Raw genomic sequence first — 57,671 nt, 5'->3', positions numbered from 1 at the left:
AGAATTTAGTGGCTTGCGGCCGGGCGAGAAGTTATACGAAGAACTGTTAATTGGTGACAATGTAGAAGCCAGTGATCACCCGCGTATACTGCGCGCCAATGAGCAGTCGCTAAGCTGGGACGAAATGGATAAGTTATTGGCGTTGTTAGACGACGCCTGCCAGCGGTTTGCGATAGACGAACTGCGCCAGTTATTGCTGGACGCCCCAACCGGCTACGCCCCGCTGGACGACCATATTTGTGATGTAATTTGGAATAAACACCGCACCTGTAGCGATGATGAATCGGATGTCGCCTGACATGGTGAATGTAGCCTGACATTTATGTCAGGTGAGATATTGTTCCTGACATAAATGTCAGGCTACGAAGGCATGTCAGGCGATGCCCCAGACGAAAAATGAAAACGGATAATCGGATGATGAAAAACGGACCTTACTTAGCTTTAGATACCAGCTACCAGAAGCTCTCAGTGGACGAACTGCTCGAAACTGCCGGCAAACGCTTGCCCGAACACTTCGATGATTACCGCCAACAATTGTGCCGCGGCGAATACCGCAACATAAGCGAAGATCGCCCGGTAACTCACGTACTTAGCCGTTCTGTGCACGCGGTGGCTAAACAAAGCAACCGCAAAACCCGCTTTGTAGACACAGTACAAAAGCTACGCTCAGGCCGCTGGCTGGGTAGTACCGGAAAACCCATTACCGACGTAGTGAACATTGGTGTGGGCGGCTCTGATTTAGGGCCGCAGATGGGCGCTTTTGCCTTGCGTGAATTTGCTAACGATGCCGCTTTACATAATTTGCAGGTACATTTTGTGTCTTCAATGGATGGCGGTCAGCTGTATGCCGTGTTGCCTATTGTTGACCCCGAAACCACCTTATTTATTATTTCGTCTAAGTCGTTTGGCACTGTAGATACCTTTGCCAACGTCGATACGGTACGCAAATGGATAGAGCCTGACTTAACTCAGGAGCAGTGGCTGGAAAACCATGTGATAGGTGTGTCGGCTAATGCACAGGGCATGACGGATTACGGTATACCACCGGCGCAGCAGTTTACTTTTGGCGACGGCGTAGGCGGGCGTTTTTCGTTGTGGTCGGCGTTAGGTTTGAGCATAGCGTTAACCACCGGGGTTCGACCCTTTGAGCGTATGCTGGAAGGTGCTAAAGCCATGGACGAGCACTTTTTAGACGCGCCTTTAGCGGAAAACCTACCGGTTTTGTTGGCACTTTATGGTGTGTATAACCGCGAGCAGTTGGGCATTAATAACTTAGCTATTTTGCCGTACGACGGTCGCTTGCGTATGTTGCCGAACTACCTGCAGCAGTTAGATATGGAAAGTAACGGTAAGCAGTACACCGCGGACAATAAAGCCATTGATTATCCTACCGGCCCTATTATTTGGGGTGGTTTTGGACCTAACGGGCAGCACGCGTTTTTCCAGCATTTGCACCAGGGTTATGACCAGTTTACCGCGGACTTTGTGACGGTGCTTAAACGTGAAGCGCCGGGCTTTTCTGATGCCACCCGCAGTGGTCTGGCCGAGCAGCAGCGTTTGGCCGTAGCTAACTGCCTCGCGCACCGCCGCCTAATGTGGGACGGCAGCGAGAATACCGATTCACCCAGTGACCATTATCCGGGCGGACACCCGTCCAACCTGCTGATAATGGACGAACTGACCCCCGAGAGTTTTGGCGCCTTAATAGCCGCCTACGAGCACAAAGTATTCACCCAGGGCGTTATTTGGGGTTTGAACAGCTTTGACCAGCCCGGCGTAGAAAAGGGCAAGAAAATTGCCATGGACGTACTGCGCGTACTGGACGGCGAAAGCGACGAGTGCTTTGACCAAAGCACCGACGCCATTATTCAGCGCATGCGATGATTTGATGATGTAGCCTGACGTTTACGTCAGGTTCTGCATCTCACCTGACATGAATGTCAGGCTACTACCTTTCTGATTGTTGTTTTTTAATTAAATTCCCGTTAAAAATCTGTTAATTTTTTTATTTACAAAATATCAACAGTCTCGTTATAGTGTTGTTCCTTCAAGGGGAACAATAATAACGAGGTAAAAATGCCAATTAAACAATTTAAACTAACGGCATTATCAGCTGCTGTTGTCATGGGGTTAGCGGCCTGTGGTGGCAGTGATGATAATTATGCACCAACAGTTTCGGCGGAAGTTGCTGGCGAGGGTATGCAATGGATGGGGGTTCAGGGTCAGGTTACTGCAACTGATCCTAATGGAGATTCACTCACCTATTCTGCTAGCGTCGTAACACCTGAAGGTGAAGATTCACCTCCAGGCACAGTAGAAATTAGCGATGATGGTAGTTTCGTCTATACGCCGATGCGTGCGGAGCCTGCGGTAATCGATATTACTGTAAGTGACGGAGAGCTAGAAACGTCGCAGCAAGTGACTGTTGAAAATGTTAAGGGTGATCCGCTTGCTGATCAGCAGTGGCATTTACGTAATACCGGCCAAACTGGCTTTGCTATGGCTGACTCAGTATTTGAAGCTTGGCGCGAACTGCGTGTTGCTCAGGGCTGGACTGAAGAAGAAGCTGAAGTTGCATTCTTTTTTGATGAAAGTATTTTGGTACCGGGCGAAGACTTGAACGTTGTTGGTGCGTACCAAAAAGGTATTACCGGTGAAGGTTCCATTTCTGTTGTGGTCGATCAAGGGTTAGCAATTGACCATGAAGACCTGCAAGGAAACGTATTGCCTGGTCGTTCTCTTAACTTAGTTGATGGTGCCCGCGACCGCACCGACCCAACCGTATTGGGCGACGGTGGTGACCACGGAACATCGGTGTCTGGCCTGATTGCAGCAAAAGGCTGGAACGGTTTGGGTGGACGTGGTGTTTCCCCCAACGCGAGTCTAATTGGTATCAACTATCTTGGTGGCCCTAATACTCAGACAGACCGTAACTTGATGATGGCCCATGGTATGGCTGGGTCTGGTATCGGCGTAAACGATAACGTGGTCACTTTTAACCGTAGTTACGGTTCAACGGCTCCTGTTATTTTTGCGACTGACGAAATTGATGAAACCATTGTTAGTTATCCGACTCAAGAGTTACGTCACGGTCTGGGTGCACTGAACATAAAGTCAGCCGGTAATTCTTTTATCAGCTCTGGTAACTGGCCGGAAGCGTCTGAAATGTGTAATGCACAGCAAGCTGGCGTGGTTGAAGGTGCAAGCCGCGTATTCAGTTGTTTTGATGGCAACTGGGATACGAGTAATGCAAGCTTCTATACCATTTCAATTGGTGCTGTAAACTCCGATGGTAATCACACCAGCTATTCAACTGCGGGCTCGAACCTGTTCGTAGCTGCGCCTGCGGGTGAATATGGCGATACCGAACCTGCAATGGTAACCACTGACCAGACAACTTGTACTCGTGGTTATGCTAGCTGGGCTTCTTACGATAGCTTCATGGCCACCAATGGTGCCTTTTTAGCTAATCTGGGTATTGAGAATTTTCACGAGCGTGTTTACCCATTTAATAACCCTATGGGTGAGTATAACGACAGCAACTTAAGCTGTAACTATACCAACACCTTTAACGGTACTTCGTCTGCTGCTCCGAATACTTCTGGTGTGGTTAACTTGATTGCTGAAGCAAACCCGAACTTAAACTGGCGCGAAATTCGTCATATTCTGGCCGAAACGGCTACTCAGGTTGATCCTGATAATGCTCCAATTGAGCTAACTGTTGGCGATGGCACTTTCGTTGCTCATCAGGGGTGGATAGAGAACGCCGCAGGCTTCAGTTTTAACAACTTATATGGTTTTGGGCGTCCTAATGCTGGCGCAGCGGTTGAACTTGCTATGTCAGGTGAGGTCGAATTACCAGAGCTAATCGAAACCGAATGGTTAGAAACCGTCTTGACTGCACCTGTTGCAGTGCCTGATAACAATGCCGAAGGTGTTTCAATTGAGATTACAGTTGAAGAAGACGTAACTATTGAAGGCGTTCAATTTGGTTTGTCTGTGCGTAACCAGGCAATGGCTGATGCTAATGATGGTGTGATTTCAGGCACCACCGCCGGGTCAGATATTGCTATTGAAGTGACGTCTCCTGCCGGTACTAAGTCGGTGATTGCAACATCACGTACTTCTTTAGGAGCATACTTTGGTATAGGTTCACTCGGTGGTAATTTGGATCACATTTATCATCCTAGTAGCCCGTTGCTGACAAACGCATTTTTAGGTGAATCATCTGCCGGAACCTGGACAGTTCGTGTAGTTGATACGAATGGTCAAGATCGTGGTACGTACCTGAATAATACGGAAAACAGCCTTGTTGACCAGGTTAATGTCCGTTTGTTTGGTCATTAATAACAAGGCAAAGGAGAAAACGTTATGAAATTAACAATGATGGCTTTAGCTGCATCAAGTTTATTGATGACAGGATCTGCGCTTGCGCAAGATCAGGCTGTTGATGACCGTCTGAACAATGATAGTCAGAAGAGTGTAGTAAAAGCAGAGTCACCAAAAGAGGTGTCTGAAACACGTGCGTTTGGTACTTATCGCATGATGAAATCAGACTTGGGCGGGGCGAAGGACGCTAAGCTTACTGGTGGTGTTCAGGTGTATAACGAAGTGACACGTAACGTTGCTACAATTAGTGGTAACTTGACGGTTTTGGCTGGTGAACAAGGTTTGGCTGCTGTAGCACAAGAGTTTGGACTAGCAATTGTTAGTGAAGATTCTCGTGTTGGTATGGGCTTGTTAAAAGCGCCTGAAGGAGCCGACTTGACTGCTTTAGTAGAGCAACTACGGGCAAGCGATTTAGTTCGCGCCGCGCGTATTGAGGTAATTGAACCTCGCAACGAACTACACGTTATTAAGCGTTAAGTTTGTTGCTGTTATTGAAAACCGCATTCGGGCATTCGCCTGAATGCGGTTTTTTTGTTTTCGATGTACCCTGACGTTTACGTCAGGTTCGATATCCCACCTGACTACGAAGAGATAAGCCCGCAAAACATTTGATAAACTCGCGGCTGTAAACTAAATTGATTTATAAGTAACTCATTAAGTAGTTTAAGGGTTTATATATAAATCAGTTTTATGCCAAAATCTATAGTGCGTACCTACTCACAATACACGAAAGAAGCCTTGCTTCTACTGTCCGGGCTTATTCGTGCTGCGCGCATTGAGCGCAAGCTTAGTACTCAGGAAGTCGCAGAGCGCGCAGGTATTTCAAGAAGTATGCTTCAGCGTATTGAAAAGGCTGATCCTAAGTGTGAAATAGGTGCCGTATTCGAGGTGGCCAGTATTGTCGGTGTGCCGCTATTCAACGCAGAACTGTCTTCTCCAAAATTAGCGAATAACATTAAGCGCACCGAGGAGAAACTTGCTCTGCTGCCGCAAAGAGCGCGTAAACCGCAAAAGGCCGTTGATGATGACTTCTGAGTCTATTTATAAAGAAGCCTATGTCTGGATCTGGCTACCGGGAGAGACAACTCCGGTAGTGGCTGGAAAACTCGAAGCCGATGGCGAGAACCTGTTTTTTAACTACGGTAAGAATTATTTAGCACGTGTTAATGAAGAGCCTGACGCGATTCCAATCTACGAGCCTGAGCTACCATTAAAGCAGGGAGTAATACCCAATTTACAAGGCTTAAGCATGCCTGGGTGTATTCGCGATGCGGCACCGGATGCATGGGGACGTCGAGTTGTTATTAATAAGCTGCAGGGTAATAGGGGAGACAATGTCGATACGGCGGTGCTTGATGAACTGACTTACTTGTTGGAGTCTGGCTCAGACAGAATTGGGGCTCTCGACTTTCAGTTATCACCAACTGAATATGTGCCTCGCTCAGCCAGAAACGCCACGATGGAAGAGTTAATAGAGTCGGCTGAGCGTGTTGAAAAAGGTATTCCGCTAACGCCGGAGTTAGATCAGGGTCTGTATTACGGTAGTTCAATTGGAGGGGCTCGTCCGAAAGCACTTATTGAACAAGGTGGCATAAAATACATTGCGAAATTTTCTGCTTATAATGATCTTTATAGCGTTGTAAAAGCAGAGTTTATTGCTATGCGTTTAGCTTCGCTGGCTGGGTTAAATGTGGCTCCGGTACAAATGGCTAAGGCGGCGGGTAAAGATGTTATTCTAATTGAACGTTTTGACCGTAAGCAGAATAAAAGCGGCTGGATGCGTAAGCCAATGGTATCTGCTTTAACGCTCTTTGAGCTTGACGACATGATGGCGCGTTACGCGAGTTACGAAACACTCGCTGAAATTATTCGGCGTCGTTTCAGCAAACCAAAGGAGACGCTTAAAGAACTGTTTTCCCGCTTAGTATTCAATATTTTATGTGGTAACACGGATGATCACGCAAGAAACCATGCGGCTTTTTGGGATGGCAATAGCTTAAATCTTACCCCTGCTTATGATATTTGCCCACAGGGGCGTACGGGAAATGAGCAGGGGCAGGCAATGCTTATAGTCGGTAACAATAATGCCAGTCAAATAAGTAGTTGTTTGAAAGCTGCCCCCAACTTTTTGTTGAAACAGGACGAAGCTCTGGCTATTTTTGAGAATCAAAAGTCAGTTATAGAGCAAAATTGGCAGAATGTGTGTGATGAGGCAGAATTGAGCGAAGTTGACCGGAAGCTATTCTGGGGTCGCCAATTTCTCAACCCGTTTTCATTGCAGACGTGACTTAACGGAATTGATTCATGCTTAATGAAATAAAAGACATAGCCCGCGACGCTGGTGCTGCCATTATGGACATTTACCGAAGCGATGACTTTGATGTGCAGAAAAAGGCCGACGACAGTCCGCTGACCAAAGCGGACTTAGCCGCGCACAACATTATTTGTGACGGTTTGCGTGCGCTGGAAACTCAGTACCCGGTTATTTCAGAAGAGTCTTCTGATATTAGCTGGGCGCAGCGCAAGCACTGGTGTCGCTACTGGCTGGTTGACCCACTGGATGGCACCAAAGAGTTCATTAAGCGCAATGACGAATTTACCGTAAACATTGCCCTGATAGAAAAGGGCGTGCCCATTTTAGGTGTGGTGTATGCTCCGGCGTTAGACGCCATGTATACCGGCGAGCGTGACCGCGGCGCCTTCTTAAACGACAAAGCGATTTCGGTTGCCACGCAGGAACCTGAAACCTTGCGCGTGGTTGGCTCGCGTTCACACCCTTCGCAGGAAACGACCGACTGGTTAGAGGCTTTAGGTAAACCCTACGAGATGCTGGCAGTAGGCAGTTCACTAAAGTTTTGCCTGGTAGCAGAAGGTAAGGCCGACATTTATCCGCGCTTAGGCCCCACCAGCGAGTGGGATACCGCCGCCGCCCATGCCGTATTAAGCGCCGCCGGTGGCGACGTACTGACCCTTAACGGGGAACCTCTGCTGTACAACCAAAAAGAAGACTACCTCAACCCGCATTTTATAGCCCGGTGATTGGTGTTGTAGCCTGACGTTTACGTCAGGAGCGATGCCTCACCTGACATGAATGTCAGGCTACTTGCAGTTATATGCTAGTAAATGTCGATTTTTCCAAATGGATGCTAGACTGCTTAGGTAAGAATGCAGGCAACATAGGTGAAATACATGAAACTACTTTTAGCTTTTGCAACAATGGCGCTATTGGCGGGTTGCAGCACAGCTCAGTCAGCAACAGATACTCCCGTTACTATGGCCGATATTAAAGACCTTATTGGTAAGCCAGAGGCGCAAGGTATAGATAGCTGTAAGGTACTGCCTGTGGGCAAAAGAGCTTGCGGTGGCCCAGAGAGTTATGTGGTGTACAGTAGTGAAACTATTACCGATGAGAGTAAATTGCTGAATGCGGTGCATCGTTATAACGAGAAAGCCGAAAAAGATGCTCAAACAGGCTATTCTACCTGCCAGTTTATTCCAGAGCCTGAACCCCAGTTAAAAGCCGGCGTTTGCTGGATACCCTGATGTGCTCTGATAACGTAACCTGACATTTATGTCAGGTTCGATATCCCAACTGTCAGGTTCGATACCTCAGTACGGTTCAACACCCCACCTGACATAAATGTCAGGCTACGAATGTGTCAGGAACGGAATCGATGTTTTGTCGCTTGCATTCCGTGCACTAAACGGGTAAAATCCACCCGCAACATGAATCCAGTCACGGAGTGTTGCACATGCTGCGAATTGCCCAAGAAGCCTTGACCTTTGACGACGTTCTGCTCGTTCCCGGTCATTCCGAAGTTCTCCCCCATACCGCTGATTTACGCACGCAATTAACGCGTGGAATTTCCTTAAATATCCCTTTGGTTTCAGCTGCGATGGACACCGTTACTGAATCGGCACTGGCAATTGCGCTGGCGCAGGAAGGCGGGCTCGGATTTATCCACAAAAATATGACCGCAGAGCAACAAGCCGCGCACGTTCGTAAAGTTAAAAAATACGAAAGTGGCATGGTCTCTGACCCGGTTACCGTAAAACCCACTACCACTATTGGTGAAATTAAAAAACTGACTGCCGAACACGGCTTTCAGGGTTTTCCTGTGGTTGAAGGTAATGGCGATTTGGTTGGTATTGTTACCGGTCGCGATACGCGTTTTGAAGACGACGACAGCAAAGAAATCCGCCACGTAATGACCGGCAATGATCGCCTGGTAACTGTGCACGAAACGGCAGAAAGTGAAGAAATTCTTCAGCTTATGCACAAACACCGTATTGAAAAAATCCTGGTTGTGGATGACGCGCACAAGTTGAAGGGTATGATCACCCTGAAAGACTTTGAAAAAGCGGAAAATAAACCGAACGCTTGTAAAGATGAGCTAGGCTCATTGCGTGTTGGCGCTGCTGTAGGTGTTGGTGCGGGTACAGAAGAACGTATTCAATTACTGGTTGAGGCGGGCGTTGATGTATTGCTTATTGATACTTCGCACGGGCACTCTCAGGGCGTATTAGACCGCGTTAAGAAGACTCGTAAAGACTACCCGGAATTACAAATTATTGCCGGTAACGTAGCAACGGCGGCTGGCGCTAAGGCACTGGTTGAAGCTGGCGTTGATGCCGTGAAAGTTGGTATTGGTCCGGGCTCTATTTGTACTACGCGTATTGTTACGGGTTGTGGTGTGCCGCAAATTAGCGCCATTAGTGATGCCGTAGATGCCATTAAAGGCTCGGGTGTTCCGATTATTGCTGACGGCGGTATTCGCTTCTCAGGCGATATTGCGAAAGCTCTGGCTGCTGGCGCGCATTGTGTGATGGTGGGCAGCATGCTGGCCGGTACTGAAGAGTCGCCGGGAGAAGTTGAGCTGTACCAGGGGCGTTATTACAAATCATACCGCGGTATGGGTAGCCTGGGAGCGATGAACCAGCGCAATGGTTCGTCTGACCGTTATTTCCAGAAAAGTGATGAAGCCGATAAGTTGGTACCTGAGGGTATTGAAGGGCGTATAGCTTACAAAGGACCAATTTCTGCGATTATTCATCAGCAAATGGGCGGCCTGCGTTCAGCTATGGGCTTAACTGGTTGTCCGACAATTGATGACATGCGCACTAAGCCGCAGTTTGTAAAAGTGACTGCCGCCGGCATGGGCGAATCACACGTACACGATGTGCACATTACCAAAGAAGCACCGAATTACCGTAGTTCATAAATGACGACGATTTATGACCTGGCGTAAACGTCAGGCTACCCGAAATATCGTAGCCTGATGTTCACATCAGGTGAGATGCACAAATAGCTGCGTATGTTTGAAATATCGATATAGCACCTGACATAAATGTCAGGCTACTAACAGGATGACTAATGACTAGAGATATCCACGACCACCGAATATTGATTTTAGATTTCGGCTCTCAGTACACTCAGTTGATTGCCCGCCGTATTCGCGAAATAGGCGTTTACTGTGAACTTTGGGCCTGGGATGTTGATGAAGCTGACATCCGCGAGTTCGCACCTAAAGGCATTATTTTATCGGGTGGCCCGGAAAGCGTGGCTGAAGAAGGTTCACCGCGTGCGCCGGAATATGTCTTTAACGCAGGCGTTCCGGTATTTGGTATTTGCTACGGTATGCAGACCATGGCGCACCAGTTGGGTGGTTCGGTGCAATGCTCGCTGGAGCGCGAATTTGGTTACGCGCAAATTGAGCTGGTAGAGCAAAGTCCGCTGTTTAAAGCCATTGAAGATGCTGTGTCTGAGTCTGGCGCGCCGTTACTGGATGTATGGATGAGCCACGGTGACAAAGTGGAAATGATTCCTGAAGGTTTCCACACTGTAGCGAAAACCTCTTACTGCCCATATGCTGCAATGGCTGACGAAGAACGCCAGTTTTATGGTGTTCAGTTCCACCCGGAAGTGACTCATACGCGTCAGGGTATGCGTATGCTGGAACATTTTGTCAGCGATATCTGCGGTTGTGAGAAGCAGTGGACGCCAGCGAAAATCATCGATGACGCTATTGAGCGCATCCGTGAACAAGTGGGCAGTGACAAAGTTATTCTTGGTTTGTCTGGCGGTGTTGATTCGTCGGTAACCGCTATGTTGCTGCACCGTGCTATTGGCGAGCAGCTGACCTGCGTATTTGTCGACAACGGTTTGTTGCGTCTGAACGAAGCAGAGCAGGTAATGGAAATGTTCGGCGACCACTATGGTCTGAACATTTTGCCAATACGTGCAGAAGACCGCTTCTTAGATGCTTTGGCGGGTGAGAATGACCCGGAGAAAAAGCGTAAAATTATTGGTAATACCTTCATTGAAATTTTTGATGAAGAAGCCGGTAAGCTGACCGAAGTAGACTGGCTGGCACAGGGCACCATTTACCCTGACGTAATTGAGTCTGCGGGTTCTAAAACCGGTAAAGCGCACGTGATTAAATCACACCACAACGTAGGCGGTTTGCCAGAAGACATGAAGTTAGGTTTGGTTGAGCCGCTACGTGAGTTGTTTAAAGACGAAGTGCGTAAAATAGGGCTTGAGTTAGGCCTGCCTTATAACATGCTGTATCGTCATCCGTTCCCGGGCCCTGGCTTGGGTGTTCGAGTTCTGGGTGAAATAAAGAAAGAGTACTGTGACTTACTGCGCCGTGCCGATGCGATTTTCATTGAAGAGCTGCATAACGCGGACTGGTATAACAAAGTCAGCCAGGCTTTTGCGGTATTCCTACCGGTACGTTCGGTGGGTGTTATGGGTGATCAGCGTAAATACGACTGGGTTATTGCTATACGCGCGGTAGAGACTATCGACTTTATGACCGCACGCTGGGCACACCTGCCGTACGAGTTATTAGAAAAGGTATCGAACCGGATTATCAATGAAGTGAACGGAATTTCCCGTGTCACCTACGATATTTCAGGTAAACCACCTGCTACCATCGAGTGGGAATAAAGACCCCACCTGACATAAATGTCAGGCTACGAAATCCTTGTAGCCTGATGTTCTACGTCAGGTGAGATATTGAAGAGGGAGGCACGTAGCCTGATGTTCACATCAGGTTAGATATCCCACCTGACATAAATGTCAGGCTACACTACGCTTTTTGACGCATATATTTGTCATTTCGTAGATTTAGTCTATTATGACGCATATAACCGTCAAATTAGATTAGCTTATGACACCCAGGAAAAATATTGGCAAGCAATTACAGCTGGAGCGAAAGGCTCAGCGATTGTCTCAGTCCGAAGCTGCCGCGAAAATAAAAAGTAACCGGCAAACCATTTCAGCTATTGAGCGTGGTGTTTATTTAGGTTCAATTGCGACTTTTGAACGGTATTTAATGTTGTTTGGTTATTCATTAGCAATAACTAAAACTAAGATGCCGACATTTGAAGAACTTGATGACTTGTTTCCGCTGGAGGATTGATATGTCAGAGAGTTTATCGCAATACCCGTCACGTATCAGAGAATTAGGAATAAAGCTTAACAGTCAGTCGGTTGGTCGGCTGGTACATGGCTCTCAGTACAGTTTTAGCTACGAGAGAGAAGCTCAACCGGTTTCTTTGTCTATGCCTAACAGGCTTGATCCATACGTATCAGGTAAGTTGCCTCCAATTTTCACCATGAACTTACCTGAAGGCTTTGTCCGGCGTTACATTGAAGAGCGGCTGAGGCGTTATGCAAAAGTTGATGAGATGTACCTTTTGGCTCTACAAAGAGATAAAGGAATTGGTGCATTAAATTATCATTCCAATGAGCTACCTGAAGGCAAAACCGAAGCTGTTGCGCTGAATGACATTCTGTCCTGGAATAACCCTAATGAGGCCTTGTTTCCGCAGTTGCTGGAACGTTTTTATCTGCAAACCGCAATTTCCGGAGTCCAACCGAAAGTTGTTGTTCCTTCAGAAAAAGCTACGCTTGTTTATCCAGACCTGATTGTAAAGGCGGCGGACGAAGAGTTTCCTAATTTAACGGCTAACGAGTTTATCTGTTTATCTGCAGCGGGCTATTGTGGTTTGGAAACACCGGAGTTTTGGTTATCGGATAATCGAGAACACTTTGTTATGAAGCGTTTTGATATTGATGGTGACAAGAAATATGCCGTGGAAGACTTTTGTGTTTTAACCAAGCGCGATTCAGCTGATAAATACCGTTCCAGTTATGAACAAGTAATGAAAGTGGTGCAGTTATTTACTCGAAGTGCTGAGCAGCTTCAGAAAGTGTATGAATATATTGTTTTTAACGTACTTATTGGTAACGGTGACGCGCATTTAAAGAACTTCTCAGTTTTATATAGTGCAGAAGCACCTGAGCGTATAACGGTGACACCAATCTATGATGTAACCCACACCATTATTTATCCAACAATTGATAATAATATGGCGTTAAAGCTGTTTGGCAGCAAAGAGTTTCCGACACAACGTTACTTACGTAAATTGGGTGAAGACTTCGGCATTGCTGAGCCCCAATCGGTGATCTCTTGTTTCGCTGAAAGGTTAGTGACATTTATGGAAAGATTTAATCAATGGGATGTTTTTCCTGAACTGAAACCCTCACTGGAGGCGCACTTGAGTTCAATAATGGTGTCGGACCCCACAATGATTGGTTACCGACACCATAAAAAACGTAAATATACGTAGAGTCACGATCTCACCTGACATAAATGTCAGGCTACGAAATCCTTGTAGCCTGATAGTTCACATCAGGTGAGGTACCCGAATACGTGTACCAACCTTTAGAAGTGGTAAGTCACGCCTAAATGTACTTCGTTGTCGATGCTGTTGAAGTTTCCGCGGAAACCGGCGTCAGCGGAGAATTGCTCAGTGAAGGCGTAGCGTAAGCGAGCTCCAACTGATGCAAAGCCGTCTAAGCCCCAGTCATAACCTGCGTCCACAATAGCTGTGGTTTGCTGGCTTAACTTAGTCATAGCACCGATACCGGCGTAAGCGCTGGTGTCGTCGTAGTTGCCAAAGTCATAATGGCTAACACCGGCTTTCAGGAAAGTATTGAATTGCTTGCCTGCGCCCATGTCCATGAAGTATTTAGCACCAGCACGAAGTGAGTAGTCACCCATATCTTGTAGCTGTATTTCACCAACCCAGTTTGGGGCGATAGTTTTGGAGCCTTCTACGTAGAAATCGGAATCGTAGAAATCAGAGAAACCGCCGCTAACATAGTTTAAATCATCAGCTTTGCTGGCTGCTGAAAACATAAGCGAGCCGCTTGCGAGTAGAGCTGTTGTTAGTATAAGTTTTTTCATAGTTTGCCTCCTTGGATATGACATTTGTATTATGGCACCCAGGAGGCGAAATAGCAGCCCTTCAACTGTAAAGGTTCAGTAAAATAAAGGGCTGCAGAGGTGATGTATGTCGTTGTAGCCTGACATTTATGTCAGGTTAGATATCGTTCCTGACGTAAACGTCAGGCTACGTATCCCGCCATGCCAGACTATTTAACGATATCCAGCCAGACCATGCGATGGTCGGAAGAGGCGCTGCGCTTTTGCATTAGCCTGCTGCCGGCTTCATCGCCTACAGGCCAGAAGACGCCGGCGTCTTTAACGATTAAATCGTTAGACGGCAACACGTAGTCTACGCGCTTGCGCCAGGCCGCGGTATGATACTGCGAGCCTTGTTTGTCAGGCGAATGCTGTTCGCCACCGCGGCTTTGGGGCTTAACGTCATTTACCCGCGGGTGTTGCAGTAATTGTTCTATCGCGCCATCAACACCGCCAGAGCCAGCTTCAGCGTTCATGTCACCCATAACGATAAAGCTTTCATTTTGCTCAAGCCCGCCGCGTGTGCCTTCATCATCATAAATATAATTATCTTTACCTGGCGTTAAGTAGTCAGCAAATAAGCGAATTTCATCATAGTTACGCATGCCGTTGCTGTTTTCCGGGCCGTCGAACGCTGGCGGTACTGGGTGTGCAGCTAATAAATGAATGACTTTGTCACCCACTTGCACCGGAATGTCCCAATGCGACTTTGAGCTTAAGGGATACTGCGCCATTATCTCGTCTGAGTACCACGGCTCGTCGGTAGGCTGTTCCTGTTTGTTCATCACGTAAGGAATGTGGCGGCCGGGCATGTCTTTCCACAAGAAGTGCTGAAAGGTTCGGGCTTTATCCGTTAGTAACGGATATTTCGATAAGATAACCATACCGTACTGACCCGGATACCAGCCAAAACCCCATGCGTCGATGCCGGTGCCTTGTGCTTTACCGTCGCGGTTTAAGTCAAAAGGCGAGGGCACTCCTGTATTTACCGGAGCAATATACGCGTAGGGGTACTCAATTGCTTTCTGCCCGTTTTGCGAAACCGACAGGTACTTTTCCTGAAAGACATTGACGCCAATTTCTTTATCAACGTAGTCAAATTCGTTCAGTAAAACGATATCAGGTCGCACACGTTGCAGTATTTCGGCAATACCACGAATTTGTTCATGATCCTGCTGTAACACCTCTGGTACAGGCGATTTGTCTAATTGCGGGAGCTCGCTGTCGCTCAGGTAATTAGATGCGTCCATACTGACATTAAAAGTCGCAACCCGTATGGTTTCTGGTTCGCCTTTGCCGGAACCGGCGGTTGCATTAAAAGAGGTAGGAATCATAAGAACAACGAATGTTAAAATTAATAAAAACCGTATAAAGCCCATGGGATAACCGTTTGAGAGCAGCCTAAGACAGTGGGTGAGAATAAAGGTTCCCGGATGACTAGGCAAGAGCTAATAATTTGATTAAAATATGTCACATATCTGACACAAAAATGTCTTAGAAGTGTAATGAAATCAGCCCGATCCCATACAACTCCGACCTCTTGCCGCGCGCTCAATGCCTTTCAGGTTATTAGCTTTCCGGTAATGAATCAGTTGTTATGTCGTGGCTCCTCATCTAATACTAAGCGAACGATCCAACTTCCTCTTCTGCGTTCGCAAAAAAGTTCCATTGCTTCTCATATTTTTTTCAACTTTCACGAAATTGTCATAAATAAGCTTTACCCTCACTTTCGCATAAATACCCAAAACCAAAACCGGGAAGAACAAAACTATGTTTAACTCTACTTTTAAGCGTACGGCTGTTGCAGCTGCTATTGCTATGGGCCTTAGCGGCGCTGCTATGGCTCAGGATACTTCATCTAACTTACGTGGCTCTGTTACCACTCAATCAGGTGAGTTCTTACCAAATACCAAGATTCAGTTACGCAATGAGAGAACAGGGACAGTACAGACTTATACAACAAATGAACAAGGCGCATTTGCAGCGCGCGGATTGAGTGTCGGTGGTCCTTACACTATCGTTGCTGAAGGTCCGGAAGGCCGCACTGAAGTAATTGAAGACATTTACCTGACACTGGGCGATTCAGAATCAGTTCGAATTGTTCTGAAATCTGAAATGGAAAAAATTCAGGTTACTGGCGCACCGAGCACAAATAGCCTTTATGGCAGTAATAGTCCTGCAGCAAATTTCAATCTGTCTGACTTACAGAATAGCCCTGCAATTAACCGTGACTTGAAAGACATTGTTCGGGTTGACCCTCGTGTTTATGTTAGCGCTGGTGATAGCATTCAGTGTATGGGAGCGCATCCCCGGTTTAACAGCCTAACAGTTGACGGCGCACGTATGAACGATAACTTTGGCCTGAATTCAGGTGGTTACCCAACGCGTAGCATGCCATTTTCTTACGATGCCATTGAACAGGTTGCAGTAGAATTTGCACCGTTCGATGTCCAATACGGTGGTTTTACAGCATGTAACATTAATGCCGTAACTAAGTCAGGCCAAAATGAATTATTTGGCGGCTTCTTCTATGACTACGCAAGCGATTCGCTACAAGGCGACAAGCTTGAAGGTGAAGATATAACGATTGGTGATTTCTCAGAAGACCGTTTTGGTTTCAACGTTGGCGGTGCCATCATTGAAGACAAGTTATTCTTTTTTGCTGCTTATGAGAAGCTGGAAGGTGAATCTGCGTTTAGTTATGGTGCAGCAGACTCAAATGCTGGAACTCGAGTTAATGGTGTTAACCAGGCTCAGCTAGATCAAATTCGCCAAATCGCTCAAGACGTTTATGGTTATGATGTTGGTAGTCCAGTAACTTCATCACCTGTTGAAGATGAAAAGTTATTGCTTAAATTAGACTGGAACATCAGTGACGCACATCGTGCTTCATTAACCTACAACAAAACTGAAGATTCACAGTTAAATACATCAGATCAGAGTGGTTACGAGTACGAGTTTTCTAATCATTACTATACGATCGGTAACGAATTTACGTCATACATTGGTCAAGTTTACTCAGACTGGACAGACCGTTTCTCAACAGAAGTTCGTGTTGGGTACTCAAAGTTAGACAACTCTCAGATTACTGTTGGTCCTCAAAATATTGCTGACTTCCAGATCGATACAAAAAATGACCATGACGGTGACGGTACACCAAGCGATGCAACTGTCTACTTTGGTGCAGATGATTCACGTCAGGCTAACGATTTAGATTATGAAACCATGTTTTATAAGTTAGCTGGGACTTATTTCTTAGGCGACCATGTAATTAGTGGTGGCATAGAGCGTGAAGAGTACGACGTGTTTAACATGTTCGTACAGCATTCTCGTGGTGGTGAAATTGATTTTGCTTCGCTGCAAGATTTCATTGATGGAAATGTTGAAACATATTATTACGGCAACGCAACTGGCACTGAGCAGAACCCGCGTAATGCCGCTGGTGAGTTTAGCTACGCGACAAATACCGCGTATTTACAGGACGAATATTACTATTCACCTTTAGATATGACGGTCACTTTTGGTTTGCGTTACGACTGGTATGAAAGTAGCGATTACCCACAAGCTAACCAAGAATTTGAAGATATATATGGCTTTACTAATAGTTCGAACCTTGATGGTAAAGGTTTACTGCAGCCTCGTTTAGGTGTTAACTGGAATGTCTCGCCTGATTTAGAGCTTCGTGGTGGCATTGGTTTATATTCAGGTGGTAATCCTAATGTCTGGCTAGCGAATAACTACCAGCAGGACGGTATTAGCCAAACGCAAACGAGAATGGGGAACTTCAATCTCTTTGAACTTGCTGAAAGCGGCGGTTTGATTGGTGAAGGTCGTCCTGGTTATGATGTACCTCAAGCTTTGTATGATGATGTCGTCGCTGGTAGAGCAACCACATTAAACGTACTGGATCCAAATTTTGATATTCCAAGTGAATGGAAGTATGCATTAGGAGCAACTTATACACTCCCAGGCGACTACATTTGGATGACGGATTTGATGTACAGCGTCCGTAAAGATGAAGCTTACATTAAGAATATTGCGGTTGAGCCTGTTGGCGAAATGGCTGATGGCCGTCCTATTTACGATGTTATTAACGAAGGTCGTGATACGGATTTAATGTTGTCTAATTTAAATCAGGACTCAAAGGTAGCTTCAATCTCTACTTCAATCAGTAAGTCTTATGATTTTGGCCTTGATTTAGCATTGGCGTACGCTTACGTTGATTCTGAAGATGGAAACCCGATGACAAGCTCCGTTGCGCAGTCGAATTTCCAGTATTTCGCGACAGATAACTTTAATAACCCGTCACCGGCAACATCGAACTATGAGATCCCACATCGCTTTACTTTCAGAGCTACGTACAGCAATGAGTTCTTTGATGGGTATGCAACTACAATTGGCTTGTTCGCGTCAGCTAACAAAGGCCGCCCATACAGCTATGTTATGGGTAATGCGACTTACAAAGATGGTGATGATACGATCACTTACCCGAAAGTTCAGGGCGTTGATGTAGCTGAAGATGGTCGTCAGTTACTTTACGTTCCAGATGGTCGTAATGATCCAAATGTCGTGTTTGGTCCAAACTTTGACCAGGATGCGTTTTTCTCATGGCTTGAAGGATCTGGCGCTGGCAAATACGCAGGTGGTTCCGCAGGGCGTAACGCATTTAACAGCGACTGGTGGACTAAAGTTGATTTGCGTGTAGAGCAAGAGTTACCTGGTTTAATGGATGGACATAAAGCTAGCTTGTTCTTTACCATTGATAACTTAACTAACCTGTTAAATGATGATTGGGGTGTGTTGAACGAATCAATTTATGGTACAGCGACAGTAGTAGATGCTTACCGTGATTCTCAAGGCCGCTATGTTTTTGATAGCTTCTCGCAGCCAAATCCACAGAGCCGTATTACTAATGCGTCACTTTGGCAGGCTCGTATCGGTATCGAATACAAGTTCTAACGGATGTAGCCTGACGTTTACGTCAGGATTGATATCCCACCTGACATAAATGTCAGGCTACGGGATGACGCGTCAGCGTTATGAATAAACCGCCGCTGGTATTGCCCGCGGCGGTTTATTGTTTTAACCTCCCAGTATCAGACACTTATAAATGCACCCAAATGGAACTGAGCTGGACCAGTCTTTTACCTTCCTTATTGGCAATTGTATTTGCCATAGTTACCCGAAAAGTTCTGCTGGCGCTTATTGGCGGCATTATTCTGGCCAATATTCTGCTGTTCTGGCCGGCTCCTGCAAACATTGCCTACGGCACTTTAGAGAGCACCTGGGACACCCTTATTGACCCGAGCAATATGCTGGTCTGGTTTTTTACTCTGGGTATTGGGGCGTTGTTTGGCGTGCTGGAAAACGGCGGTACGTTTAAACAGTTTGTGCTGAAGCTGGAAAAAAAGCAGTGGATAGAGAGTAAACGGCGCGCGCGTTTGATGACCTGGATACTGGGCGTTGTGGTTTTTATCGAATCGAACGTGACTATTATGATTTCCGGCACTACCTCACGACCTATATACGACCGTCTGGGCATTGCCCGCGAGAAACTCGCTTATATTGTTGATTCTACCTGTGCTGCCATTTGTATTTTAATTCCGTTGAATGCCTGGGGAGCGTTTAATTTAACGCTCATTAGTAATCAGGGTGTTGAGCAGCCATTGCTTGTGTTTATTCAGTCTATTGCCTTTAACTTTTATGCCATTTTTGCGGTATTGCTGGCGTTGTTTGTAGCGCTGTTCGACTGGAACATTGGGCCAATGAAAGCGTTTGAGAAGAACGCGGTACCGGATCAGGTATCGCAAAACACCTGGGGCGATGGCCCGGATGAAGAGACCAGTTTTGGCAAGGGTATGGCGGTGGTCATGACCAGCCTGATTGCACTGGTGGTGATGGTTCCTGTTATGTTGCTGGTAACCGGCAATGGTGTGCTGGTTGACGGTAACGGCACTTTAAGTGTGTTTATTGCCATTTATGTGGCATTGGGCATTGCCGTAGCAGGTACTCTGATGACACAGCCGGTTGGTCTAGTCGATGTTGGCAAGTACCTGCTAAAAGGCGCCTGGAACATTCTGCCACTGGCGGTCATTTTGTGGCTGTCTATTGCGCTGGGTGGGCTAACTCGTGACCTAGGTACTGGCGAATTCCTGGCGGCGGCTCTGGATGGTTCGGTGGCGCTGTGGATGCTGCTACCGCTGATATTTGTGTTGTCGGCTATTACGGGCTTTTCTATTGGCTCCAGTTGGGGAACCTTTGCTATTATGCTGCCACTGGCGATACCGCTGGCAATGACTTTAGGTTTGCCGCCAGCTCCATTTATTGCTGCAGCTATTTCCGGTGGTATATTTGGAGACCATGCATCGCCCATTTCCGATACCACTATTATTGCCTCGATGGCGTCGGGGGTGGAGCACATTGACCATGTGCGAACTCAGTTGCCCTATGCGTTAGTAGCCGGGCTTGCAGCGACGGTGGCTTACGCTATAACGGGGATGCTTATTTAACGCTGGCTGATTTGCGGCGGGCTCGAAAAAAACGCCGCAAAATATCGCCGCATTCTTCTGCCAGTACGCCGCTGTGCACTTCCACTTTGTGGTTCATAGAGGCGTGGTTAATAACCTCAATGGCAGTGCCTGTGGCTCCGGTACGCGGGTCGGTTGCACCGAACACCAGGCGTTTGACTCGGGCATGGGTAATTAAACCCGCACACATGGCGCAGGGCTCGAGGGTGACGTACAGGGTGGCGTTGACCAACCGATAATTATCGATAGCCTGACCTGCAGACCGAATGGCTTGTGCTTCGGCATGAGCGGACGGGTCGGACAAAGAAATAACCTGATTGTAACCTTCGCCAACAATTTTATCGTCCATGACCAATACCGCGCCAACGGGCACTTCGTCTGCGTTTTGCGCCTGTTCAGCAAGTTCTAAGGCTCGCTGCATGTAGATTTCATCGGTTGTCATGAGGGCGATTTTAGCGCAGGATATTACCCAGTACCAGAATAACAATCCGCACTTATGCAGGAGAGAACAATGAAAAAGCTCATTATTAGCTTAATGCTGGCCAGTAGCTTTGGCTATAGCGCTCAGGCTGCTGCTCAGCAATCGCCGGTAAAAGTCAGCAGTGACTTAGAAGCTCAGGTCATTGAATGGCGTCGCCATATTCACGCCAATCCGGAACTGAGTAACCGCGAGTTTGAAACCGCCAAAATGGTGGCTGAGCATTTGCGCTCTCTGGGCATGGAAGTTGAAACGGGTGTTGCGCACACGGGTGTCGTTGGCATGCTAAAAGGCGGTAAGCCAGGCCCAACTATAGCGTTGCGCGCGGATATGGACGCTTTACCTGTTATAGAGCAGACCGATGTCCCTTTTAAGTCAACGGTGAAATCAGAGTATCGCGGCAATGAAGTGGGTGTGATGCACGCCTGCGGGCATGATACTCATGTTGCTATGTTAATGGGGGCAGCAGAAAAGTTAGCCGAAATGAAAGACGAGCTGGCCGGTAACGTGATGTTTATTTTCCAGCCAGCTGAAGAAGGCGCGCCTGAAGGCGAAGAGGGCGGCGCAGCATTGATGCTGGAAGAGGGGCTTTTTGCTGATAACAAACCAGAAAAAGTCTTTGGCATTCATGTCTGGGCAGGTTTTCCTACAGGTCATGTTGGCTATCGTAAAGGTCCGTTGATGGCGTCTTCCGATCGGTTTGAAATTAAGGTGAAGGGTAAACAAGCGCACGGTTCTACCCCATGGGCTGGCGTTGATCCTATTGTGACTTCGGCACAAATTATTAATAACGCACAGACTATTATCAGTCGTCAGACGAATATCACCAAAGCTCCGGCAGTTTTATCTTTCGGCATTGTGGAAGGTGGTGTGCGTAATAACATTATTCCGGACGAAGTGACCTTAATTGGTACTATCCGCAACTTTGACATGGACATTCGCTCGGATATTCACGAGAAATTAAAGCTAACGGCAAAAAAAACGGCTGAAGCAAACGGAGCCGAAGCTCACGTTCATGTCGATTTAGGCTATCCGGTAACGAGTAATGATGCGGACCTGGTTGAGCAGATGTTACCGATAACTAAAGCGGTAGCGGGAGCTGATAAAGTGCAGGAAGTACCATTAGTAACTGGTGCTGAAGACTTCTCGTATTACGCGCTGGAAGTGCCGGGTATGTTTGTATTTTTGGGAGTCACTCCACCAGAGCGTGATATGGCAAATGAACCAAGCAACCATTCGCCGTATTTTTATGCTGATGAAGACGCACTGAAAACCGGTACGGAACTTTATGTGAATTGGGCTCTGGAATCTCTCTAATATGCCGAAGTCTGCAGTATCGCTGTTTGCTATTTTACTGCTGGCCGCTAGTGTACTAACGGCCTGCAGTCCTCAAACCCGCCCCGATGCCATGTCCGTAGTTCAGGAACGTCAGGTATTGCGGGTGGGAACACTGATAAACCCAACCAGCTATTATTTTGATCATGACCGTGAGCAAGGCTTCGAATACGATCTGGCGAAACGTTTTGCCGCTCGTCTGGGAGTTGAACTGGAAATGGTTCCGCGCTTTGACGTGAACGATTTGTTTACCATGTTGCGTCGCGGTGAAGTTGACATTGTCGCGGCCGGACTTGACCGGACCTCGACGCGTGCTCAGTTGTTCCGTTTCAGTCCGCCTTACGACATTATTAGCCAGAAGGTTGTTTTTAAACAGGGTTCACGTCAACGCCCGCGAGACTTGCAGCAAATTACCGATGGTGAAATTGTGGTGGTGCAAGGCAGTTCTCACCATGAGTTTTTGAAAAGCCTGGGCGATAGTATTCCTACTTTAAAGTGGCGCGCGACCCGGGACCATGATGCGGTTGAATTGCTACAGATGGTGATTAGCGGCGAGGTCGATTACACCATTACCGACAGTACTGCGCTGGATATTCAGCGTCGCTTTCATCCTGATTTAAGTGTGGCTTTTACGGTAAAGCATGATCAAGACATTGCCTGGGCTTTACCGCAGGGTACGGATGACTCTTTGTTTGCCGCTGTTATTGAGTATTTTGGTGAGATTCGTTCCAGTGGGCGCTTAGCTCATATTAAAGAGCAGCACTTTGGTCATGTAAAACAGTTTAACTATGTCACTACCAGCTTATTTATTGAAGCTGTGGAGCAAGTTTTACCCGGTTATATCGAGACCTTTAAAAAACACTCGGGCTCGCTTGACTGGCGGTTACTGGCTGCTATTTCCTATCAGGAGTCGTTGTGGAATCCGCGAGCGGTGTCTCCTACGGGTGTGCGCGGCATGATGATGCTAACTTTGCCTACAGCGAAAGCAATGGGTGTTAAAAGCCGCTTGAATGCGGAGCAGAGTATTCGTGGTGGAGCTCGCTATCTGGAGCGCATGCTGAATAGGGTGCCGGCAAGAATTCCGCAACCCGACAGAACCTGGTTTGCGTTAGCTGCATATAATATAGGATTCGGTCATTTAGAGGACGCGCGAATAATAACGGAGCGTCAGGGTGGTAACCCGGACCGTTGGGTGGATGTGAAGAAACGCTTGCCGCTGTTGAGACAAAAGCAGTTTTATCGACATACCCGCTATGGTTTTGCTCGAGGCGATGAGCCAGTGACCTATGTCGGCAACATCCGCCGCTTTTACGACACATTGAAATATTTAGATGAGCAAGGGCGGCTGTAGCCGTCCCGCGACGTAGCCTGACATTTATGTCAGGTGAGGTATCGTTCCTGACGTAAACGTCAGGCTACGATGTCTGGTAAGGGTTCCGTGAATGTAGCCTGACATTTATGTCAGGTGAGGTATCGTTCCTGACGTAAACGTCAGGCTACGTGGATCATAAAATTAGGTGTTTAAAATGAAAAAGACAGTCGCCGCAGTGCTAATAGCTTTAGCTCCGGTATTTGCCTTAGCACAAAGCCTTGGCGACAAAATTCAATTGTCCGTAAACAATCAGATTATTGAAGCGACTCTGGCTGAGTCTTTGTCGTCGGAAAACAGTTATCGACTCACTTTTGAAGACCGCTATGGCGACACTCAGCATTTAGGCTTTTTGCATAAGCGTGGTAATAACCAGCTTATATCAATTACGCACCCCGATGTTGGTGAAGTGGAAATTCGCCGCGTAGACGGTAAAACCTATATTAATCAGAGAAACCGGACACCATCGGAACCGTTAAAACCTAAGAGCCGCACAGAACCACTTAAGCTGGAAAAGCAGTTTCAGTTAGCTCCAGCTCCGCGTAAAGCGGCACTGACGAAAGCCAACAATGCTCAAATAACCTCTCTGGTGACTCAGTTCGACAACAGCATTGATGTGTTATTTCTGTACGACGAACGTTTACTCGGCTATGCCGAAGACGAAGGTTACGACTTAGCTTTAAGCATTGATGCGGCGGTAATTACAAGCAACGCCATTTTTGAGCGTTCCCAACTGCCCGTTGAAATGTCTGTTGCCGGTGTGAGTTTTTTCAATCCGGAATCTACCACTAACTTTCCGACAGAAGACCCTAATGCGATCATAGATGAACTGGTGGATGATCAGCGGGTTCGTCGATTGGTGGATCGCTATCAGGCCGATGTGGTTCACTTTATTGGCGCGGAAAACCCCAGTGTTTGCGGCTTGGCTTTTGTTGCCACTGACTTTAACGTTAGCGATAACTTAGTAAACAGGGTTAGCGGCGCCGCAGGTGCAGGTTATACCAGCTTGTCCTGCACGGGGTCGGGAACGGTTGCTCACGAGGTTGGGCATAATTTCGGGCTCAATCATGACCGTTATACATTGGCGAACAATGCAAGCGGCGGCGGTGGTGATCAGGAGGATTACCATATTCCTTACGGCTTTATAGAAGATAGCGGACTTTTTTACACGACCATGTCATACGGCGGTGTCTGTCGGAGCGAATTTGGTAGCGGTGCCGCCTGTCGGGATGAAGCCGTCTACTCCAGTCCCGATATAGTAGATAGTGACTCTGGACTGCCAATGGGTAAAGCGGAGTCCCAAATTGACGCGGCTGATGCCAGTACGGCGGCTCAGCGCAGTACGGTGGTGTGGGCCAATAACGCGTCACGTACTAATGTGAATGCCATGGCAGCCAGCCACACCGGAAATTCGGAGCTAACTTTAAGCTGGCCGGCGGTTGCCAATGCCGATCGTTATGCGTTGGCTGGTGGCCGCTGTGAGCAATATCAGTCTGCCAGTCGTGAAGCTCTTTTGAACTTACAAAGCTTTAATGTGAACTCGGTTGCTTTAGGCGGAATACCTAACGGCTCAACCGATATCTGCATTATCGCGATAGAGGAACTGACCAACGGTGCTGTTCGCTGGCGTTTTGTCAGCAATAGCAGCTTTAGTGGTAACTTCTCGAATACTAATGCAAATTACCTCTTACTGAATAGCAATGTGATGGGCTTGGTGGAAGCCGGGGACCAGGCCAGTTTTACCATTGAGCTATCGGATACCGATACCAGTAACCAGTCATTACAGGTGGCTGTTCCGACAACGGCTAGTGGCACTTCGGTGAGTCAGGAAGTGGGTATAGCAGCTGCCAAACAGTGGTTTGACTGGATTGTGAGTGGCAGCGGCAGCACTCGTATGATAACGGTAACCTTAAAGACCGATATTGAAGAGATTGCAGCAAGTTTGGATAAAGACAATATTTTTAATCCATTCCACTGGCACTTAAAAGTGGTGAATACCGACTTTAATGATTTCAATATTTCCAGCGGCTTGTGGAATGACCCTTCCGATTTGGTTGGCTCGCGTCCGCAGGCTTTTTTAAGTTCGGGTGATACGGTTGGTGAACTGGAAGTGCTGGATACTCAGCTGAGCCTGTTTAATGTCAGTAACGACGTGGCAGTTTCAGTGGTTAACTTAAACGATGACCTTGTCCGCGACTTTAGCTTTAACGAAGTGAGCGGTGCTGTTGATGGTGAGCGACGCTTCGTTATAGAAGGAGTTGCCGGTATTGTTGATTCCGGGCAGACCGCGGTACTGAGAGTAGACTTCAGCGACGGCAGTGACAGCCTGAGAGTTGCGTTAACGGTTGAGCCTCGAGCTATAGCCCCGACCATAGTTGGTTTTACGGCAACAGGTACCACGGTAGGGGAAACTGTTCGTCTGGCAGCTATTGTCAGTGATGCTGATTTGAACCTTGCCCCGGATAGCCTGCGGTTATTCAGGGTAATGGAGAGTAGCGAAGAGGAAGTAACCGGCTTTAGCTTCAACGATGGCGCATTCAGTGCCTCATTGGGGCAACTTGCGGCGGGAACTTATCAGTATCGGTTAAGTGTAAGTGACACCGAGGGGAATACGGAATCGGCGACAGCTCGTTTTACCGTTGCGGCCGCTGACTCAGGCAGTAGCGGCGGCCATGGAGGTTGGTTGTTGGTGCTTGGTTTAGCCGCTTTAGGCTTGCGCAGGCGCCTGACCGCGGCGTAGCCTGACATTCATGTCAGGTGAGGTACCGCTCCTGACGTAAACGTCAGGCTACTGAAATTGCAGTTCTTTGTAGCTGAAGTTGGCTTTGACTTTTTTTTGCATCCATTCCAGCATAACGAAGCAGCGTGATTCACCGTCCAGTTTGACAATTTTAGCAAGGAAACCACGGAAAGGGCCTTGCTGAATTTCCACTGTATCTCCTATTTGAGGTGCCTGTTCATCGGTCAGTTGGTCAACCCCTCGCATTTGGTCAATCCAGCTTTGCGGAACCTTCGGTATGTTGTCGCCAAAACGCAGCACACCAGCTACACCATAAGTGCTGCGGAGCTTGTAGAACTGCTCAATAATGTCATCGGGTTTAACGAACACATAGCCCGGGAACATGGGCTCCACTACTGAGGTACGCACACCTCGGCGAACCTTTTTTACGGTTAACTCGGGCGCGAAAACACCGAACCCCTGATTCTCCAGATTCAGTATGGCGCGTTCTTCCTGCTTAGGCTTGGTTCGTACTATGTACCAAACGTCAGATTCGAGCTCATTCATAACAGGTCCTTTTGTGCGTCGGCGGCCGATCTTTCCACATTAGCCTAAGTTACGCAAATTAGGCTGTTAAGCTAGTATAAAGTCGTTGCAATAAATGGGTATGACACGGTAAGCTGATTAGGCATTTCAACGCAATAAAGGCCAAAGTCTATGCAAGCCAACCGCCTAAGACGTGAAAACACCGCCCGCCGCCGCGCCGTTATTCGTAAACGTAAACAACGTATTATTGAGCGTCGTGAAAAATGGTTTCGCATAGTGAATCGCGAAGGCACTCCGAAAATCGAGTAGCCTGACGTTTACGTCAGGAGCTATATCTCACCTGACATAAATGTCAGGCTACATATGCGTCATCGGCTCTCTCACCTGATGTGAACATCAGGCGACAAACGCCAGGTTCGATATTGTACCTGACATGAATGTCAGGCTACTGTATAATCTGCCAGCAAAAATCGCCCAGCTTTGGAGACCTTGCTTGTGGAAATCTACCGCGGTGCACCTGCCTTATCAGCCTTCAAAACAACGAAGCAACTTGAACAACTGAAACAGGCAGGAATTCCTGTCAAAGAGCTTTATGCTGAGTATCAGCACTTTGTTGATTTGCATAATGAACTTAGCGACGAACACCGTTCAGTGCTGGTACAACTACTGAAGTACGGCCCTGAAATGCCGGCACACGAGCCTCAAGGTGCTCTGGTACTGGTAACCCCTCGCATTGGTACTATTTCCCCCTGGGCTTCGAAGGCCACCGATATTGCGCATAACTGTGGCTTGAAAAGCATTCACCGGGTTGAGCGCGGTGTGGCTTTCTATCTGCAGGGTGATTTGTCGGCTGAAGAACTGAAGCAGGCGGCAGCCTTATTGCACGACCGTATGACCGAAAGCGTGTTGTACGATATGAACGACGCGCAGCAGCTATTCCGCTCACAGGAACCGCAGCCATTGTCTTCGGTAGACATTCTGGCTGGCGGTCGTGAAGCGCTGGCGCAGGCCAATATTAGTCTGGGTCTGGCGCTTGCTGACGACGAAATTGATTACCTGGTAGAAAACTTCCGTAAACTGGATCGCAACCCAAACGACATTGAGCTTTATATGTTTGCCCAGGCAAACTCTGAGCACTGTCGTCACAAGATTTTTAACGCCGACTGGACCATAGACGGTGCGGAACAGCCCAAGTCGCTGTTCAAAATGATTAAGAACACCTTTGAAACCACACCTGACTATGTGTTGTCGGCTTATAAAGACAATGCCGCTGTTATGGAAGGCCATGAAGCCGGGCGTTTCTACCCGCAACCGGACAGCATGAGCTATGGCTACAGCCACGAGCCAGTGCATATTCTGATGAAAGTGGAAACTCATAACCACCCAACGGCAATTTCTCCATACCCGGGGGCTGCAACCGGCTCCGGCGGTGAAATTCGCGATGAAGGTGCTACAGGTGTGGGTTCTAAACCCAAAGCCGGCCTGGTGGGCTTCAGCGTTTCTAACCTGAACATTCCCGGCTTTAAGCAGCCGTGGGAAGAGAACTACGGCAAACCTGCGCGTATTGTTTCTGCGCTGGATATTATGCTGGAAGGCCCATTAGGCGGCGCAGCCTTTAATAATGAATTTGGTCGCCCGGCTCTGACCGGTTATTTTCGTACCTACGAGCAAACGGTCGACAGCCACAATGGGCGCGAAACCCGCGGTTACCATAAGCCAATTATGATTGCCGGCGGTTTGGGTAACATTCGTGAAGCCCATGTGCAAAAAGGTGATATTCCGGTTGGTGCTAAGCTCGTCGTTTTAGGCGGTCCGGCAATGAACATTGGTTTAGGTGGCGGCGCAGCATCGTCTATGGCGTCGGGCGAGTCGACCGAAGATTTAGACTTTGCCTCGGTTCAGCGTGAAAACCCAGAAATGGAACGCCGTTGTCAGGAAGTGATTGACCGTTGCTGGCAGCTTGGTGCTGATAACCCCATTGCCTTTATTCACGACGTGGGCGCTGGCGGTTTGTCGAATGCGATGCCGGAACTGGTTAGTGACGGTGGTCGTGGTGGTCGATTTGAGCTGCGCGAGATACCGAACGATGAGCCCGGCATGACACCGCTGGAAATTTGGTGCAACGAGTCGCAGGAACGTTACGTTATTGCTATTGCACCAGAAAACATGGAGCGCTTTGAGTCCTTGTGTGAGCGCGAGCGTGCAGAATACGCGGTGATTGGTGAAGCCACTGAAGAGCTTACTATTTTACTGAACGACGCCAAGTTCTCGAATCAGCCAATTGATTTGTCGCTGGACGTGCTGTTAGGCAAACCGCCGAAAATGCATCGCGACGTGGCCCGATTGCAGGCGGAAGGTACACCATTGCATTTGGAAGCCGCTGATTTGAACGACGCGGCTGATCGCTTACTGCGCTTACCGGCTATTGCCGAGAAAACCTTCTTAATTACCATTGGTGACCGCAGCGTTACCGGTCTGGTTGCCCGTGACCAAATGGTTGGTCCGTGGCAGATACCGGTGGCTGACGTTGCGGTAACCGCGTCCAGTTATGACAGCTACCATGGTGAAGCCATGGCTATGGGTGAGCGTACGCCGCTGGCGCTACTGAACTTTGGCGCTTCGGCACGCATGGCGGTGGCAGAGTCCCTGACTAATATTGCCGCTGCTGACATTGGCGATTTAAAACGTATTAAACTATCGGCCAACTGGATGTGCGCAGCTGGCCATCCGGGTGAAGACGCCGGTTTGTATGAGGCCGTTAAAGCCGTTGGTGAAGAGCTGTGCCCGGAACTGGGTATTACCATTCCGGTGGGTAAAGATTCCATGTCGATGAAAACTCAGTGGCAGGAAGACGGTGAAGACAAAGCCGTGACAGCGCCAATGAGTCTGGTGATTACCGCGTTTGGCCGGGTGAACGACATTCGTGCAACTTTAACGCCGCAATTGCGCACCGACAAAGGCCAGTCGCACCTGGTACTTATTGATTTAGGTAAAGGTCAGAACCGTTTAGGTGGTTCAGCACTGGCGCAGGTATATCAGCAACTGGGGCAACATACGCCAGATTTAGACGACACTGAAGCCTTTAAAGCCTTCTTTAATACTACTCAGCAGTTGGTAACCGAAGGGCGTTTATTGGCCTACCACGACCGTTCTGACGGCGGGTTATTCACCACTGTAGCGGAAATGGCATTTGCCGGAAACTGTGGCGCGAAAGTGGCACTGGACGATTTAGGCGAAGACAATTTAGCCGCCTTGTTTAACGAAGAACTGGGTGCGGTTATTCAGGTGAGCGATGAACAGTACCAAAAAGTGATGGACGCTTACAAAGCGGCGGGTTTAGGTGACTGCGTTAAGCGCATTGGTGAGCCGACGCATGACGATGCCATTGTCTTTACCCGTGATGAACAGAATGTATTAGCGCAGAGCCGCACGCACTGGCGCACCGTGTGGGCGGAAACTACGCACCACATGCAGCGTCTGCGTGACAACCCGGTGTGTGCTGACGAAGAATTCCGTCTGAAACAGCGCGCTGATAACCCGGGCTTACTGGCAGATTTAACCTTCGATCCTTCTGAAGATATTGCAGCGCCGTACATTGCTAAAGGTGTTGCGCCGAAAGTGGCAATTCTGCGTGAGCAGGGCGTGAACTCGCATTACGAAATGGCGGCAGCCTTTGACCGTGCCGGTTTTGAAGCGGTCGATGTTCACATGAGCGACATTCTGGCGGGCCGTGTGTCGCTGGAAGACATGCAGGCACTGGCAGCTTGTGGTGGCTTCTCTTACGGTGACGTTTTAGGTGCCGGTGAAGGCTGGGCTAAGTCTATTTTATTTAACGACCGTGCGCGCGAGCAGTTTGAAGCCTTTTTTAAGCGTAACGATACGCTGGCGCTGGGTGTGTGTAATGGTTGTCAGATGTTGTCTACTCTGAAGCAGCTAATTCCGGGAACCGAGCACTGGCCGCGTTTTGTGACCAACCGCAGCGAGCGCTTTGAAGCGCGCTTTAGTCTGGTGGAAGTGCAGGAGTCTAAGTCTATTTTCTTAGGTGACATGGCGGGTTCTCGTATGCCTATTGCGGTGTCTCATGGTGAAGGCCGCGCTGAGTTTGCTAACCCTCAGCAACAGTCGCAGTTGGAGCAAGGTGGCCAGGTAGCGCTGCGTTACATTGATAACTGGGGCGAAGTAGCTGAGCAGTATCCGGCTAACCCCAATGGTTCACCGAAAGGGATTACCGCGGTAACCAGCGACGACGGTCGTGTGACCGCGATGATGCCACACCCTGAGCGTGTGTTCCGCACCGTAGCCAACAGCTGGCACCCGGATGAATGGGGCGAAGACAGCCCGTGGATGCGCATGTTCCGCAACGCCCGTAAGCACCTCGGGTAACGCGCCCGGCGCAAACCGCAATTCGGCTAACCGGCTGGGTTGCGGGATGTAGCCTGACGTTTACGTCAGGAACGATATCTCACCTGACATAAATGTCAGGCTACAAACCACATGCATCAGGTTACGTGCTGGCTGTTATTTTTATGCCTAGTGCTTTAGTAACAGCCAGTACACTTTTAAGGGTTGGGTTGCCTTTGTCGCTGAATGAGCGGTATAGCTGTTCTCTGGACAGCCCTGTTTTTTGTGCTAATTCTGTCATACCTTTTGTTCTTGCCGCGATGCCAATAGCATTGGCAATGTAGCCTGCGTCTTCTGTTTCCAGCGCATCGGCAACGAAAGCCGCGACAGATTCTGCATCCTCTAAATAGGAAGCTGCGTCAAATTTGCTGAAAGTTGTTGCCATTGTTAATGCTCCAATATTCGTAAAGTAAGTGTGCTTTTTTAATGTCCCTTCTTTGGCTTTTCTTATCGCCTCCGGCGAGTAACAAAATGAGTACACCCTGATCTTCATAGAAATAAACTCTATAGCCGGAGCCAAAATGCATTCGTAATTCGCTTAGGCCATGTCCAATAGGCTTTACGTCGCAGGAACTTCCTTCTATTAACCTATTAATATGCGAAATAATTCGGCCTTTGATTGTTTGATTTTTTATACCTGACAACCATTGGTGAAATTTATTTGATTCATATACTGATAAGCTCATTGTAGTTTTTAAAATACACTTTAGCAAATAAGATGGGTAAATTAGCAGAAGCAGCGAATGTGGGGATGTAGGCGAAGGAGGTGAAGTAGTGTAGGTGTTTAATGTTTCTGTAGCCTGACGTTTACGTCAGGAACGATACCCCACCTGACATAAATGTCAGGCTACAAACCACATAGATCAGGTGACGAAACCACAAATATCCGGTTATAACACCACCGTGTTTTTATGCGGTGGGTTGGCTTGTAAGGTCTCGCGGAGGGCTTTTTCGTTGCTGGGTTTCAGGTGGGTTATCCAAAGCTCAGTGGGTTGTTGTTCCAGACTATTCAGAGCGCTTTGCAGCAAGCCTGGAGTCATGTGTTTGGTTTTTTCCGCAACCGGGAGTAATTCGTCAGGAAAAGAGCACTCCAGCATTAAGGTGTCTATATGGCCTAAGCGGTTAAGCTGTTCGGTCAGTTGCTTGCCAGCAATGGTATCGGCGGTAAAAACAAAATGCCTGCCCTGGCTTTTTACGCTGTAACCCACTGTGGGCACGCTGTGCTCTACAGCAAAAGCTTTAATTTCCATGCCTTGAAGCTCTATGCTCTGACCGGGATGAATCTCTTCAAACTTCAATAGTGCTTCAGGCCCTTCTGTCACGCTGCTCAGCTCAGGCCAGATATCGCCGTTAAAAATATTGTTTTGCAGCTTTTCCAGCGTATGAGGCTGTGCGTAAACCGTAACAGGTAAGTGCTCACTTCCGTATTGGTTGCTTAAAAAGGTGGGCAAAGCGGCAATATGGTCCATATGCGAATGGGTTAAAAACACATGCCGAACCCGGTGCATTTGTGCCAGGCTGAGTTGATTCAGACCGGTGCCGGCGTCAATCAGAATGTTATGATTGAGCTGAATGCAGGTGGATCCGCCTTTATTGTCGCCACTGAGTCCGCCGCTGCAGCCAAGCACTTGAATATTCACAATCTGTTCCCATCTTGGTTTACACTGTAGTGAAAGATTATCACATTAATACAGCCGAGGAGGCTACATGGAAAACACACCGACGAAAAGCTCTCCCGTTATGCCGCAGTTAATTATTCTGACCTTATTTTGGATTGGTCTGCAATTGGTAGCCACTTGGGTAAAAGACGACTTTTCTCATGTAAGTCAGTATATAAGCGAAATTAACGCGACCGGCAGCACCGCCGCTGGAGCTTTTGGCTGGGTCGGCTTTATTCCGCTGGCGATGGTTTCTTTCGGTGTGCTATTAACTGCGCGCCCGCATTTACGCGTTAAAGGCATTAGCCATATTGGCTGGAGCCTACTATTTTTCTATCCTGTCGCTTACCTCGGCGCGGCACTGGCACCTTGCGATTTAGGCTGCCCGACGGATGGCTCCAGCTCTCAGGCACTACACAATATTATTAGTATGGTCAGTTACTTTGGCTTTGCTCTGGGTGCATTTTTACTGACCTTTACTCCAAAAACGACCTGGCCGGTGCGCTGTGCTTTTGTTCTTCTGTCGGTGATTATTGCCTTAGGTTTTGTGTTAATGATTAACCCCGAATTGGCAGAAGTACGCGGCGCGATACAGCGTTACATTGGCATAGCACAACTGGTGGTGTTCTGGTTGCTATTGTGGCTTAAACCGGCAGAAGCCGACGGAGGCAGTAATGAGTAAATCTGTTCGTTTAAGTGTGGAAGGCATGAGCTGTGGCTCGTGCGCCAGTCGTGTCGACAAGGCATTAAATGGCTTAGACGGCGTTGAAGATGCTTCGGTAAACCTGGCGTCGGACAGTGCTGAAGTGACTTATTCTGAAAAGCTGTCGGTGGATGATTTAGTTCAGGCCGTGAAAAGTGCTGGCTACGATGCCCATGAAGTGCTCGACCGTGATAAGCAAATGCGCGAACAGCGTGAGCAACAGGCAAAGGAGATGCGGACATTAAAAGGCCAGTTATGGCTATCGACTTTGCTGACGTTGCCGGTGTTTATACTGGCCATGGGTAACCATATGGTGCCGGTGTTTTCCGAGTGGGTACATAACTCACTGGGTTTACAAACCAGCTGGTGGATACAGTTAGTGCTTACTACCCTGGTATTGGCGGTTCCTGGCGCGCGTTTTTATAAGCTGGGTGTTCCTGCGCTATTCCGGGGCGCCCCTGACATGAACTCTTTGGTGGCATTGGGCGCTACAGCGGCCTGGGGCTATTCGGTGGTGGCAACGGCTTTTCCAGCCTGGTTACCGAGCGAGTCAGTGAATGTTTACTTTGAGGCCTCGGCGGTTATTGTCACCTTGATTCTGGCCGGGCGCTTTATGGAAGCACGGGCTAAAAGCCACACCTCCGATGCTATTCAGCGTTTAATGAGTCTACAAAGCAAAACCGCACGAGTGGTGCGTGACGGCGAAGTGACGGAAGTCGATATTGCCGAGCTGGGCAAGGGGGACGAAATTGAAGTACGCCCGGGTGAGCGTATTGCCCTGGATGGCGAAGTGTCTTCCGGCGACAGTTATGTCAATGAGGCTATGATAACCGGTGAAGCAGAACCGGTGCATAAGCAAAAAGAAGACAAAGTGGTTGGTGGAACGCTGAACGAAAAAGGCACGTTGCGTTTTAAAGTAACGGCTACCGGCGAGGGAACCGTGCTGGCGCAGATCATCCGTATGGTTGAGCAGGCGCAGGGCAGTAAATTGCCGATTCAGGACACCGTTAACCGTATTACCTTGTGGTTTGTACCTGCGGTGATGCTGGCGGCCTTACTGACCTTTGTGGTGTGGTACTTTGCGGCTAGTGAGTCAGCGCTTACTTTTGCATTGGTTAATGCCGTTGCGGTTCTGATTATTGCCTGCCCTTGTGCCATGGGTCTGGCGACGCCAACCTCAATTATGGTGGGCACCGGGCGAGGTGCGGAAATGGGAGTGCTGTTTCGTCAGGGCAGTGCCTTGCAAGCATTGCAACAATCCAAAGGCGTTATCTTTGATAAAACAGGTACGCTGACCGAAGGCAAGCCGACTATTACAGAGTGGATTACCCTAAGCGGATTTGACGAAAAAGAGGTGCTGACATTGGCGGCTTCGGTTGAAGCTAAGTCCGAGCATCCTACTGCCGAAGCCTTGGTGAATTACGCCAAAGATCAGGACTTAAAAGTCTCTGAACCGGATACCTTTGAGGCTATTTCAGGTTTGGGTGCTACGGGGAAAGTGGATGGTAAAACGCTTTATATTGGTACCAGCGAGCTGATGAGGGACAACAATACTGAGTTACATACCGAGCCTAATGAAGCTAAAAACTGGGCAGAAAACGGTCGCACGCCAATTTACGTAGCTATAGATGGCAAGCTGGCGGCAGTATTTACTCAGGATGACCCGATAAAACCCAGCGCCAAAGAATTGATTAAGCGCCTGCACGCCGACGGTCTGAAAACTGCCATGGTAACCGGTGACGCTGAGTCTACTGCAAAACGTATTGCAAAAGAACTGGGTATTGATGAAGTGGTTGCTAATGTAAAACCCGATGGCAAGGTTGACGCGGTTAAGCGTTTGAAAAAAGAGTGGGGGCAGGTGATTTTTGTGGGTGACGGCATAAATGATGCGCCGGCTTTAGCCTCCGCAGATGTTGGCTTTGCTATTGGCACTGGTACGGATGTGGCCATTGAGTCCGCCGATGTGGTGCTAATGTCGGACAACCTGACTGTTGTGCAACAGGCCTTTGCGTTGTCTGAAGCCACCATGCGCAACATTCGCCAGAATTTATTCTGGGCTTTTGCCTATAATACCGCGCTGATACCAGTCGCAGCGGGTGTGTTGTATCCGTTTTTCGGTATTTTGTTGTCACCCATGCTGGCAGCGGGTGCCATGGCATTGTCCAGTGTCTTCGTGATAACTAACGCGCTGCGCCTTAAAACTGTAAATTTGGAAAAGTAAACTGCAAGGAATAAACGGACATGAAAGTCGGAGTTTTTGATAGCGGTGTCGGTGGTTTAACCGTGGCTCGCTCGCTGCAACAAAGTGGTTGTTTCAGCGAACTGCTGTATTACGGAGACACCGCTCGCGTGCCATACGGTAGCAAGGACAGCAATACTGTTACGCGTTATGCGCTGGAAGCGGTAGAGTTTTTTAACGGCGCCGATGTGGATTGTCTGGTAGTGGCCTGTAACACTGTGAGTGTGACTGCACTTGAGCAAATGCAGAAGTTCTCTAATAAACCGGTGTACGGCGTGCTGGAACCCGGTGTCATGGCGTTGGAACAACTGCAGGGCATTGATACCAGCGCCCGGGTGTTAGTTATAGCCACCCGATCGACGATAAACTCCGGTGCTTATCAGCAGCAGATACAGGCTTTAGGTTACAACCAGGTAAACGCTATGGCCACGCCGTTGTTTGTGCCTATTGTCGAAGAAGAGCTCTACGACGGGCCGATACTGCAGGAAACCTTTAAGCATTATTTCAGCAAGCTTGAAAAGCCCGATGTGGTGCTGCTGGGTTGTACCCATTTCCCATTGATTGCCGAGAGCATTTCTGCGTATTTTAACGGTGCCAAAACCATCCATTCCGGCGAAGCCATGCTGGCCTGGCTGAAACAACACCTGGACTTAAGCGCCCAGTTTGACACCACGCCACTGCACATCATAGCCACCGAAAACGTCGAAGCCGTTAAACGCACCGCCACCCGCTGGGGCCTGAAGCTGTAGTCTCGGGAACACGCTTTGCCGGCAATTCGGCTGAGAAAAGAACTCGTGGCTTGAGGAGACGCTACAAGTTCATCCATGAACGCTTGACGAAGGCCATCCATGGCCTTCGACACTCCTCAAGCCACGAGTTCTTTCCTTTATCGCCTTTTGCCACCAAAGCCTGTCCCTGGGATTAACTTCCGATCTAAGGTATTTGTGCCAGATGAAAATGTGGGATAGCGAGTGCGCTAAAAGGTTAGCGGTGGGGCTTTGTATGTGTGCAGCGCCATGGATGGCGCTGCTCAAGCCCTACAGGGATGTATTCACGGGCGTCTTCCAAAGTCCCACTGCTAACCTCAGCACTCGCGTTTTCCTCGACACCCCACCTGACATAAATGTCAGGCTACCCCAATAGCAACCGGTGTGGCGTTGATGTTATGATATTCGTATTACTTTTGCTTTCAGGAGTTTGTAGTTATGCCGCAGACGCAGCGTCCGCTTTATATTCCGTATTCTGGCCCTAATTTGTTGGAAACCCCGTTACTGAACAAGGGCAGTGCCTTCAGCAAGGAAGAGCGTGCCGCGTTTAACCTGACGGGTTTGTTGCCGCCTCGTTATGAGAGCATTGAAGAGCAGGCCGAACGGGCTTACATGCAGTACCGGAGCTTTGAAACGCCCATTAACAAGCATATTTACCTGCGCGCTATTCAGGACAACAACGAAACCCTGTTCTATCGTTTATTAACGGATCATCTGGAAGAGATGATGCCGATTATCTACACCCCGACTGTGGGGGATGCCTGTGAGAAGTTCTCAGACATTTACCGTAGCTCACGCGGTTTGTTTATTTCCTATTCTGAACGGGATCAGATAGACGATATTCTGCGCAATGCGACGAAGCAGAAGGTTAAGGTCATTGTTGTTACCGACGGTGAACGCATTCTGGGCTTAGGTGATCAGGGTATTGGTGGCATGGGTATTCCTATTGGGAAGCTGTCGCTGTACACCGCTTGCGGCGGCATTAGCCCGGCGTATACGCTGCCGGTGATGCTGGACGTTGGTACCAATAACGAAAAGCTCCTGAAAGACCCCATGTATATGGGAGCCCGCCATAAGCGTATTGAACAGGACGAATATGATGAGTTCCTCGACAAATTTATAAAAGCGGTGACCAGACGCTGGCCGGGCGTGATGCTGCAGTTTGAGGACTTTGCTCAACCTAATGCCATGCCGTTGTTGCGTCGTTATCGCGATGAAGTTTGCTGCTTTAATGACGACATTCAAGGTACCGCGTCTGTGACTGTGGGCACCTTGCTGGCAGCCTGCCGTCAAAAAGGTAAAAAGCTTAGCGAACAAAAAGTAGTGTTTGTTGGTGCCGGCTCTGCGGGCTGTGGTATTGCAGAACAGATTATGATTCAGATGACTGCCGAGGGCTTAACCGAAGAACAGGCGAAGAAACAAATTTTCATGGTAGATCGCTTTGGTTTGGTTATGGATACCATGGGCGGTTTGCGTGACTTCCAGGAGGCTCTGGCACAGAAAACCAGCGATTTAAGCGCCTGGGAATACAGTGGTGAGTATCCGTCGCTGCTGGACGTTATGCATTGTGCTGAGCCTGATATTTTAATTGGCGTGTCTGGTCAGGCCGGGCTCTTTACTGAGCAAGTTGTTTCGACCATGGCAAAAAATGTCGAACGGCCCATTATTTTTCCACTGAGCAACCCTTCCAAACATGTAGAAGCGCACCCTACAGATGTACTTAAATGGAGTGAGGGACGGGCTATTGTGGCAACCGGCAGCCCGTTTGGAGAAGTAGAGTATGACGGCCGTATTTACCCAATAGCGCAGTGCAACAACAGCTATATCTTCCCGGGTATTGGTCTTGGGGTACTGGCGGTTAAATCTGAGCGGGTTAGTGATGAAATGCTGCGTGTGGCAAGTAAGACACTGGCCAATGCGTCGCCCAGCGCAAATGGTAAAGGTGAGGCCTTGTTGCCGGCCTTTAACGACTTAACTCAGTTAAGTAAAGACATTGCTTTTGCGGTTGGTAAAGTGGCTCAGAAGGAAGGTTTGGCACTGGAAATTGATGACGATACGCTGCGAGAGCGCATCGACAACAACTTCTGGAAACCGGAATACCGTTTCTATAAACGGGTTAGCATTTAAGTATGAGCTAAGTCGATGGCTTGCTGTAAATCGCTCAGCAGGTCGTCGGCGTTTTCAATACCTACCGATAAACGTAATAAATCCAGCGGCACCGGTGTGTCCGGCCCTTCAATGCTGGCGCGATGCTCAATCAGGCTTTCTACGCCACCTAATGACGTAGCGCGGTGCCAGAGCTGAGTTTTAGCCGCAACCGCAATCGCTGCTTTCTCGCCACCGGCTAAACGAATAGACAGCATACCGCCGAAGCCACCCTGCATTTGCTTAACGGCTACTTCATGATCGGCAAAGCTTTTCAGGCCGGGATACAATACTTCACTAACCTGCGGGTGCTGCTCTAGTTGCTCTGCAATATATAATGCACTTTGACAACTTTCCCGTACTCTTAAAAATAACGTGCGCATGCCGCGCAAGAGTTGTGCTGCGTCCTGTGGCCCCGGAACGGCTCCGGACTGAGCACGAATGGCGACTAAGCGCTGCCAGAATGCGTTATCCTCACGAGCAGCCAGTGCGCCTGAAATGACATCGGAGTGGCCGTTTAGGTATTTGGTGGCGGAGTGCATAACAATATCGGCACCAAGATCCAACGGCTTGGTCAGCAGGGGCGTTGCTACTGTGGAGTCTACCGCGAGCAGAGCTCCGCAATTGCGAGCCATATCAGCTACGGCGGCAATATCAGTAACTGTCCACAGAGGGTTTCCCGGCGTTTCCAGCCAAATAAGCGTAGGTTTTTTTTCAGCAATAGCGTCGCGTAATGCATTTAAATTTATGGTATCCACAAACCGAACATCCAGTCCGCTATCGACACCGAAAGTTTGTAGCCATTTACGCAAAGCCCAGTACATCACTTTGGGAGCAATGACCGAGTCGCCGGGCTTTAACGCCTGAAAAACAGCGGTAGCGGCGGCCATGCCCGAGGCGAACAGCCGTGCATCTGCCGCATTTTCTAACTCTGCCAACAGCTTTTCCGCGGGGCGATAAGTGGGATTGTCAGCCCTTGAATACACCCGACCGCTACGATATTGATTGTCGTCATCACGCAGATAAGTTGTTGATGTGTATACTGGAGGGATAATTACTCCACTTTCGTTGTCAGAGTGACTACCACCCTGAGCAAGGAGTGATTGCGGCGAAAAAGGAAGTTTCGTCATATAAATTCTCGTTAAAGTAATCTCAATGCGAGATATCACGTATATAAGAAAGGAATCATTTCATACTAACCGAAGAGGTATTGCAATGCGTTACATAATTTCCGCACTACTGGGTTCTATGCTGTTTGTCGCAAACGCCGCGCAGGCGAACGAATGTGAACTCTCCATAGATAGCAATGACAACATGAGATTTGATACAAAAGAGATGTCCGTACCAGCTAGCTGTGACGAAGTAACAGTAACCCTGCATCACACAGGTAAACTGGATAAAAAAGTTATGGGTCATAACTGGGTACTGAGTGAAGCTGGCGACATGCAGTCTGTTGTACAACAAGGTATGTCAGCAGGTATGGATAACAACTATGTGCCAGATTCTGATGCCGTAATTGCTGCAACGGATGTTGTTGGTGGTGGTGAACAAACGTCAGTGACGTTTTCAACAGAAGGTATGAGTGCAGACACTGATTATAAATTCTTCTGCACCTTCCCAGGCCACTCAGCGATTATGCAAGGTAGCTTTGCGATTAAAGAATAATTTTCGCGATACTGCTTAACCGCAAATTGACTAGTAATAACTGCAGCCTCCGTGGCTGCAGTTTTTTTGGAGCGCCATTTGACTGTTATGAAGTTTTTACTCATTTCCTTTGTTCTTTTGTTGTCACTGCCAAGTGCAGATAGTCAGGCACAACAATTTGGATCACGCGAAGCGCTGGTGATTGCAGAGCCTGTCACCTTTGAACGCGAACGTAACCGGGTAGAAGCAGTTGGTACGGCTGAAGCTGTGCGCTCCATTACCATTTACCCAGCCGTTGGTGACAGAGTGGTTGCGGTAAACTTTACGCCTGGCGACAAAGTTGAAAAAGGCGAACTGTTAGTTGAATTAGATGCCCGTCGTCAGAAAGTAGCCGTAGAGCAAGCGCAAATTAACCTGCGCGATGCAGAACGTACGGTAGAGCGTTTACGTTCGAGCCGTGAGCAGGGAGCTGTTCCTCAGTCGGAGCTGGACAACGCTATTTTATTAAGAGATTTAGCCCGGGTTGAACTGGAAAACGCCAAAATTGAGTTGGAAGACCGTTTTATCCGTGCGCCTTTTACCGGAATTATTGGTATTACTGACGTTGAAGTTGGTGACCGCATTGATCAAGAAACCGCAATTGCGACCTTAGATGATCGCTCTACTTTATTAATTGATTTTCGTATTCCTGAAGCGGCGGTCTCATTGTTGCAGGACGGTGCAGAACTAAAAGTGGAGCCCTGGCGCTATTCTGGTACGCCGGTGACAGCTGAAATTGTTGAGCTGGATTCACGCATTAACGCTACCAGTCGTATGTACAGAGCTCGTGCAAAAATTAGTAACGACAGCGACGACTTCCTGCCGGGAACGAGTTTTAGAACGGCTATAGAGCTTGCCGGTGAAGAGTTCGCTTCAGTACCTGAAGCGGCTTTATCCTGGGGCGTTAATAACCCTTTTGTCTGGGTTGTTGAAGAAGGTAAAGCACACCGTATTGATGTCCAGATAGAGCAGCGCTTAGCAGGACGGGTATTAGTTTCAGGCGATATTCAACGCGATGATTTACTGATAGTTGAAGGGGTACAAAGTTTGCGTGAGGGTCAGCCTGTGACTTTTGATCGGGCAACGCTCGATACGCAAGAGGCCGTTGAATAATGTCAGATCAACAACTGAATAATCATCCGGATTCTAACGATTTACCTTCGGTATCAATTCGCCGTCCGGTACTGATTGTCGTATTAAACGTTCTTATCGCTATTGCAGGCTTGGCCGCGCTAATGGGCGTAGAAGTGCGGGAGTTACCGGATGTCGACCGGCCCGTTGTCGGCGTTAGTGCAACGCTTCCGGGCGGCGCACCGGAAACGGTGGACGCAGAAGTGACCAGTATTCTGGAAGGTGCGGCAGCTCGTGTTTCCGGTGTGGAATCTATCCAGTCTTCGAGTGAAGAAAATAGCGCGCGTATTTCAATTGAATTCCGTCCCGGAGTTGACTTAGACGTGGTGGCAGCGGAAGTCCGTGAGGCGGTTAATCAGGTACGTCGGGAATTACCCGATGACGTCGAACAAATTAACGTGCAAAAAGCTGACAGCGATGCGCGCTCGGTGCTGGATATTGCAGTTAGCAGCGACAGTTTGACTCAGGAAGAGCTGACTCGCCGGCTGGAAACCGATTTGTCGCCTGAATTTCTGGCAATTAACGGAGTAGCGGATGTCCGGTTAAATGGTGACCGGGAACGAGTATTACGCGTTGACCTTGACCCTCTTAAATTGGTGAGCTTTGGCTTATCTGTAACGGACGTAGCTGACGCCCTGCGTTTAGCGCCTTTTGATGTGCCCGCCGGTAGTTTGCGTTCAACTGATCAACGACTCATTGTAAGAGCTGATGCCACTGCGATTACCGAGGATCAGGTTGAGAATATTATCGTTAGTGGTGACACCCGTATTGGAGATGTTGCACAAGCATATTTTGCGCCTGCAGACGCGAACAGCTTTGTTCGTCTGGACGGCAAACCGGTTGTTGGTCTTGGTGTTATACGCCAGGCTGGTTCCAATACTATTGAGATTTCTGATCAGGCATTAGCGGTACTTGAACGTCTGCGCGAGCGTTTTCCTGACATGGAAATGCGTATTACCAATGACGATGCGCAATTTATTCGCAAGTCAGTAGCTGAAGTGGTGACGACCCTTGCCATTACCATTGTTTTGGTTGTCGCAACCTTGTGGGTATTCATTGGTTCATTCCGTGCGACTATTATTCCGGCATTCTCTATTCCTGTTGCGTTGTTCGGCGCTATTGCTGCTATTTGGTTGATGGGCTTTTCCATTAATATTCTGACCTTGCTGGCTTTGGTGTTGGCAACAGGTCTGATAGTTGATGATGCCATTGTGGTTACCGAGAATATTCAACGACGCCGTAGCATGGGGCTTGGTAGCCGTGCTGCTGCCGTATTAGCCACCCGCGAAGTATTTTTTGCGGTAGTGGCAACGACGGCGGTGTTGGTTGCAGTGTTTGTGCCGATTGCGTTTTTACCTTCAACCGCTGGGCGTTTATTCCGTGAGTTTGGCGGGGTGCTTGCCGCGGCTGTGGTTATTTCATCTTTTGTTGCCTTGTCTTTGGTGCCAGCTTTTACTGCTCGTCTGCCTAAATCAGCCGGGCAGAATAATCGGTTTGCAGGAATCGGCAATGCCTTTAAACGCTTCTATAAACGAACGTTGCACAAAGCCCTGGATTTTAGCTGGGTTGTGGTGGTTTTGTCTTTGTTATCTGCTGGCGGCGGTGCGCTGCTTTACAATGAAATTGACAGCGAGCTTATGCCCAATGAAGACCGTGGTGCGGTTCGGGTATTTTCGCGTGGACCTGACGGTGTGGGTCTGAAGTTTATGGATCGCCAGGCACGAAAACTGGAAGAAATTTTGCTGGAGTACAAAGAAAGCGGCGATATTGAATCAATTTATACGGTGGTGGGCCAATGGGACCCGAACCTGGTTTTTATTACAGCAAACCTCAAACCCTGGGAAGAACGAGATATTAGCCAACAGGAGATTATTAATAATATCCGGGAGCCGTTAAGCCAGGTTCCGGGTGCACCCGGACAGGCCTTTGGTGACAATAGCCTGAACTTGCGAGGTCAGGGGGGCGGCCTGGAGATGGCAATTACCGGGGAAAATTATGACGAGATCTTTAAGGTTGCTCGTGAATTTACCGCCATTATTAAAGAACGTATGCCCGATTTGGGTAACATTAATGTGTCCTATCAACCGACGCAGCCGCAGTTGAGGGTTAAAATTGACCGTCGTCGTGCCGCGGAGCTGGGGGTATCATTAAATGATATATCCGCAACTTTACGTGCTGCCATTAACGGCGATGACGTAGCCGACTTAAACGTAGGAGACCAGCAAATTCCAGTGATGCTGCGCACCCGTAATAATTTAATTCAGTCGCCGCAGGACATGCAGAACCTTTATGTATCGTCCAGTAGCGGTGAGCTGGTTCCTATTTCAAGCGTTTCCGAAATTGTTGAAGAGGGCGTGTCAGCAGAGCTTGAGCGTCAGGCACAGCGGCGGGCGATAGAAGTAGATGTGCAGTTGCCCAACGATCAGACTATGTCAGAAGTTGTTGACCAGTTGCGTACTATAGCCGGAGAAGTTTTGCCGGATAGTATGGGACTCGTCTTTTTAGGGGAAGCCGCAACATTTGAAGACACCTCGCAGGAAATTGCTATGACTTATATTCTGGCGTTCCTGATTGTCTTGCTAGTACTCGCTGCTCAGTTTGAGTCATTTAACAGTGCTGTGGTTGTTATGCTGACTGTGCCTTTTGGTATTGCCGCAGCTATTTACGCCTTATTCCTGACGGGCACTTCCATGAACATATATTCTCAAATTGGATTGGTGATGCTGATTGGTTTGCTGGCGAAAAACTCTGTATTGCTGGTTGAGTTTGCTGACCAGTTGCGGGACCGGGGACTCGAGGTTAGGGAGGCGATAGAAGAAGCTTCATTGATACGTTTACGGCCTATTATGATGACACTGGTATCCACGGTTCTGGGTGGACTGCCACTTATTCTGTCTTCTGGTGCGGGCGCTGAAGCACGTAACTCAATTGGCTGGGTTGTATTCGGTGGCTTAGGCCTGGCAACTCTGTTTACGCTTTACCTGACTCCGGTGCTTTATCTGTGGTTAGCGCGTTTTACAAAACCGCGTGCAGATGAAGCGGCTCGTCTGGAAAGTGAAATGGAAGCGGCGAGAGAAAGCGGCCATTAAAATGGCCGCTGACCGGTTTTTTAATCGTCGACCTTAGGAATCCATGACTTTTAATTTGGTTCGAATATAGTCAGCGTGACCAATGTAGAGTAAGTCAGCCAGTTTGCGCAACATGCTTTCCTCATAAGGGTCAAGCTCGTCATCAGCGTAGGCAACTACCCATAAGCTTTCCAATAGCTCAACGCGCTTTTCGTAAGCGAGAGCTTTTAGCTGAGCGGTAAATTCGTACAGCGAAGCGGCTTCTTTTACTGTTTTTACGGCTTTTCTAATAGCGTTTTCTGCTTGTTCATCCGTAATGCCATACTCGTGCTCGAGTTCATGTAACAGGTGCTGGCGTTCCTCGTCTGACAACTTACCGTCGGCAAGACTAATTTCAGTCATTAATACCAGTGAAAGGAATGCATTGTCTGTCATACCATCTGCCTTATCCAGGCTGGCTTGTTCAGCGGCAGTATTGTTTTGAAAAAAGTTTTGCAGAGCTTTAAGCATACGACATCCTATTTAGGTAAATTCGGTAAGAAAAAAGAAAATTCAGTGCCTTCGCCAGGCGTTGATTGGACAGATATCTGACCTTTGAGTTTCCGTGTTACTAAATTATAAACAATAGATAAGCCCAGTCCGGAGCCGCCAGTCTGGCGAGATGTGGTAAAAAAGGGCTCAAAAATATTTTTCGTGGTCTCGTTGTCCATGCCTTTGCCATTGTCACGAAAAGAGAAGTGTACGCCGTTATCTTCTTCTGCAGCCAGAATTTCAATTTGATGATTTTCGTTGGGCTCGGCAAAGGCGTGGTCATTAGTGTTACTGACTAAATTCGTCACAATTTGTGCCAGCGCCCCCTGATAGGTGTTCAGGACAATATCTTCATTGCAATGAATAGTAATAGTGACTTTTTTCTTTTTCACCATGGGTTTCAGGCTTAAAACTAATGCGTGTAAATAATCGTTGAGTTGGCATTTTACTAGCTCAAAACTGGACTGGTCGACAGCGGTTTTTTTAAAGTTCTGAATCAGTGTTGCGGCGCGTTCAAGGTTGCTACTTAGTAGCTGGTAAGCTTCAAACGTATTGTCGATAAATGTCTGCAGATGTTTTCGTGAAATGGAACCATCAGTAAAACTCTGATTCAGTTTTTTCAGACGATGTTCGCAATGAGTTACGGCGGTTACTGAAACGCCCAGCGGGGTATTCACCTCGTGAGCAACGCCGGCCACTAGTTTACCTAATGCTGCCATTTTCTCCGTTTCAATTAACCTTTCCTGAGCCTGCTTAAAGTTATCCAGCGCTTTGGTCAGAGATTGAGTACGTTCTTCTACCATGCTTTCCAACTGCTCATTTTGTTGAATGAGCAGGGCCTCAAACCGTTCTCGTTCAGCGGCACTAACAGCGCGGCCGTAAATATCGGCCAGCATACCAACAAAAGCGACTTCGGCGGATGTCCAGATACGGTTTTCCCTTCGACTTTCACAGCACATAACGCCTATCATCTCGCCTTTATGGCGTAAGGGAACGTCAAGTAAGCCGTAAACGCCGGTTTTTTCCAGATAGCCGTTAGTTAGCTCTATAGTTGCAGGATGACAGCGGGCATCGTTGGCAATAATGGTGCGTTCGGATTCTAACGCCTGAAAGTAAGAAGGTAACTGGCTTTTATAAAGTGTCGGGACTTCAGCGTTTGGCGATCTCTCGTCAATGAGTTTAGCCGCACTCATAGCTTGCTTGTCCGATTGCAATAACCAGATACTGACCCTGGTAATATCCAACCCCTTCAGAGCAGATGCTAATATAAGCTCAGACGCTTTCTCTAAGTCACCACCGTCAATATCGGGCGATTTAGAGACGTCGAGGAGGATGTTCTCTAAGGCATCGTTCATATTCAATCCGGTTATCTGAATATTTTCTCACTATAACTTACTGACTTCTAAAGTCCATTAATCGACCTTTCCTCACCATTTAACGTTAGCTACTGGACATTTGGATCTTAACTCCTTACAAAGGTAAGACATTTTTAATGAGGCTATACCATGAAAAGAACAACACTAACCTTAGCGGTGGCATCGTTATTAAGCTTTGCGCCGTTAAGCATGGCAGAAGAACAAACCCAGGGCTGGGATGTCAGTAACCCTCAGGGTGAGTTTAAAACCATTGATATATCGGTGAATTCCGGCACCTGGATGAATGTGGATGTCAGCCCGGACGGTGAATACATTGTGTTTGATTTACTGGGGGACATTTACCGTATGCCCTTTGGCGGCGGTGAAGCTGAAAAACTGATAGGCGGTATAGCCTGGCACATGCAGCCGGTCTATTCGCCAAATGGACGCTACATTGCTTTTACCTCTGATCAGGGCGGTGGCGATAACATCTGGGTAATGGATGCCGATGGCAGTAACGTGCGAGCTGTTACTGAAGAGACTTTTCGTTTGCTGAACAGCCCCGCCTGGAGCCCTGACAGCGAATTTCTGGTTGCGCGTAAGCACTTTACCGCCAGCCGTTCCCTGGGGGCCGGCGAAGTGTGGATGTACCACCGCAGCGGCGGCTCGGGTGTGCAACTGACCGAACGCCCCAATGACCAGAAGGATTTAGGCGAGCCGGCGTTTTCGCCGGACGGCAAATACATCTATTTTTCCCAGGATGACACGCCGGGCAAAACCTTTCACTACAGTAAAGATTCGCTGGAAGGTATTTACGACATAAAACGTTTTGAGCGTGAAACTGGTGAGATTGAAACGCTGATAAGCGGTGCCGGTGGTGCGATCCGCCCAACACCGTCACCCGACGGACGTTATCTGGCTTACATTAAGCGTGAAGACTTTGACAGCGTACTGTATGTGCTGGATTTGAAAACCGGTGAACACAAGCGGGTTTACGGGAAAATGGAACGCGATATGCAGGAAACCTGGGCCATTCATGGGGTTTACCCGACCATGGACTGGACACCAGATTCGAAGCAATTAGTGTTCTGGGCCGGTGGTCATATTCAGAAGCTGAACATTGATGACGGCAGCGCCCGTATTATTCCGTTTAAAGTTGAAACCGAGAAGAAAGTACAGCATGCGTTGCGCTTTAAACAAAACGTTGAAGCTGACCAGTTTGACGTGAAAATGTTGCGTATGGCGCAAGTATCTCCTCAGGGTGATGCGGTGATTTACGAAGCTTTGGGCAGCTTGTATCAACGTTCGTTGTCAGATGGTGAGCCGCAGCGTTTAACCAATAGCGAAGATTTTGAACTCTATCCGCAGTATTCACGCGACGGCGAAAAAGTCGTATTCGTTCGTTGGAACGACGAAGCGCAGGCAAAGGTTATTGTTCGCGATATCAGTTCTGGTGATGAGCAGGTGTTGAATACCGGACAGGGTAACTTTGTTGAGCCGACATTTTCCCCGGACGGTAAGCATGTGGTTTACCGAAAAGTACGCGGTGGTTATTTAATTTCCGATAAGTTTGGTCTGGAAAATGGTATTTATCGCATAGCGGCGTCTGCCAATGCAGAACCGGAGCAAATTGCCGAAAGTGGGCATTTACCTCAGTACGGCGCACGTAACGACCGGGTTTATTTGATGACACCGGGCGATAAACCAACCTTTAGTGCTATTGATTTACGCACGCTGGAGCAGCGCGATTTGTATCAGTCGGAACTAGCAACTGAGTTCCGTGTGTCTCCGGACGGCAAGCAACTGGCTTTTGCGGAACGTTTTAAAGTGTTTGTGACGCCTTTAGTCGAGCGCGGCAGTGTTATTAATGTTGGTCCGGGTGATAAACAAATGCCAGTGCATCAGTTGTCTGTTCGCGCCGGTGAAAACTTGTCCTGGACCGCAAACAGTGACCAGCTTTACTGGACATTAGGGCCGGAGCTTTATCATACATCGGTAGCTGAAGCTTTTAATGCCGGAACCGAAAGCGAAACCCTGAAAGTAGAAAATGGCCAGAACATCGGTTTTGAACATGACGCTATGATACCGGATACCACCGTTGCCTTTGTTGGTGGCCAGGTCATTACCATGAACGGCGACACGGTTCACGAGCAGGGTACTGTGGTGGTTCGTAATAACAAAATTGTGGCGGTTGGCCCCGAAGCCGAGGTTGAAGTGCCTCCCGGTGCAGAAGTGATTGATACCAGCGGTAAGACTGTTATGCCTGGTTTATTTGATGCACACGCGCACGGTAGTCAGGGGCAGGCGGAAATTATCCCGCAGCAGAACTGGGGGCAGTACGCGAACCTGGCATTTGGTGTGACCTCCATTCACGATCCGTCTAACGACACGACCGAGTTTTTTGCCGCGTCGGAGCTGCAGAAAGCGGGAAGAATTGCCGCGCCAAGACTGTTTTCAACCGGTACTATTTTATACGGCGCCAATGGGCCAGGTTACACCTCACATGTGGATAGCCTGGAAGATGCGAAGTTTCATTTAGAGCGTTTGAAGAAAGTCGGTGCCTTCTCGGTGAAAAGCTACAATCAGCCACGTCGTAACCAGCGTCAACAAGTGGTTGAAGCCGGGCGCGAACTGGAAATGATGGTGGTGCCGGAAGGTGGCTCTTTATTGCAGCACAACTTAACTATGATTATGGACGGCCACACCACGGTGGAGCATTCGTTGCCGGTTGCCAATATCTATGATGACATTCGTCAGTTATGGCAGCAGAGTGACGTGGCTTATACACCAACGCTGGGTGTGGCTTACGGTGGTATCTGGGGTGAAAACTACTGGTATGCGGAAACCGATGTGTGGAAGCATCCCAAGCTGACTCAGTATGTACCCATGGAGTTTTTAGTGGGCAAGGCGATGCGCCGTGAAAAGGCGCCGCATAACCATTACAACCACTTTAACAATGCGGAAGTGGCTACCGAACTTCAGGACTTAGGTGTTGAAGTACTTGCCGGTGCCCACGGTCAGCGTGAAGGTTTAGCGCAGCACTGGGAAATATGGATGATGGCGCAGGGCGGCATGGAACCACTGGAAGCCTTACGTACGGCTACGCTGGATCCGGCCAAAGTCTTTGGCATGGACCATGCTTTGGGTTCTCTGGAAGAAGGTAAACTGGCGGATATTATCGTTATTGATGGCAACCCGCTGGAGAACATCCGTGATACCGATAAAGTGACTCATACCATGGTTAATGGCGTACTGTATGACGCCACAACTATGGATCGCTTATTGCCGGAGCCACTCAAACGTAAGGACTTTTTCTGGGAAGAATAAGCCCTTATTAAGGAAGCTAGGAAGCTGCCGCTGTTTCGGCGACCACTTGTCGGAACCAGCGGTGGCCTGCATCGTGCTGTAATAGCGGTGACCAGATCATGGTCAGAGTTAACCCCGGTATTTCAAATGGCGGAGCTTTCATAACTAACTGACTGTCTTGTGAATACAGTTCCGCTGCGCGCGTTGGCAAGGTAGCAACCAGCCCCTGACGAGCCAAATACATAGCCACATGATAATTACGGGTAAACACCTTAATTTTCCGGCGTTTGCCCAGTTTATCTAAAGCGTCGTCAACCCAGCCCAACTTTTGCACATCGTGCGGGTCCATTCCCACCCCCACACCAAAACCGGTTTTACTCACCCAGACGTGCTGCGCTTTTAAGTAATTATCCAGAGTGTAGTCTTCCAGCAATGGGTGATCTTTGCGGATCAAGCAAGAAAACTCGTCGCTCCATAAGTTCTTTTGATGAAACGACTGCGGCAGTTGCTCAAAGCGGTTAATGGCCAGATCCACTTTGCCGTTTTCGACATCGTGAAAACTGATGTCGCTGGGGGTCATAATATCCAGTGAGACATTCGGCGCCTGCTCGTCGAGTTTTTCCAATAGTTTCGGCATGAGCGTTGAGGCGGCATAGTCGGATGCCATAATACGAAACACCTGGTCACTGGTTGGCGCATCAAACTCACGCACCGGCTGAATCATTTCTTCAACCGAATACAATACGCCGCGCAGAGCTTCCTGCATGTCCAGCGCGCGTTGGGTCGGTACCATACCTTCGCTGGTGCGAACTAGAATAGGGTCATTCAGCAGGTTGCGTAAACGCTTTAAACCGTTACTCATGGCGGGCTGGGTGATATTAAGCTGAGCTGCGGCACGGGTTACGTTCTTCTCCCGCAGCAGCACATCTAAGTAAACCAGCAGGTTTAGGTCAATGTCTTTGATGGTGTTCATAACTATCCAGAATAAGTGGAATATAAAAAATTTATCAGAATTATAAATAGGGTGAATGTATAACACCAGTCTTGTTTCTGTCATTATTGATGATTAACTTGATTCAGGTAGAGAGTCGTTGTGACCGGTTTAGCGGATGAAAGACCATGACAATTAGCCCCGAGACCCTGGCCAAAAGTATTCTGGACGGCTTTCATAGTCACTACCGACGCTTTCAGGCGCTGACCCGTGGCGCGCGCGAGCGTTTCTTGCAACGTGACTGGAAGGCGGTTGTGTCAGCAGCTTCAGAGCGTATTCATTATTACGACCATCAGGTGGGGACAACGGCGGAAAAAGTTGAGCGCCGCGTGGGGACTGAGCTCGATGAAAATCTGTGGCGGGCAACCCGGCAGCGTTACCAACACTTACTGAAGTTTCATCCGCAGGCTGAGTTGGCCGAGACCTTTTACAACTCGGTGTTTTGTCGGGTTTTCGATAGGGCCTACTTTAATAACGACTACATTTTTGTGGAAACCGTTCTGGCGAATCATATTCCGGTGCCGGTGGAAAACGAATGCCACTCTTACTTTCCGGTGGTTGACGGGCTGGAGGGAACACTGACCCGGGTGTTTGAGGATATTGGCCTGGGTGGTGAATTTGAAAGCTTTGAAAATGATATAGAACAGCTGCGAGATAAGTTCTTTGAGCGCGCAACAGAAACCGATATCGAAGCGCACAACCTGCGCATAGATGTTTTGAAGTCCCCGTTTTACCGAAATAAAGCCGCGTATATTGTCGGACGTGTGGTGACTGAAAATAACCATTACCCTTTTATTGTACCGGTGCTAATTAATTCGCAGGGTAAGCTCTACGTGGATGCTTTTATTACTCGCTCTGACCGCATGGCGACCATTTTTGGCTTTGCACGTTCGTATTTTATGGTCGAAACCGAGGCGCCTTCTGCTTTAGTGCGGTTTTTAAAAGATTTAATGCCGCATAAAACCCTCGCGGAGCTATACTCGTCGGTGGGTTTCCATAAGCAGGGCAAAACCGAGTTCTACCGAGAGTTCTTGCACCATTTGCGTCGTACAGACGACCAGCTGTCCGCCGCCCCCGGTGTTAAAGGCATGGTTATGACGGTGTTTACGTTGCCGTCTTTTCCTTATGTATTTAAAGTCATTAAAGACCGGTTGGGCGGTACCAAGGAGTTTGGCCGGCAGACGGTTATCGACCGTTACCGTATGGTTAAGCGGCATGACCGGGTAGGGCGCATGGCCGATACACTGGAGTTTGTCGATGTGGCGTTGCCGCTTAAGCGCATATCTGCCGACTTGCTGGATGAATTTAAGCAAACCATTAGCAATTCTATTTCGATAGAGGGTGAAACTTTGGTCATTCACCAGTTGTTTGTTGAGCGCCGAATGACGCCGCTGAATTTGTACTTGGAATACGCCAATGACGAAGAAATAGATGCAGCGATGGATGACTACGGCCGGGCGTTAAAAGAAATGATGGCGGCGAATATTTTCCCCGGTGACATGCTGCTGAAAAACTTTGGTGTTACCCGTCATAAACGCGTGGTGTTTTATGACTACGACGAAGTGCGGTATTTAACAGATATGAGTTTCAGACGTTTGCCGGAAAACGACTGGGAGGTTTCCTACGCACCGGACGATGTTTTTCCGCAACAGCTGGCGCAGTTTGCGGTCCCGCAGGCGAAATACCGCGACAAGCTATTGAAGCGTCATCCTGAATTGATTGACCCGGCTTACTGGTGCCGCGTACAAAAAAACATCCGCAAGGGTGAGCTTACGGATGTCTTTCCTTATGATGCTGACTTGCGCTTTACGCGGAGGTTTTAAACTGGTCTTCCTCGGTCGAGCCTTTCAGCGCCGTGACTGAGGATAGCCCGCCCTGAATCACGTTGGTGAGTTCGTCGAAGTAACCGGTACCAACTTCCTGCTGGTGCGCCACAAAGGTGTAGCCTTTGTCTGCCGCTTCAAATTCCTGCTGCTGCAGCTTAACGTAAGCAGACATGTCGTTGCGCGCATAGTCATGCGCCAGTTCAAACATGTGGTACCACATATTGTGCACACCGGCCAAAGTAATAAACTGGAACTTGTAACCCATTGCGGCAAGCTCACGCTGGAACTTAGCTATGGTGTCGTCGTCCAGGTTGCGTTTCCAGTTAAACGACGGCGAACAGTTGTAGGCCAGCAATTTGCCCGGATACTTGGCGTGAACCGCCTCAGCAAACTGACGGGCTTCGTCTAAATCGGGCTTAGCGGTTTCACACCAAATAAGGTCGGCAAACGGAGCATAAGCTAAGCCGCGCGAAATGGCCTGTTCAATGCCCGGCTTAACCCGGTAGAAACCTTCAGCGGTGCGCTCACCGGTAATGAAAGGCTTGTCGTTCGGGTCAAAGTCTGACGTTAGCAGGTCAGCCGCGTTAGCATCGGTACGGGCGACTATCAATGTCGGGGTACCGGCAACATCCGCGGCTAAACGCGCGGCTGAAAGCTTCTGTACGGCTTCCTGTGTGGGTACCAGTACTTTACCGCCCATGTGGCCGCATTTTTTTACTGATGCCAACTGGTCTTCAAAATGTACGCCGGCAGCACCGGACTGGATCATGCGCTTCATTAGCTCGTAGGCATTGAGTACGCCACCAAAACCCGCTTCCGCGTCAGCAACAATGGGGGCAAAGTAATCAATGTAATTATCGTCTTCCGGCGTAACGCCTTTTGACCACTGAATCTGGTCGGCACGGGCAAAGGAGTTGTTAATGCGCTCAACTACCGTTGGTACTGAGTCGACTGGGTAAAGTGACTGGTCCGGGTACATGCTGCAGGCCGAGTTGTTATCGGCCGCTACCTGCCAACCGGAAAGGTAAATGGCCTGTAAACCGGCTTTAACCTGCTGTACCGCCTGACCACCGGTTAAGGCTCCTAGCGCGTTAACATAGTCTTTGCCAAACTTTTCCTGTGCCTTACCGTGAATGAGCTGCCAGAGTTTATCGGCACCGTTGCGGGCGTAGGTGTATTCTGGCTGCACGCTACCGCGCAGGCGCACGACATCTTCGGCGCTGTAGGGGCGTTCAACGCCTTTCCAGCGCGGGTCGGTGTCCCATTGTTTTTGTAATTCTTTAACTTGTTGTGCGAATGAAAGATTCTGGGTTGTCATAAATAATTCCTTGTTGCTCTTAATCGTTATTATTTCAGTTGTTGGTAGCCGGGCAGGGTCAGAAAGTCGACCAGCTCGTCGGCTGTGGTAATTTCTTCCAGCAGGCTCAGAGCCTGGGAAAAGGGTTCGTTGTTCCAGCGTCGTTCACCCACTTCCTTTTTCACCACGTCAGCTTCTTCCTGCAGATACTGCCGGAACAGCTCTTTGGTGACCGGGGTGTTGTCGGAAAGTGTTTTGCCGTGGCGTATCCACTGCCAGATGGAGGTGCGTGAAATCTCGGCGGTAGCGGCGTCTTCCATTAGCCCATAGATAGGAACGCAGCCTTTGCCGTTCAGCCAGGACGCAATGTATTGCAGCGACACCCGAATGTTGGTGCGCATGCCAGCTTCGGTGCGTTCTCCGTCACAGGGTTGCAGCAGTAAGGCCTGATCAATCGGGGTGTCGTTTTCACGCAGTACGTGAAGTTGATTGTCGCCTTCAATACCGTCTACAAAAATTTCGCGTACGGTGTCAGCTAAACCCGGGTGAGCAATCCAGGTGCCGTCGTGGCCATTGTCACGCTCCATGGTTTTGTCGGCGTGAACTTTAGCGAGGATCTTCTCATTCTCGGCTGGATCTTTGCTGGGTATAAAGGCTGCCATGCCGCCCATAGCTAAAGCCCCGCGCTGGTGACAGGTTTTCACTAACAAGCGCGAATAGGCGTTAAGAAAGGGCTTGTCCATGCTGACCACCTGGCGGTCAGGCAAAACCCGCTCGGGGTGTTCTCTCAGAGTTTTGATGTAACTGAAGATATAATCCCAGCGGCCGCAATTCAGTGCGGCAATATGGTCTTTCATGGCGTGCAGTATTTCATGCATTTGAAACACCGCCGGCAGGGTTTCAATCAGTATGGTGGCGCGAATGGTGCTGGTTTTCAGGCTGAATTTTTCCTCGGTGAAGTGAAAAACATCGGCCCACCATTTGGCTTCTTCGCTGTGCTCCAGCTTGGGCAGGTAGTAATACACACCCGAACCTTGTTGTAGTCGCTGCTGGTAATTCAGTAAAAAGTACAAAGCAAAGTCCATTAGCGCGCCGGGAATAGCTTGGCCATTACGCTGCACGTGCTTTTCCGGTAAGTGCAGGCCGCGAACCCGGGCAATGAGCAGTGCCGGGTTAGCGCCGACCTGGTAATGCTTGCCACTGTCTGGGTCGGTATAGGTCATGCCGCCAATGTTGGCGTCACGCAGGTTAATTTGACCGTTAACCATGCCTTCCCAGGTGGGAGATTGTGAATCCTCAAAGTCGGCCATGTAGCAGTCGACATTGGCATTCAGAGCGTTGATGACCATTTTTCGGTCCACCGGTCCGGTAATTTCTAAGCGGCGTTTTTTCAAATCGTCCGGCAGTTCGGCAATGCGCCAGTTTCCTTCACGAATGTCTTTCGTGGCTGAGTCAAAGTCGGGTAACTGACCTTCGTCAAATTGCGCCTGACGTTGCTGGCGCTTCTTTAACAGCGACTCTAACTGTGGTTGAAAGGTATCGACTAACTCAGCGAGAAAAGACTGGTTCTCGTCGTTGAACAATGCTTTTGCATTGTCATCAAGCGGTTGACTGAAGTTAAATAGATTGTTCATTTTTGAATCCGTTGTTATTCATTTGTTAACACGGATTAAGGTTAGACTCTGGTCGCACCATTAGTCTAATTTATGCTGTTAATTAGCGGTATTCAGTAAGGTTATTATGGTGGCTTGACGTTTACGTCAGGATTGGCATTGGACCTGACATAAATGTCAGGCCACAAAGCGTCTGGCACAATATTTAAATTCTAAAACGTTTAACCAATTCATTAAGGTCAACGGCCAGGCGCGAGAGTTCGCGACTCGAGGCATTGGTTTGCTCTGCACCGGAGGCAGTTGAATTAGACAGGTCACGAATGCTGACCAGGTTTTTGTCAACATCGCGCGACACGTTTGCCTGTTCTTCCGCGGCACTGGCTATAGACGTATTGTGATTGTTTATTTCACTGACAGCTGCGGTAATCAGCTGCAATGCTTCACCGGCTTCACGTGCTACGTCCAGAGTCTTAGTCGCACGCTCTAAGCTCTTGTCCATGGTGGCGACAGAGCGGTCGCTGGACTCATTAATAGCTTTAACCATGTCTTCAATTTCAACGGTGGACTGCTGCGTCTTGTGAGCTAACGAGCGAACTTCATCAGCAACAACGGCAAACCCGCGACCTGATTCACCAGCACGAGCCGCTTCTATTGCTGCGTTTAGTGCTAGCAGGTTAGTTTGTTCGGCAATACCGCTAATAACTTCAAGCACCTTGGTAATACTTTTCACCTTCTGTGCAAGTTCGGCGACGTTACCGGAAGAGTCGCCAATTTCCTGAGACAACTCTTCAATAGCACGAACCGTTTGACGTACGCGGTCATTGCCTTGTTGTGCTTGTTGATTTGCTTCGTCAGAAGCTTCCGAAGCGTTCTGGGCATCCTGAGCAACGGTTTCAACGGCGGTAGTCAGCTCGTTTACGGCCGTTGCTGCTTGCTCTAGTTCTTCCGACTGCTGCTGGATAGTCCGGGTAGACTCTTCGGTCACTGAGCTTAGTTCTTCAGAGGTTGATGCTAGCTGCTCCGATGATTCCGATATTGTGGTAATGGAATTGCGCAGCTCTGTTTGCGTTCGTTCTAATTGACGAAGTAGGTGTGCCGGCTCGTCATTACCCACAATTTCAATACGTTGTGTCAGATCCCGCTTAGCAATAGTTTCGGCAAAATCAACGGCGGCGCTAATAGGTCTGACGATGCTGCGGGTCAGCACTATAGCGAACAGAGCCAGCAATGCGATAGCAGCCACGAGTACAATAATAACCGCAAGATTAGCGTTTGCCGCTACTCCGTGTGCGTCACTTGCTGCTTCATCAATAAGAACACTTTCTCTACTGTGAAGTTCGGCCAGTTTTTCGGTGATTTTGTTAGTCAGCGGAAGTATGCTGTTTTCTCTTATTGAAGCAATGGCATCTTCAAGTCCCGCATCAACCAGCTTATTGAATTGATCATTTAACTGCCAATATTCTTTATCAAGCGCCTTGTATTCATTAAATAATTCTCGCGCCTGAGAATCCTCTATAACACTTTCGTATTCGCTCTGATTACGCTTAAGTGAATCAATTGCATCGGAAAGCTTTGCTTTATAGTTTGTTAAACGCTCAGCGTCATTTATATAGGTGGAAACGTTGGCTGAATGAATTCGTACCAAAAGAAAATCACGGTTTATATCATTTACATTGTCCAGCGCTGGCATTTGCTTGTCGGTAATAATCGTTATCTCACTATCAATGACTCCAATACGATTTAACGCAAAAATGCCCAGAATAAGTATGAGTATTCCGATCAGCCCGAAAGCGATACTTGCACGGAGACCTATGGAAATCTGTCGTATCATGGCGTGTTCCTTTGTTTAATCAATGCAGTCATATAACTGTAGTAAATTGGTCAGCGTCTAAACCTGACATCTCCTTCTGCTATCGGCAGCTAACCCGAAAAACAATAATTTTTTAACAAGTTTTTTAGTTTTTCTTGAGTTGGTTTGATGGTTTCAGTTAATAGATACTCATCGGGCTGATGTGCCTGACGTATCGAGCCTGGCCCCATTACTAGTGTTTCACAGCCGAGTTCCTGAAGAAAGGGCGCTTCAGTGCAATAGTTAACCGCCTGTGCCTGAGTTTTCGAAATTTTTTCTGCTAATTGTACCAATGCGGAATCGGTATTTTGCTGAAAAGCGGGTATTGGGTGGTGCAGTGAAATGAGCTCAATTGACCCCGGATAGCGAGACTGAATATTTTTCGTTGCCTGGTGCAGGTGGGCGTAAAGCTCGTCAACAGACAAACCTGGGAGTGGTCGAATGTCCAGGTGCAACTCGCAACAGCC

At 48.5% G+C, this 57,671-nt stretch carries 43 protein-coding genes (2 of these 43 cut by a window edge); 28 read left to right on the top strand and 15 right to left on the bottom strand.

Annotation, left to right across the window (positions count from 1 at the left end):
* The 12 genes from NJR55_RS02930 to NJR55_RS02875 form a co-directional block, all read left to right on the top strand.
* Positions 1 to 298 carry the 3' portion of a nucleoside-diphosphate sugar epimerase/dehydratase gene (locus NJR55_RS02930; protein ID WP_275978036.1) on the top strand. Its footprint begins 1,607 nt before the window's first position, so 298 of the gene's 1,905 nt are visible here — the last part of the coding sequence; the start codon falls outside the window, past its left edge; the stop codon is at positions 296 to 298.
* Between the two features lie 116 nt (positions 299 to 414).
* Entirely contained in the window at positions 415 to 1,884 is a 1,470-nt protein-coding gene (gene pgi, locus NJR55_RS02925; RefSeq protein WP_253618046.1) for a glucose-6-phosphate isomerase, read from the top strand.
* Positions 1,885 to 2,076: 192 nt separating this feature from the next.
* Positions 2,077 to 4,347 carry a S8 family serine peptidase gene (locus NJR55_RS02920; RefSeq protein WP_253617687.1) on the top strand — a complete coding sequence of 757 codons (2,271 nt, stop codon included), beginning with the start codon at positions 2,077 to 2,079 and terminating at the stop codon, positions 4,345 to 4,347.
* A 24-nt stretch (positions 4,348 to 4,371) separates the two neighbouring features.
* Positions 4,372 to 4,866 (top strand): hypothetical protein, encoded by a 495-nt coding sequence (locus tag NJR55_RS02915; protein ID WP_253617685.1) that lies wholly within the window; start codon positions 4,372 to 4,374, stop codon positions 4,864 to 4,866.
* A 213-nt stretch (positions 4,867 to 5,079) separates the two neighbouring features.
* Positions 5,080 to 5,424 (top strand): helix-turn-helix transcriptional regulator, encoded by a 345-nt coding sequence (locus tag NJR55_RS02910; RefSeq protein WP_253617683.1) that lies wholly within the window; start codon positions 5,080 to 5,082, stop codon positions 5,422 to 5,424.
* The gene (locus tag NJR55_RS02905; RefSeq protein ID WP_253617680.1) at positions 5,411 to 6,676 is read left to right on the top strand and encodes a type II toxin-antitoxin system HipA family toxin; all 1,266 of its coding nucleotides are present in this window, start codon (positions 5,411 to 5,413) and stop codon (positions 6,674 to 6,676) included. Before NJR55_RS02910 ends, NJR55_RS02905 begins: the two co-directional genes overlap by 14 nt.
* Before the next feature lie 17 nt (positions 6,677 to 6,693).
* Positions 6,694 to 7,428, top strand: a complete 735-nt coding sequence (gene cysQ, locus NJR55_RS02900) for a 3'(2'),5'-bisphosphate nucleotidase CysQ (protein WP_253617679.1) — start codon at positions 6,694 to 6,696, stop codon at positions 7,426 to 7,428.
* Positions 7,429 to 7,578: 150 nt separating this feature from the next.
* Positions 7,579 to 7,932, top strand: a complete 354-nt coding sequence (locus NJR55_RS02895; protein WP_253617676.1) for a hypothetical protein — start codon at positions 7,579 to 7,581, stop codon at positions 7,930 to 7,932.
* A 209-nt stretch (positions 7,933 to 8,141) separates the two neighbouring features.
* Positions 8,142 to 9,611, top strand: a complete 1,470-nt coding sequence (guaB, locus tag NJR55_RS02890) for an IMP dehydrogenase (RefSeq protein ID WP_253617674.1) — start codon at positions 8,142 to 8,144, stop codon at positions 9,609 to 9,611.
* 152 nt (positions 9,612 to 9,763) lie between these two features.
* The gene (gene guaA, locus NJR55_RS02885; RefSeq protein WP_253617672.1) at positions 9,764 to 11,341 is read left to right on the top strand and encodes a glutamine-hydrolyzing GMP synthase; all 1,578 of its coding nucleotides are present in this window, start codon (positions 9,764 to 9,766) and stop codon (positions 11,339 to 11,341) included.
* A gap of 223 nt (positions 11,342 to 11,564) precedes the next feature.
* A complete protein-coding gene (locus NJR55_RS02880) occupies positions 11,565 to 11,816 on the top strand; it encodes a helix-turn-helix transcriptional regulator (protein ID WP_253617670.1) in 252 nt (83 codons plus the stop codon).
* Between the two features lies 1 nt (position 11,817).
* Positions 11,818 to 13,029 carry a type II toxin-antitoxin system HipA family toxin gene (locus NJR55_RS02875; protein WP_253617668.1) on the top strand — a complete coding sequence of 404 codons (1,212 nt, stop codon included), beginning with the start codon at positions 11,818 to 11,820 and terminating at the stop codon, positions 13,027 to 13,029.
* 95 nt (positions 13,030 to 13,124) lie between these two features.
* Here NJR55_RS02875 and NJR55_RS02870 read toward each other — a convergent pair whose 3' ends face one another.
* Positions 13,125 to 13,649, bottom strand: a complete 525-nt coding sequence (locus tag NJR55_RS02870) for a hypothetical protein (RefSeq protein ID WP_153849830.1) — start codon at positions 13,647 to 13,649, stop codon at positions 13,125 to 13,127.
* 188 nt (positions 13,650 to 13,837) lie between these two features.
* Complete coding sequence (locus tag NJR55_RS02865) at positions 13,838 to 15,001, bottom strand: endonuclease/exonuclease/phosphatase family protein (RefSeq protein ID WP_253617666.1); 1,164 nt, start codon at positions 14,999 to 15,001, stop codon at positions 13,838 to 13,840.
* 436 nt (positions 15,002 to 15,437) lie between these two features.
* Between NJR55_RS02865 and NJR55_RS02860 the strand changes: the two genes are divergently transcribed.
* Both NJR55_RS02860 and NJR55_RS02855 read left to right on the top strand, forming a co-directional pair.
* Positions 15,438 to 18,626: a TonB-dependent receptor gene (locus tag NJR55_RS02860; protein ID WP_253617664.1), complete on the top strand. Its 3,189-nt coding sequence runs from the start codon at positions 15,438 to 15,440 to the stop codon at positions 18,624 to 18,626.
* Positions 18,627 to 18,706: 80 nt separating this feature from the next.
* Positions 18,707 to 20,176, top strand: coding sequence for a Na+/H+ antiporter NhaC family protein (locus tag NJR55_RS02855; RefSeq protein ID WP_253617662.1), 1,470 nt, complete (start codon positions 18,707 to 18,709; stop codon positions 20,174 to 20,176).
* On the opposite strand, the gene tadA is transcribed toward NJR55_RS02855, so the two are convergent.
* A complete protein-coding gene (gene tadA / locus NJR55_RS02850; protein ID WP_114981919.1) occupies positions 20,169 to 20,636 on the bottom strand; it encodes a tRNA adenosine(34) deaminase TadA in 468 nt (155 codons plus the stop codon). The genes NJR55_RS02855 and tadA overlap by 8 nt on opposite strands.
* A gap of 69 nt (positions 20,637 to 20,705) precedes the next feature.
* On the opposite strand from tadA, the gene NJR55_RS02845 reads away from it, so the two are divergent.
* The 3 genes from NJR55_RS02845 (at position 20,706) to NJR55_RS02835 (ending at position 26,116) form a co-directional block, all read left to right on the top strand.
* The gene (locus NJR55_RS02845) at positions 20,706 to 21,989 is read left to right on the top strand and encodes an amidohydrolase (protein WP_253617660.1); all 1,284 of its coding nucleotides are present in this window, start codon (positions 20,706 to 20,708) and stop codon (positions 21,987 to 21,989) included.
* A 1-nt stretch (position 21,990) separates the two neighbouring features.
* Positions 21,991 to 23,358, top strand: coding sequence for a membrane-bound lytic murein transglycosylase MltF (gene mltF / locus NJR55_RS02840; protein ID WP_253617657.1), 1,368 nt, complete (start codon positions 21,991 to 21,993; stop codon positions 23,356 to 23,358).
* 175 nt (positions 23,359 to 23,533) lie between these two features.
* Positions 23,534 to 26,116 carry a zinc-dependent metalloprotease family protein gene (locus NJR55_RS02835; RefSeq protein WP_253617655.1) on the top strand — a complete coding sequence of 861 codons (2,583 nt, stop codon included), beginning with the start codon at positions 23,534 to 23,536 and terminating at the stop codon, positions 26,114 to 26,116.
* Positions 26,117 to 26,164: 48 nt separating this feature from the next.
* Here the strand turns inward: NJR55_RS02835 and rfaH are convergent, their stop codons facing one another.
* Complete coding sequence (rfaH, locus tag NJR55_RS02830; RefSeq protein WP_253617653.1) at positions 26,165 to 26,662, bottom strand: transcription/translation regulatory transformer protein RfaH; 498 nt, start codon at positions 26,660 to 26,662, stop codon at positions 26,165 to 26,167.
* A gap of 150 nt (positions 26,663 to 26,812) precedes the next feature.
* Between rfaH and NJR55_RS02825 the strand changes: the two genes are divergently transcribed.
* Entirely contained in the window at positions 26,813 to 26,950 is a 138-nt protein-coding gene (locus tag NJR55_RS02825; RefSeq protein WP_253617651.1) for a hypothetical protein, read from the top strand.
* 186 nt (positions 26,951 to 27,136) lie between these two features.
* Positions 27,137 to 31,024, top strand: a complete 3,888-nt coding sequence (gene purL, locus NJR55_RS02820; RefSeq protein WP_253617648.1) for a phosphoribosylformylglycinamidine synthase — start codon at positions 27,137 to 27,139, stop codon at positions 31,022 to 31,024.
* 121 nt (positions 31,025 to 31,145) lie between these two features.
* Here the strand turns inward: purL and NJR55_RS02815 are convergent, their stop codons facing one another.
* The 3 genes from NJR55_RS02815 to NJR55_RS02805 all read right to left on the bottom strand — a co-directional run bounded on the left by NJR55_RS02815 (position 31,146) and on the right by NJR55_RS02805 (position 32,682).
* Positions 31,146 to 31,427 carry an addiction module antidote protein gene (locus NJR55_RS02815; RefSeq protein WP_253617646.1) on the bottom strand — a complete coding sequence of 94 codons (282 nt, stop codon included), beginning with the start codon at positions 31,425 to 31,427 and terminating at the stop codon, positions 31,146 to 31,148.
* Positions 31,402 to 31,728, bottom strand: coding sequence for a type II toxin-antitoxin system RelE/ParE family toxin (locus NJR55_RS02810; protein WP_253617644.1), 327 nt, complete (start codon positions 31,726 to 31,728; stop codon positions 31,402 to 31,404). The genes NJR55_RS02815 and NJR55_RS02810 overlap by 26 nt, the downstream gene beginning before the upstream one ends.
* 204 nt (positions 31,729 to 31,932) lie before the next feature.
* Entirely contained in the window at positions 31,933 to 32,682 is a 750-nt protein-coding gene (locus NJR55_RS02805) for a 3',5'-cyclic-nucleotide phosphodiesterase (RefSeq protein WP_253617642.1), read from the bottom strand.
* A gap of 67 nt (positions 32,683 to 32,749) precedes the next feature.
* Between NJR55_RS02805 and NJR55_RS02800 the strand changes: the two genes are divergently transcribed.
* The 4 genes from NJR55_RS02800 to NJR55_RS02785 all read left to right on the top strand — a co-directional run bounded on the left by NJR55_RS02800 (position 32,750) and on the right by NJR55_RS02785 (position 38,536).
* Positions 32,750 to 33,382, top strand: coding sequence for a DUF998 domain-containing protein (locus NJR55_RS02800; protein ID WP_253617640.1), 633 nt, complete (start codon positions 32,750 to 32,752; stop codon positions 33,380 to 33,382).
* On the top strand, positions 33,375 to 35,624 hold the full coding sequence (locus NJR55_RS02795; protein WP_253617638.1) for a heavy metal translocating P-type ATPase: 2,250 nt from the start codon (positions 33,375 to 33,377) through the stop codon (positions 35,622 to 35,624). Before NJR55_RS02800 ends, NJR55_RS02795 begins: the two co-directional genes overlap by 8 nt.
* 20 nt (positions 35,625 to 35,644) lie before the next feature.
* Positions 35,645 to 36,391, top strand: coding sequence for a glutamate racemase (gene murI / locus NJR55_RS02790; RefSeq protein ID WP_253617636.1), 747 nt, complete (start codon positions 35,645 to 35,647; stop codon positions 36,389 to 36,391).
* Between the two features lie 456 nt (positions 36,392 to 36,847).
* The gene (locus NJR55_RS02785) at positions 36,848 to 38,536 is read left to right on the top strand and encodes an NAD-dependent malic enzyme (RefSeq protein WP_253617634.1); all 1,689 of its coding nucleotides are present in this window, start codon (positions 36,848 to 36,850) and stop codon (positions 38,534 to 38,536) included.
* Here NJR55_RS02785 and NJR55_RS02780 read toward each other — a convergent pair.
* The gene (locus NJR55_RS02780) at positions 38,533 to 39,684 is read right to left on the bottom strand and encodes a trans-sulfuration enzyme family protein (RefSeq protein ID WP_253617631.1); all 1,152 of its coding nucleotides are present in this window, start codon (positions 39,682 to 39,684) and stop codon (positions 38,533 to 38,535) included. The two genes, NJR55_RS02785 and NJR55_RS02780, sit on opposite strands and share 4 nt — an antisense overlap.
* 85 nt (positions 39,685 to 39,769) lie before the next feature.
* Between NJR55_RS02780 and azu the strand changes: the two genes are divergently transcribed.
* The 3 genes from azu (at position 39,770) to NJR55_RS02765 (ending at position 44,457) form a co-directional block, all read left to right on the top strand.
* A complete protein-coding gene (gene azu / locus NJR55_RS02775) occupies positions 39,770 to 40,219 on the top strand; it encodes an azurin (protein WP_114981932.1) in 450 nt (149 codons plus the stop codon).
* Between the two features lie 87 nt (positions 40,220 to 40,306).
* Complete coding sequence (locus NJR55_RS02770; RefSeq protein WP_253617629.1) at positions 40,307 to 41,350, top strand: efflux RND transporter periplasmic adaptor subunit; 1,044 nt, start codon at positions 40,307 to 40,309, stop codon at positions 41,348 to 41,350.
* Complete coding sequence (locus NJR55_RS02765; RefSeq protein ID WP_253617628.1) at positions 41,350 to 44,457, top strand: efflux RND transporter permease subunit; 3,108 nt, start codon at positions 41,350 to 41,352, stop codon at positions 44,455 to 44,457. The genes NJR55_RS02770 and NJR55_RS02765 overlap by 1 nt, the downstream gene beginning before the upstream one ends.
* 33 nt (positions 44,458 to 44,490) lie before the next feature.
* Here NJR55_RS02765 and NJR55_RS02760 read toward each other — a convergent pair whose 3' ends face one another.
* Positions 44,491 to 44,946, bottom strand: a complete 456-nt coding sequence (locus NJR55_RS02760) for a tellurite resistance TerB family protein (RefSeq protein ID WP_253617626.1) — start codon at positions 44,944 to 44,946, stop codon at positions 44,491 to 44,493.
* Between the two features lie 8 nt (positions 44,947 to 44,954).
* Positions 44,955 to 46,322, bottom strand: coding sequence for a sensor histidine kinase (locus NJR55_RS02755; protein ID WP_253617624.1), 1,368 nt, complete (start codon positions 46,320 to 46,322; stop codon positions 44,955 to 44,957).
* Positions 46,323 to 46,472: 150 nt separating this feature from the next.
* Between NJR55_RS02755 and NJR55_RS02750 the strand changes: the two genes are divergently transcribed.
* Positions 46,473 to 49,649, top strand: coding sequence for an amidohydrolase family protein (locus NJR55_RS02750; RefSeq protein WP_253617622.1), 3,177 nt, complete (start codon positions 46,473 to 46,475; stop codon positions 49,647 to 49,649).
* Positions 49,650 to 49,665: 16 nt separating this feature from the next.
* Here NJR55_RS02750 and NJR55_RS02745 read toward each other — a convergent pair whose 3' ends face one another.
* Entirely contained in the window at positions 49,666 to 50,601 is a 936-nt protein-coding gene (locus tag NJR55_RS02745) for a LysR family transcriptional regulator (protein ID WP_054490537.1), read from the bottom strand.
* A gap of 146 nt (positions 50,602 to 50,747) precedes the next feature.
* Between NJR55_RS02745 and aceK the strand changes: the two genes are divergently transcribed.
* A complete protein-coding gene (aceK, locus tag NJR55_RS02740) occupies positions 50,748 to 52,442 on the top strand; it encodes a bifunctional isocitrate dehydrogenase kinase/phosphatase (protein ID WP_253617620.1) in 1,695 nt (564 codons plus the stop codon).
* Here aceK and aceA read toward each other — a convergent pair.
* The 4 genes from aceA to argE all read right to left on the bottom strand — a co-directional run.
* Positions 52,426 to 53,763, bottom strand: coding sequence for an isocitrate lyase (gene aceA, locus NJR55_RS02735; protein ID WP_253617618.1), 1,338 nt, complete (start codon positions 53,761 to 53,763; stop codon positions 52,426 to 52,428). The genes aceK and aceA overlap by 17 nt on opposite strands.
* A 29-nt stretch (positions 53,764 to 53,792) precedes the next feature.
* Entirely contained in the window at positions 53,793 to 55,376 is a 1,584-nt protein-coding gene (gene aceB / locus NJR55_RS02730) for a malate synthase A (RefSeq protein ID WP_253617617.1), read from the bottom strand.
* A gap of 184 nt (positions 55,377 to 55,560) precedes the next feature.
* Positions 55,561 to 57,186 (bottom strand): methyl-accepting chemotaxis protein, encoded by a 1,626-nt coding sequence (locus NJR55_RS02725; RefSeq protein WP_253617615.1) that lies wholly within the window; start codon positions 57,184 to 57,186, stop codon positions 55,561 to 55,563.
* An 89-nt stretch (positions 57,187 to 57,275) separates the two neighbouring features.
* Positions 57,276 to 57,671, bottom strand: the end of a protein-coding gene (argE, locus tag NJR55_RS02720) for an acetylornithine deacetylase (RefSeq protein WP_253617614.1). The gene runs 765 nt beyond the window's last position; 396 of the gene's 1,161 nt are visible here — the last part of the coding sequence; its start codon lies off the right edge, out of view; its stop codon occupies positions 57,276 to 57,278.

The sequence above is a fragment of the Idiomarina rhizosphaerae genome, from assembly GCF_024159085.1.
Taxonomy (GTDB): domain Bacteria; phylum Pseudomonadota; class Gammaproteobacteria; order Enterobacterales; family Alteromonadaceae; genus Idiomarina; species Idiomarina rhizosphaerae.
This window is presented reverse-complemented; position numbering and strand designations above follow the sequence as displayed.

What these genes read in the sequence shown, in the direction of transcription:
- NJR55_RS02920 (WP_253617687.1), top strand. Translation starts at nt 2,077, where the DNA reads ATGCCAATTAAACAATTTAAACTAACGGCATTATCAGCTGCTGTTGTC.
- cysQ (WP_253617679.1), top strand. Translation starts at nt 6,694, where the DNA reads ATGCTTAATGAAATAAAAGACATAGCCCGCGACGCTGGTGCTGCCATT.
- NJR55_RS02725 (WP_253617615.1), bottom strand. Translation starts at nt 57,186, where the DNA reads ATGATACGACAGATTTCCATAGGTCTCCGTGCAAGTATCGCTTTCGGG.
- aceK (WP_253617620.1), top strand. Translation starts at nt 50,748, where the DNA reads ATGACAATTAGCCCCGAGACCCTGGCCAAAAGTATTCTGGACGGCTTT.
- NJR55_RS02855 (WP_253617662.1), top strand. Translation starts at nt 18,707, where the DNA reads ATGAATAAACCGCCGCTGGTATTGCCCGCGGCGGTTTATTGTTTTAAC.
- NJR55_RS02825 (WP_253617651.1), top strand. Translation starts at nt 26,813, where the DNA reads ATGCAAGCCAACCGCCTAAGACGTGAAAACACCGCCCGCCGCCGCGCC.
- pgi (WP_253618046.1), top strand. Translation starts at nt 415, where the DNA reads ATGATGAAAAACGGACCTTACTTAGCTTTAGATACCAGCTACCAGAAG.
- NJR55_RS02905 (WP_253617680.1), top strand. Translation starts at nt 5,411, where the DNA reads ATGATGACTTCTGAGTCTATTTATAAAGAAGCCTATGTCTGGATCTGG.
- NJR55_RS02815 (WP_253617646.1), bottom strand. Translation starts at nt 31,427, where the DNA reads ATGGCAACAACTTTCAGCAAATTTGACGCAGCTTCCTATTTAGAGGAT.
- NJR55_RS02755 (WP_253617624.1), bottom strand. Translation starts at nt 46,322, where the DNA reads ATGAACGATGCCTTAGAGAACATCCTCCTCGACGTCTCTAAATCGCCC.
- NJR55_RS02880 (WP_253617670.1), top strand. Translation starts at nt 11,565, where the DNA reads ATGACACCCAGGAAAAATATTGGCAAGCAATTACAGCTGGAGCGAAAG.
- aceB (WP_253617617.1), bottom strand. Translation starts at nt 55,376, where the DNA reads ATGAACAATCTATTTAACTTCAGTCAACCGCTTGATGACAATGCAAAA.
- murI (WP_253617636.1), top strand. Translation starts at nt 35,645, where the DNA reads ATGAAAGTCGGAGTTTTTGATAGCGGTGTCGGTGGTTTAACCGTGGCT.
- NJR55_RS02860 (WP_253617664.1), top strand. Translation starts at nt 15,438, where the DNA reads ATGTTTAACTCTACTTTTAAGCGTACGGCTGTTGCAGCTGCTATTGCT.
- NJR55_RS02870 (WP_153849830.1), bottom strand. Translation starts at nt 13,649, where the DNA reads ATGAAAAAACTTATACTAACAACAGCTCTACTCGCAAGCGGCTCGCTT.
- guaA (WP_253617672.1), top strand. Translation starts at nt 9,764, where the DNA reads ATGACTAGAGATATCCACGACCACCGAATATTGATTTTAGATTTCGGC.
- NJR55_RS02760 (WP_253617626.1), bottom strand. Translation starts at nt 44,946, where the DNA reads ATGCTTAAAGCTCTGCAAAACTTTTTTCAAAACAATACTGCCGCTGAA.
- azu (WP_114981932.1), top strand. Translation starts at nt 39,770, where the DNA reads ATGCGTTACATAATTTCCGCACTACTGGGTTCTATGCTGTTTGTCGCA.
- NJR55_RS02895 (WP_253617676.1), top strand. Translation starts at nt 7,579, where the DNA reads ATGAAACTACTTTTAGCTTTTGCAACAATGGCGCTATTGGCGGGTTGC.
- tadA (WP_114981919.1), bottom strand. Translation starts at nt 20,636, where the DNA reads ATGACAACCGATGAAATCTACATGCAGCGAGCCTTAGAACTTGCTGAA.
- NJR55_RS02845 (WP_253617660.1), top strand. Translation starts at nt 20,706, where the DNA reads ATGAAAAAGCTCATTATTAGCTTAATGCTGGCCAGTAGCTTTGGCTAT.
- NJR55_RS02785 (WP_253617634.1), top strand. Translation starts at nt 36,848, where the DNA reads ATGCCGCAGACGCAGCGTCCGCTTTATATTCCGTATTCTGGCCCTAAT.
- aceA (WP_253617618.1), bottom strand. Translation starts at nt 53,763, where the DNA reads ATGACAACCCAGAATCTTTCATTCGCACAACAAGTTAAAGAATTACAA.
- NJR55_RS02875 (WP_253617668.1), top strand. Translation starts at nt 11,818, where the DNA reads ATGTCAGAGAGTTTATCGCAATACCCGTCACGTATCAGAGAATTAGGA.
- NJR55_RS02810 (WP_253617644.1), bottom strand. Translation starts at nt 31,728, where the DNA reads ATGAGCTTATCAGTATATGAATCAAATAAATTTCACCAATGGTTGTCA.
- NJR55_RS02915 (WP_253617685.1), top strand. Translation starts at nt 4,372, where the DNA reads ATGAAATTAACAATGATGGCTTTAGCTGCATCAAGTTTATTGATGACA.
- guaB (WP_253617674.1), top strand. Translation starts at nt 8,142, where the DNA reads ATGCTGCGAATTGCCCAAGAAGCCTTGACCTTTGACGACGTTCTGCTC.
- NJR55_RS02780 (WP_253617631.1), bottom strand. Translation starts at nt 39,684, where the DNA reads ATGACGAAACTTCCTTTTTCGCCGCAATCACTCCTTGCTCAGGGTGGT.
- NJR55_RS02750 (WP_253617622.1), top strand. Translation starts at nt 46,473, where the DNA reads ATGAAAAGAACAACACTAACCTTAGCGGTGGCATCGTTATTAAGCTTT.
- rfaH (WP_253617653.1), bottom strand. Translation starts at nt 26,662, where the DNA reads ATGAATGAGCTCGAATCTGACGTTTGGTACATAGTACGAACCAAGCCT.
- NJR55_RS02770 (WP_253617629.1), top strand. Translation starts at nt 40,307, where the DNA reads ATGAAGTTTTTACTCATTTCCTTTGTTCTTTTGTTGTCACTGCCAAGT.
- NJR55_RS02745 (WP_054490537.1), bottom strand. Translation starts at nt 50,601, where the DNA reads ATGAACACCATCAAAGACATTGACCTAAACCTGCTGGTTTACTTAGAT.
- NJR55_RS02800 (WP_253617640.1), top strand. Translation starts at nt 32,750, where the DNA reads ATGGAAAACACACCGACGAAAAGCTCTCCCGTTATGCCGCAGTTAATT.
- NJR55_RS02765 (WP_253617628.1), top strand. Translation starts at nt 41,350, where the DNA reads ATGTCAGATCAACAACTGAATAATCATCCGGATTCTAACGATTTACCT.
- NJR55_RS02865 (WP_253617666.1), bottom strand. Translation starts at nt 15,001, where the DNA reads ATGATTCCTACCTCTTTTAATGCAACCGCCGGTTCCGGCAAAGGCGAA.
- mltF (WP_253617657.1), top strand. Translation starts at nt 21,991, where the DNA reads ATGCCGAAGTCTGCAGTATCGCTGTTTGCTATTTTACTGCTGGCCGCT.
- NJR55_RS02910 (WP_253617683.1), top strand. Translation starts at nt 5,080, where the DNA reads ATGCCAAAATCTATAGTGCGTACCTACTCACAATACACGAAAGAAGCC.
- NJR55_RS02835 (WP_253617655.1), top strand. Translation starts at nt 23,534, where the DNA reads ATGAAAAAGACAGTCGCCGCAGTGCTAATAGCTTTAGCTCCGGTATTT.
- NJR55_RS02795 (WP_253617638.1), top strand. Translation starts at nt 33,375, where the DNA reads ATGAGTAAATCTGTTCGTTTAAGTGTGGAAGGCATGAGCTGTGGCTCG.